Annotated in this window: 43 protein-coding genes and 4 tRNA genes (2 of these 47 cut by a window edge); 22 read left to right on the top strand and 25 right to left on the bottom strand. The window is 49.5% G+C overall.

Annotated features, from left to right (window positions below):
- Both F1593_RS02105 and F1593_RS02100 read right to left on the bottom strand, forming a co-directional pair.
- Nucleotides 1-277: the 5' portion of an FIST signal transduction protein gene (locus F1593_RS02105; protein WP_149399861.1), read on the bottom strand. It extends 914 nt beyond the left edge of the window; the window shows 277 of its 1191 coding nt (coding positions 1-277); its start codon is at nucleotides 275-277; the stop codon falls past the left edge of the window.
- 215 nt (nucleotides 278-492) lie between these two features.
- Entirely contained in the window at nucleotides 493-2301 is a 1809-nt protein-coding gene (locus tag F1593_RS02100; RefSeq protein WP_149399859.1) for a M3 family oligoendopeptidase, read from the bottom strand.
- 614 nt (nucleotides 2302-2915) lie between these two features.
- Between F1593_RS02100 and F1593_RS02095 the strand changes: the two genes are divergently transcribed.
- From F1593_RS02095 to F1593_RS02085, 3 genes are all read left to right on the top strand, one after another.
- Complete coding sequence (locus F1593_RS02095) at nucleotides 2916-3551, top strand: MerR family transcriptional regulator (protein WP_149399856.1); 636 nt, start codon at nucleotides 2916-2918, stop codon at nucleotides 3549-3551.
- Nucleotides 3552-3782: 231 nt separating this feature from the next.
- Nucleotides 3783-6620, top strand: coding sequence for a transglycosylase domain-containing protein (locus F1593_RS02090; RefSeq protein WP_149399854.1), 2838 nt, complete (start codon nucleotides 3783-3785; stop codon nucleotides 6618-6620).
- A 663-nt stretch (nucleotides 6621-7283) separates the two neighbouring features.
- Nucleotides 7284-9578, top strand: a complete 2295-nt coding sequence (locus F1593_RS02085; protein ID WP_149399852.1) for a transglycosylase domain-containing protein — start codon at nucleotides 7284-7286, stop codon at nucleotides 9576-9578.
- Between the two features lie 185 nt (nucleotides 9579-9763).
- Here the strand turns inward: F1593_RS02085 and F1593_RS02080 are convergent, their stop codons facing one another.
- The 4 genes from F1593_RS02080 to F1593_RS02065 all read right to left on the bottom strand — a co-directional run bounded on the left by F1593_RS02080 (nucleotide 9764) and on the right by F1593_RS02065 (nucleotide 14013).
- Nucleotides 9764-10330 carry a GNAT family N-acetyltransferase gene (locus tag F1593_RS02080; protein ID WP_149399850.1) on the bottom strand — a complete coding sequence of 189 codons (567 nt, stop codon included), beginning with the start codon at nucleotides 10328-10330 and terminating at the stop codon, nucleotides 9764-9766.
- A gap of 19 nt (nucleotides 10331-10349) precedes the next feature.
- A complete protein-coding gene (locus tag F1593_RS02075; protein ID WP_149399848.1) occupies nucleotides 10350-10628 on the bottom strand; it encodes an Lrp/AsnC family transcriptional regulator in 279 nt (92 codons plus the stop codon).
- A 145-nt stretch (nucleotides 10629-10773) separates the two neighbouring features.
- Entirely contained in the window at nucleotides 10774-11715 is a 942-nt protein-coding gene (gene miaA / locus F1593_RS02070) for a tRNA (adenosine(37)-N6)-dimethylallyltransferase MiaA (RefSeq protein WP_149399846.1), read from the bottom strand.
- 15 nt (nucleotides 11716-11730) lie between these two features.
- Complete coding sequence (locus tag F1593_RS02065; protein WP_268906999.1) at nucleotides 11731-14013, bottom strand: serine/threonine protein kinase; 2283 nt, start codon at nucleotides 14011-14013, stop codon at nucleotides 11731-11733.
- A 492-nt stretch (nucleotides 14014-14505) separates the two neighbouring features.
- On the opposite strand from F1593_RS02065, the gene F1593_RS02060 reads away from it, so the two are divergent.
- From F1593_RS02060 to F1593_RS02045, 4 genes are all read left to right on the top strand, one after another.
- Entirely contained in the window at nucleotides 14506-15684 is a 1179-nt protein-coding gene (locus F1593_RS02060) for a glucosaminidase domain-containing protein (RefSeq protein WP_172631791.1), read from the top strand.
- A 100-nt stretch (nucleotides 15685-15784) separates the two neighbouring features.
- Nucleotides 15785-15864, top strand: a tRNA-Leu gene (locus F1593_RS02055).
- Nucleotides 15865-15930: 66 nt separating this feature from the next.
- Nucleotides 15931-16004 (top strand) — tRNA-Val (locus tag F1593_RS02050).
- Between the two features lie 554 nt (nucleotides 16005-16558).
- Complete coding sequence (locus tag F1593_RS02045; RefSeq protein WP_172631790.1) at nucleotides 16559-17131, top strand: Uma2 family endonuclease; 573 nt, start codon at nucleotides 16559-16561, stop codon at nucleotides 17129-17131.
- 110 nt (nucleotides 17132-17241) lie between these two features.
- On the opposite strand, the gene F1593_RS02040 is transcribed toward F1593_RS02045, so the two are convergent.
- The 8 genes from F1593_RS02040 to F1593_RS02005 all read right to left on the bottom strand — a co-directional run bounded on the left by F1593_RS02040 (nucleotide 17242) and on the right by F1593_RS02005 (nucleotide 25158).
- Complete coding sequence (locus F1593_RS02040) at nucleotides 17242-17610, bottom strand: hypothetical protein (RefSeq protein ID WP_149399838.1); 369 nt, start codon at nucleotides 17608-17610, stop codon at nucleotides 17242-17244.
- A gap of 479 nt (nucleotides 17611-18089) precedes the next feature.
- Nucleotides 18090-18302 (bottom strand): hypothetical protein, encoded by a 213-nt coding sequence (locus F1593_RS02035; protein WP_149399836.1) that lies wholly within the window; start codon nucleotides 18300-18302, stop codon nucleotides 18090-18092.
- Nucleotides 18303-18525: 223 nt separating this feature from the next.
- Nucleotides 18526-19164, bottom strand: coding sequence for an RNA polymerase sigma factor (locus F1593_RS02030; protein WP_149399834.1), 639 nt, complete (start codon nucleotides 19162-19164; stop codon nucleotides 18526-18528).
- Between the two features lie 385 nt (nucleotides 19165-19549).
- Complete coding sequence (locus F1593_RS02025) at nucleotides 19550-19783, bottom strand: hypothetical protein (protein WP_149399832.1); 234 nt, start codon at nucleotides 19781-19783, stop codon at nucleotides 19550-19552.
- 130 nt (nucleotides 19784-19913) lie between these two features.
- Nucleotides 19914-22547, bottom strand: a complete 2634-nt coding sequence (locus F1593_RS02020; RefSeq protein ID WP_149399830.1) for an FAD-binding oxidoreductase — start codon at nucleotides 22545-22547, stop codon at nucleotides 19914-19916.
- 180 nt (nucleotides 22548-22727) lie between these two features.
- Nucleotides 22728-23924, bottom strand: coding sequence for an ATP-binding protein (locus F1593_RS02015; RefSeq protein WP_149399828.1), 1197 nt, complete (start codon nucleotides 23922-23924; stop codon nucleotides 22728-22730).
- Nucleotides 23925-24186: 262 nt separating this feature from the next.
- Nucleotides 24187-24639 (bottom strand): MaoC/PaaZ C-terminal domain-containing protein, encoded by a 453-nt coding sequence (locus F1593_RS02010; RefSeq protein WP_149399826.1) that lies wholly within the window; start codon nucleotides 24637-24639, stop codon nucleotides 24187-24189.
- An 81-nt stretch (nucleotides 24640-24720) separates the two neighbouring features.
- Nucleotides 24721-25158, bottom strand: coding sequence for an FAS1-like dehydratase domain-containing protein (locus F1593_RS02005; protein ID WP_149399824.1), 438 nt, complete (start codon nucleotides 25156-25158; stop codon nucleotides 24721-24723).
- A gap of 287 nt (nucleotides 25159-25445) precedes the next feature.
- On the opposite strand from F1593_RS02005, the gene accC reads away from it, so the two are divergent.
- The 4 genes from accC (at nucleotide 25446) to ilvA (ending at nucleotide 30270) form a co-directional block, all read left to right on the top strand.
- A complete protein-coding gene (gene accC / locus F1593_RS02000; protein WP_149399822.1) occupies nucleotides 25446-26798 on the top strand; it encodes an acetyl-CoA carboxylase biotin carboxylase subunit in 1353 nt (450 codons plus the stop codon).
- A gap of 101 nt (nucleotides 26799-26899) precedes the next feature.
- The gene (gene fabF / locus F1593_RS01995; protein WP_149399820.1) at nucleotides 26900-28138 is read left to right on the top strand and encodes a beta-ketoacyl-ACP synthase II; all 1239 of its coding nucleotides are present in this window, start codon (nucleotides 26900-26902) and stop codon (nucleotides 28136-28138) included.
- Between the two features lie 6 nt (nucleotides 28139-28144).
- Nucleotides 28145-28612 (top strand): acetyl-CoA carboxylase biotin carboxyl carrier protein, encoded by a 468-nt coding sequence (locus tag F1593_RS01990; protein WP_149399818.1) that lies wholly within the window; start codon nucleotides 28145-28147, stop codon nucleotides 28610-28612.
- Between the two features lie 386 nt (nucleotides 28613-28998).
- Nucleotides 28999-30270: a threonine ammonia-lyase gene (ilvA, locus tag F1593_RS01985; RefSeq protein WP_149399816.1), complete on the top strand. Its 1272-nt coding sequence runs from the start codon at nucleotides 28999-29001 to the stop codon at nucleotides 30268-30270.
- Between the two features lie 145 nt (nucleotides 30271-30415).
- Here ilvA and F1593_RS01980 read toward each other — a convergent pair whose 3' ends face one another.
- The 8 genes from F1593_RS01980 to modA form a co-directional block, all read right to left on the bottom strand.
- Nucleotides 30416-32311 (bottom strand): AAA ATPase domain-containing protein, encoded by a 1896-nt coding sequence (locus F1593_RS01980; RefSeq protein WP_149399814.1) that lies wholly within the window; start codon nucleotides 32309-32311, stop codon nucleotides 30416-30418.
- 10 nt (nucleotides 32312-32321) lie between these two features.
- Nucleotides 32322-33395 (bottom strand): GNAT family protein, encoded by a 1074-nt coding sequence (locus F1593_RS01975; RefSeq protein WP_149399812.1) that lies wholly within the window; start codon nucleotides 33393-33395, stop codon nucleotides 32322-32324.
- A 44-nt stretch (nucleotides 33396-33439) separates the two neighbouring features.
- Nucleotides 33440-34048: a pyridoxal 5'-phosphate synthase glutaminase subunit PdxT gene (gene pdxT / locus F1593_RS01970; protein WP_149399810.1), complete on the bottom strand. Its 609-nt coding sequence runs from the start codon at nucleotides 34046-34048 to the stop codon at nucleotides 33440-33442.
- Between the two features lie 23 nt (nucleotides 34049-34071).
- Nucleotides 34072-34959, bottom strand: a complete 888-nt coding sequence (pdxS, locus tag F1593_RS01965; RefSeq protein ID WP_149399808.1) for a pyridoxal 5'-phosphate synthase lyase subunit PdxS — start codon at nucleotides 34957-34959, stop codon at nucleotides 34072-34074.
- 190 nt (nucleotides 34960-35149) lie between these two features.
- Nucleotides 35150-35569 (bottom strand): type II toxin-antitoxin system PemK/MazF family toxin, encoded by a 420-nt coding sequence (locus F1593_RS01960; RefSeq protein ID WP_149399806.1) that lies wholly within the window; start codon nucleotides 35567-35569, stop codon nucleotides 35150-35152.
- A complete protein-coding gene (locus tag F1593_RS01955) occupies nucleotides 35566-35892 on the bottom strand; it encodes a hypothetical protein (RefSeq protein ID WP_149399804.1) in 327 nt (108 codons plus the stop codon). Before F1593_RS01955 ends, F1593_RS01960 begins: the two co-directional genes overlap by 4 nt.
- Before the next feature lie 183 nt (nucleotides 35893-36075).
- A complete protein-coding gene (locus tag F1593_RS01950; protein ID WP_149399802.1) occupies nucleotides 36076-36912 on the bottom strand; it encodes an ABC transporter permease in 837 nt (278 codons plus the stop codon).
- 533 nt (nucleotides 36913-37445) lie between these two features.
- Nucleotides 37446-38294, bottom strand: a complete 849-nt coding sequence (gene modA, locus F1593_RS01945) for a molybdate ABC transporter substrate-binding protein (protein ID WP_172631789.1) — start codon at nucleotides 38292-38294, stop codon at nucleotides 37446-37448.
- Between the two features lie 548 nt (nucleotides 38295-38842).
- On the opposite strand from modA, the gene F1593_RS01940 reads away from it, so the two are divergent.
- On the top strand, nucleotides 38843-40333 hold the full coding sequence (locus F1593_RS01940) for a catalase (protein ID WP_149399797.1): 1491 nt from the start codon (nucleotides 38843-38845) through the stop codon (nucleotides 40331-40333).
- 151 nt (nucleotides 40334-40484) lie between these two features.
- Here F1593_RS01940 and F1593_RS01935 read toward each other — a convergent pair whose 3' ends face one another.
- Nucleotides 40485-41345, bottom strand: coding sequence for a helix-turn-helix transcriptional regulator (locus F1593_RS01935; protein ID WP_149399795.1), 861 nt, complete (start codon nucleotides 41343-41345; stop codon nucleotides 40485-40487).
- Between the two features lie 170 nt (nucleotides 41346-41515).
- On the opposite strand from F1593_RS01935, the gene F1593_RS01930 reads away from it, so the two are divergent.
- The gene (locus F1593_RS01930) at nucleotides 41516-42427 is read left to right on the top strand and encodes an SDR family oxidoreductase (RefSeq protein WP_149399793.1); all 912 of its coding nucleotides are present in this window, start codon (nucleotides 41516-41518) and stop codon (nucleotides 42425-42427) included.
- A 123-nt stretch (nucleotides 42428-42550) separates the two neighbouring features.
- Here F1593_RS01930 and F1593_RS01925 read toward each other — a convergent pair whose 3' ends face one another.
- On the bottom strand, nucleotides 42551-44305 hold the full coding sequence (locus F1593_RS01925; RefSeq protein ID WP_149399791.1) for a tetratricopeptide repeat protein: 1755 nt from the start codon (nucleotides 44303-44305) through the stop codon (nucleotides 42551-42553).
- A gap of 520 nt (nucleotides 44306-44825) precedes the next feature.
- Here F1593_RS01925 and F1593_RS01920 point away from each other — a divergent pair.
- Complete coding sequence (locus tag F1593_RS01920) at nucleotides 44826-46871, top strand: polysaccharide biosynthesis tyrosine autokinase (RefSeq protein ID WP_149399789.1); 2046 nt, start codon at nucleotides 44826-44828, stop codon at nucleotides 46869-46871.
- A gap of 34 nt (nucleotides 46872-46905) precedes the next feature.
- On the opposite strand, the gene F1593_RS01915 is transcribed toward F1593_RS01920, so the two are convergent.
- Nucleotides 46906-48132 (bottom strand): helix-turn-helix domain-containing protein, encoded by a 1227-nt coding sequence (locus F1593_RS01915; protein ID WP_149399787.1) that lies wholly within the window; start codon nucleotides 48130-48132, stop codon nucleotides 46906-46908.
- Nucleotides 48133-48472: 340 nt separating this feature from the next.
- On the opposite strand from F1593_RS01915, the gene F1593_RS01910 reads away from it, so the two are divergent.
- The 8 genes from F1593_RS01910 to F1593_RS01875 form a co-directional block, all read left to right on the top strand.
- On the top strand, nucleotides 48473-49321 hold the full coding sequence (locus tag F1593_RS01910; RefSeq protein ID WP_172631788.1) for a DUF4397 domain-containing protein: 849 nt from the start codon (nucleotides 48473-48475) through the stop codon (nucleotides 49319-49321).
- Nucleotides 49322-49364: 43 nt separating this feature from the next.
- On the top strand, nucleotides 49365-50969 hold the full coding sequence (locus F1593_RS01905) for a serine/threonine protein kinase (RefSeq protein WP_149399783.1): 1605 nt from the start codon (nucleotides 49365-49367) through the stop codon (nucleotides 50967-50969).
- Nucleotides 50970-51164: 195 nt separating this feature from the next.
- Nucleotides 51165-51247 (top strand) — tRNA-Leu (locus F1593_RS01900).
- 34 nt (nucleotides 51248-51281) lie between these two features.
- A tRNA-Gly gene (locus tag F1593_RS01895) sits at nucleotides 51282-51356 on the top strand.
- 341 nt (nucleotides 51357-51697) lie between these two features.
- Entirely contained in the window at nucleotides 51698-53131 is a 1434-nt protein-coding gene (gene tig / locus F1593_RS01890) for a trigger factor (RefSeq protein ID WP_149399781.1), read from the top strand.
- 49 nt (nucleotides 53132-53180) lie between these two features.
- A complete protein-coding gene (clpX, locus tag F1593_RS01885) occupies nucleotides 53181-54476 on the top strand; it encodes an ATP-dependent Clp protease ATP-binding subunit ClpX (protein ID WP_308482512.1) in 1296 nt (431 codons plus the stop codon).
- A gap of 76 nt (nucleotides 54477-54552) precedes the next feature.
- Nucleotides 54553-57147, top strand: coding sequence for an endopeptidase La (lon, locus tag F1593_RS01880; RefSeq protein WP_149399779.1), 2595 nt, complete (start codon nucleotides 54553-54555; stop codon nucleotides 57145-57147).
- Between the two features lie 348 nt (nucleotides 57148-57495).
- On the top strand, nucleotides 57496-57671 hold the start of the coding sequence (locus F1593_RS01875; protein ID WP_149399777.1) for a DUF4870 domain-containing protein. 460 nt of this gene lie beyond the right edge of the window; 176 of the gene's 636 nt are visible here — the first part of the coding sequence; its start codon is at nucleotides 57496-57498; its stop codon lies off the right edge, out of view.

Genomic DNA, 57671 nt, shown 5'->3' with positions numbered 1-57671 from the left:
ACGAGAGCGCAAGCAACGAAACAGCTGGAAGATCCTCCAGTTCCTGGTCAGAACCCACGATGCCTTGTCCCGAACAACCAATCACAATGGGAGCATGCATCTCATCGCGTACAATATGCAGCATCTCTTCATAATATGGCGCAAACTCGATATTTGCGAATAAGAACACCACATCCGCCTCAATCTCCTTCACCTGAGCAAGCGCCTGCTCCAGGGCCTGTTCCCAATCTTCATCTATGACTAACGCACTCAGTGCGGCTGGTTCACGATCACTCATAGCTACTCCTCTGTCGACCCACACAATAGCTCAAAATAAAGACACAGTAAAAAGGCACCGCTTCGTCAACGGTGCCTCTCCACACTTATCAAGTATCTTCACACGCCGACATATATGCGAGAGAAAGCGTGGCTTGCGCCCGCGTTTCATAAGATTATATCTGGTCACCTGTTAGTATCGCATACCACGCCGCCAGGCTGCAATGAAGGTTGCGCTTAACCTTCTGACTGGATAAGCTCACAAAACGTATCAATCTCCTGCCGGACGATATCCAGACTTGCCGTCCAGAAGCTTTCAGCATGCAGATCGATACCAAAGCGTGCCGCCAGGGTCGCGGCATCCGCCAGACCGGTCGATGACAAGAGATCATCGTAGTTCTGCTTGAAGGTCTCAGGATCTTGCTGATACTGGGCATACAGACCAAGGCCAAACAACAGACCAAACATGTACGGATAGTTGTAATAAGAGAGGCCGGTACTGTAATAATGTTGCTTCACAGCCCACATATAGGGATGCAAGGACTGCTCATCCAATCCATCGCCATAGGTATCGCGCTGCGCCTGGAGCATCAAAGCATTCAGCTCTTCTACGGAAAGCTCACGCTGCTGACGGCTCTCAAAGACCTGCTGCTCAAACAGGAAGCGGCTGGTGATATCGACCACCACCTGACAGGAGCCTTGAATCGAGGACTCCAGAATGGCAATGCGCTCCTGGCGATCAGCCTTTTGGAGCGCGGCATGGTTGATGATCGTCTCACAGAAGATACTGGCGGTCTCCGCCAGCGTCATGGGCAGCGAGCGTTGCAAGGCCGTGCGTCGCGCCAGATTGACATTGTGATAACCATGTCCTAACTCATGTGCCAGGGTGGTCACACCATCAAAATTCGGCTTAAAATTGGCGAACACACGCGACTCATCTCCACGTAGCGGTGTACAATAGGCGCCATCGCGCTTCCCGGGACGAGGCTCAGCATCAATCCAATGCTCATGAAAGGCCCGTGCAGCATACGTCGAGAGACGCTCGGAATAGGTACCAAACTGCTCTACAATAAACTGCTCGGCATCCTTAAAATCCCAACTACGCTTCATGGAACCGAGAGGAGCAAAGATATCATACCAGGCCATACGTGGAATATTGAGCGCCTGAGCCTTGGCATGCATATAGCGACGGAAAGCCGGGAAAGAAGCTTTGGCCGCGCTTAACATCGCCTGCAAGGTTTCACGATCAATGCTATTAGCGAATAAGGACTCATCCAGGGCGGACTCCCAATGGCGATGCGTGGCAAGCGTGTTCACTTCGCCTTTGATGCTATTAAGGGCCGCTGCCAGAGGAACGGTAGCATCTTTCCAGGCAGCCAGTTCAGCCTCGTAGGCCCGCTGACGTAGATCACGATCGGTACTGGATGCCAGACTGCGCACCACACTCATGGGCACCTGCTGCACTTGTCCATCTATCTCTAATGACACGACCAGTTGAGAGGTTATATTGCCATGCAGTTTGGACCAGGCACGCCCACTACTGGAATTCAGTTCCGCCGCCAGACGCTCCTCGGCGGGAGACATCATATGGGCAACCTCTATTTTGGCCTGACGCAGGATATAAGCATGCTCAGCCGCTACAGGCGAAACAGCTATCAAACGCTCGACACCCAATGAACCCAGCCAGGCTGTAAAACGGGTACTCAACAGGCTGAGCTGCACCAGATATTTTTGCAGCTCGCTGGCACGCGCCTGCGCTAACGCATCCCGTGAATTGGTCGTGACAAAGCAATTGATATAGACACTTAGCGTCTGCACATCTTCCAGGACGGAATTATACTGTGCAATCACCGTCTCAAAGGTCTGTTGCAACGCCTCTTCGACATGCTGTGCATCCTGCTTCTCAATATGATGCGTATCGAAGAGTTGCCCCAACATCTGAATTGAGTGCACCACATCCGCGAAGCCCTGATCAAACTCTGGCGAGTCCAGACCAGGATAGATGACACTCATATTCCAACGAGGAAGGGAGGGGGTCGTAGTCACGAGACTTTCTCCTTTTTTCTATCCAAATAGTGGTAATGTCTGCATTGTAGCATGCAAGAAGCCCCGATGAAAAATATTGGCGTTACTCTGCCAATATTTTTCATGAAAAAAAGAATGTACAACGATTTTTCATGTATAAGTAAGAACATCTGGCTATTAGGTGGGAAGTTGTTCTCTTTCAAGCTCTTTAAGCATTGGGAATGCTACATGTTTTTTGTCTATAATTAGCATATTATCAAAAGGCAACGGGGCTCTCTATCCTTCCGGGGGATTGAGAGGAGGAGGAGTTTGCGAGGACACCTCGCGCTCCGTCATGGGCTGCCGCCCCTGTACCCCGCTTTCACCCGCAAGGACGGAGAGCCAAAATACATTTTGATATTGTATTAAACCAACCAATACGCATGTAAGTAGAAATACACCCGTAAAGTCTGCTGATACATTTGGTTTGGGTGTCACGGCCTATCCAATTAGCGAGACAGTTCGATATGGTATGTAGAGGATAGAGAGAATGAAGACTTGACGGAGCAGCGGTAATTCCATACAATCAAGCTACACACGCAGCATTTATTATTGTCTGTTTGGTCTGCACAGGCTTCATTCAGGAGGGATCATCTGTGACATCGCAAATAGGGGAGGAGTGGCTAAGCTTACGCGAGGCCGCTGAGATGCTCGGTATGCATCCAGCGACAGTACGTTTATGGGCCGACCGGAATGAGATACCTTCGCGCCGCACCAGTGGTGGACACCGCCGCTTCCGCCGCACAGATATCGAGGCTCGCCTGCGCCAGGAGGCCGAACCCAAAACTGATCCCGCCTCACTCTTACTCATTCAGAGTGTGCTGGGCCGGATACGTTTTGCCTTTACGGATGGCACACTCGATACATTCCCCTGGTATAAACACTTCGATACCGCCGCACGTGATGCGTACCGCCAATTGGGCCGTCTCTTACTGGATCTGGTGCTCCGCGTCCTCAATGAGGATGCACCCCAGGAAGAGCTAAAGAATGAGGCAATCACGCTGGGACACACTTATGGCTCGGTGACACAATCTTCTCATGTACCGCTGGCAGATGCGGTGCGGGCATTCCTCTATTTTCGCACCTTAATCGACGAAGGCGTCCTGCAATTAGCAGAGATACGTAATGGCCGGGACCATGATAATCTCTGGATCGAAAGCTTCCACCAGATACAAGCTGTGACTAATGAAATTCTCCCGGCGCTGATCGAGGCCGCACAAAATGCTCAGTAAGCGGCATGAGTATGGTTGTGAGACATTTTCCTGTTTGGAACGTCTATTAGGGAGAGAAGCAAAATACGCTGGAATAGCTTGAGCTAAAAGTAGCTCAACTGCAAAGAAATCTTTCGTGCGCGATACTTTTCCCTGTGTATCTCTATGCATTTTTCTAGCGTATAGTTCCAGGTATACAGATATATGTGTCATTTTGCGAGGTATATTTTGGACAGATAAGGGGTATCTCTTATGCCAATGGAATATCAAAAGCCTGAAGACCAACAGACATCCCACGAAGATTACCAGCATGAGCAGTCCTCTACTGCCCGCCGAGCAGCACATTCTGACGATGTGCCCTCGAAGACAAACAGCATACCCACCGATGAACAGCCACATCATGCCGAGCATCCGGAGAATCCCAACACGCCACCTCCATCAACAGCACCATCAGCAGACGCAACGCATCACTGGCAAATCGTCCCATATGCACATAACGACATACAGACCAGGCTGACGCCGACACGCCAGAAGCGCATAGAGCGCGCACGCTATTATCTCGAACAAAAACGCAAACGCAGCGAGCGTCTGGCAGCCGCCTCAACAACATCTCCTTTAATTGACGGTGATACATACCCCTCCAATGTGACAAATGGCACACCCCACAACCAGACCCACCCGCCATCCAGCGCCATGAGAGACCTCAGGTCGGCTCTAGAGCATCCGGTACGTAATAGTACTGCTTATCCATTACCAATGCGCTCAGCACGCTCTAGAGGTACTCGTGAGTTACTAAAGGAGAGAAAAAGGCATAGCATATTCTTACAGCGTTTTACACGCAGACAGCGTCGTAACAAGCGCATACGTTCACAGCATGTCTTCAGACACCTGATGCTCACTGGATTAAGTATTGTGACCGTTCTGGCTCTTCTGGCTCTCTCAATTACGAGCGCAGGCTCCTATGTCACCTATCGTTTCTATCATGACACCACGCTTGAATATCAAAAGCGGCTCACTTCACTCCACGACCTGACTCCACGTGATAATCTCAAAATATACGATAGTAGCGGCACTCTCCTGTCACAAATGACGGATCAAGGATTGCATACCACGGTCCCACTTACACAGATTGCACCAAACCTCATCAATGCCACGGTCACCACTGAAGACAAAAACTTCTGGAAGAACTCGGGAGTGGATATCGTGCGTATTATTGAAGCAGCCATCCAGGATCTTCAACACGGCCGCGTAGTGGCTGGCGGAAGCACGATTACCCAGCAGTTGATCAAAAATCTGGTCGTTGGCAATGAAACTAATATCATGCGTAAATTACAGGAAGTGATGCTGACACCGGAGATTAACGCCCTCTATCAGAAAAAAGAGATCATGGAGATGTATCTGGATACCATTTATTATGGGAAGCAGGCATATGGTATCGATGCCGCAGCCAACATGTATTTTGGACTGGAGGATAAACCCGATAAGCCAGCTTCCTCACAATTAGATCTGGCCCAATCAGCAATGCTGGCGGGTATTCCCAGCTCACCTTCGCTATATGATCCAGACCTGCATCCACAAACGACCTTTAACCGCTTCCTCTCGGTGCTGAATTTGATGCAACGTCAGGGATACATCACCCACGCACAGGCTCAGGAGGCTATCCAGGAGGCCCAAAAACCTAATTTCTTTAAAGGTCCTTCCAACCTGGTCGACCTTGCTCCGCATTTTACACAATATGTGATCAACCAACTGGAGCAGCAATACCATCTGACTCGTCAGCGGTTATCGCGCTCAGGATTGGCGGTGTATACCACCCTCAATATTACCTTGCAGAATAAGATTCAAAAGATTATGCAGGGACATATTGCGGAACTGGCGGGACATAATATCACCAATGCGGCTGAGGTGCTCATGGATGACCATACCGGGGCGATTATCTCGTTATTGGGCAGCCTTGATTATAATAACACGGTGATTGATGGAAAATTTGATGTCGCGACGATGGGTTATCGTCAGCCAGGTTCCTCGTTTAAACCCTATGTCTATGCCACAGCCCTCTCACAGGGCTATTCACCAGCACAGGGCATTGATGATGGCCCACTGACCATTGTATTGCCGCCGGGCTCTAAACCAGCTACCTACGCACCAGAGAACTATGACAAGCACTATCATGGACAACTCACGTTGCGCTGCGCCTTACAGAACTCACTGAACATTCCAGCCGTCAAAACTCTGCAGCATGTGGGTATCAATAATGCGCTTCAGACCGCCAAAGAAATGGGTATTGTGCATACCAAAGGCTATGCGGGCTACTCGATGGTGCTCGGTGGACTGGATGTCAGTCTCCTGGAACATACCACGGCCTTTGGGGCGTTTGGCAATAATGGGAAACGCCTTGAGCCCTATGCAATTACCAGGGTCGTTAACACCTATACCCATAAAACCATGACCCATCAGGATCAGACAGGTCCTCAGACCATTTCCCCACAGGTTGCCTATATGATGACGAATATCCTCAGTGATAATGACTCGCGGCTACCAGAGTTCCTGGACTGTAATCCTCTCCAACTCTATAGCAATTCGGAGAATCAATGCTATGCTGGGAATCGTGGCGAGGTCCGTCCAGCCGCCGCTAAAACAGGTACCACTAACGACTTCCGCGATAACTGGACCATGGGCTATAGTAGTGATTTTGTGATGGGCGTCTGGGCGGGCAATGATAATAATACGCCAATGATTGATGTCACTGGCGTACAGGGGGCCGCACCTATCTGGCACGATTCGATGCTGACCGCCGAAGAGGGACATCCTATCAAAGATTTCGTCAATCCAGGAGGATTAGAACGTAGCGAGATCACAGACCCCAATGGCGTCCGGAGCACCGATTGGTATTTACCAGGACATTATCCTGTCTCTGCTAAAGCAGGCACACCAGTAACGAACAGTACAGCCACAAAAAACACAACCAATCAGCCAAAGACAACCCCGATCACAGGACAGGAATATAATAGCAGTCATCCCTATTGCTCAAACTTTAACTTTGCTTTCTCAGCCCCCCACTTCGACGATTTCAATCGTGGCTGGTGGTAATAGATCTATCCTCAAACGGGCAAGATGAAAGAGAGTCACAGGGCTCCCATGCTGTCCGTTTGAGATAAAATTTACAGCACAACCTCCGGCAGAAGTCGGCAACTTGACATAACTATTTATCGATCTTCTCCTCACATACACTCCTCTCACAGAAGAATCGTTCTTTTATGGACGAGTTACCATCTCTTCGTTTACAGCGTTACTATGTACAGATACCTGCTTATAAGGAAAGCTCATCTAATTAGCAGGGAATGCCATTTAATGTAATATTGAGACATAACATGGTGTTATGCAGGCAGACAGGAGCATGAAGATCACAGCCAGGGCGCATCGAAGCAGAGCATATATAGACCTCAGTAGATTTCATCCTTTCATTTATGGAAATACTCCATCGCTGCATTATTCTATATATGCACAGAAATTCAAGAATCCGATCCGCAAGGTGCCGCTGTGCTTCACTATGGATGTACCTGTGTCCACCACAACCATCAGCGCGGAGTAGAACATAAGATACAGCACGTGCCGCCACTCTTCAGCATCGGCGAAAAAGATCTTCTCGCCAGAGCCAGGATCGTATGGAGAGTATGTTGCGCCACGTTCGAGGTATGCACGACAAGTAGCGTATTCATTACTACACATAGAATGTAGAAAGAGGTTTCGGCCATGCAAACCGAAAAGAATATCGGAGAGCCCTCTTCAAAGTCCGAGGAAGCCTCAGAGATAGTTCTTACCGAGGGAGAGCGGACAACTCAGGGCCGTATTCCCGCGAAAATGCCAACCCATACTCAGGCAGCTGTTGCTCAACGACTCAATGATATTCCTGAGCATGCTGTACCCGGCTATTTCTATGCAGTGCCACACCACCTGGCACAAAAAACAGGATGGCGCACCAGAAGACATATCAAACGCCGCAATCTGCGCCAGACATTCACTGCCATCGCGACAACAGAGCGTATCAGCACACACACCTTGATTCCTCTGGCAGCCAGTGTACTCTCGGTCTTTCTGGCGGGGATGCTGATCTTTGTTACTGTAATAGGTTTTGTGAATGCCACGCAGCAGAAATTTGGTACCAGGATTGTCACGCTGCAAGATATCTTGCCTAAAGATAGCACCAGGATCTACGATGCCAATGGAGATCTCATTTATGAAGCTATCGATGACGGCATGCAGGTCAGCGAACCTCTGGATAAGATTTCACCACAATTGATCCATGCTGAAATCTCCATCGAGGATCAATACTTCTATAAAAATCCTGGTTATGATATCAGCGGAATCGTACGCGCGGCGATTTCTAATCTTAGCAGCAAAAAGGTGGTGGCAGGTGGGAGCACGATTACACAACAACTGATCAAAAACGCTATTGTCGGCAACCACACGACGATGTTGCGTAAGTTACAAGAGATTATTCTGGCACCCGAGATCTCTCGCTACTACACCAAAGATCAGATCCTGGGCATGTATCTGAATACGACCTATTATGGTGAACAGGCTTATGGCGCGGAGGCAGCAGCATTTAAGTACTATGACTTGAAAGATACGCCTACCCAGACAGGCGCGGAACAATTAGATATCGCTCAGGCAGCCATGCTGGCAGGGATACCCAGTTCACCCATTGCACGTGATCCTTTCCTGCATCCCAAAGCGGCCGCGACGCGCATGGAAGAGGTGCTGCAACAGATGTACGCGCAAGGCTATATCACGGCGCAAGAGCGTGCGCACGCCATTGAGGAGGCACAAAATCCAGGCTTCTTCAAACCCGGCATTATTAACAACCGCCTGGCCCCTCATTTCGTCAACTATACGCTACGCGAACTCGCTAACGATCTACATCTCAAGGTAACGGATCTCTCACGCACAGGCACGGTTGTCAGCACAACGCTCGATCTGGCCCTGCAAAATCGCGCTCTGCAGTCCGCGCAGAAACATATTGCCGAGATGTCTAGCTTACACCATATGTCTGATGCAGCCGTTGTAGTACTCAATCAGCATACAGGAGACATTCTTACGCTGGTCGGCAATATCGATCCCAACAATCCACGCTATGGTGACTTTGATGTGGCCTCGCAAGGCTATCGCCAACCGGGATCTTCCTTCAAGCCCTACATCTATGCGACCGCCTTCCAGGATGGCACCAGTCCGGGTGCCACCGTCATGGATGGTCCTTTAACGGTACAGATGTGCTGCGGTCTGCCCTCTTATTCACCTCATAACTATGACCAGATGTATCATGGTTGGGTCACATACCGCTATGCATTGCAGAACTCGTTCAACATTCCAGCGGTGAAACTATTAATGCAGACTGGTGTTGATAAAGCACTCGCGGTAGCACAAAAAATGGGTATTACCCATTATGAGGGTATTCCCAACTATACCATGGTGCTGGGTTCATTGAGCGTGCGCCTGATTGATAACACTGCCGGTTACGCCACCTTCGCCAATGGAGGCATTCATATTCAGCCACATGCCATCAATACCATCAAGGATCAAGATGGCAATATAATTCTGAAAGTCGCACCCAAAGGGGTACGTGTATTGAGTAAAGAAGCAGCCTTCATGATTACCGACGTACTGAGCGACAACGATTCGCGTACCTTCGAATTCGGTAAATGTAGCTCGCTGGTACTCTATACCAACACCATGAACCAATGTTATGCCAGTTATCCAGGCCCTATCCGCGTCTCAGCAGCCAAAACAGGTACCTCCAATGACTTCCGCGATAACTGGACCATGGGCTATACAACCGACTATACCGTTGGTGTCTGGGCAGGCAACAACGACAACTCACCGATGGTCAATGTCACCGGTGTCGATGGCGCTGGTCCTATCTGGCACGACACAATGATGGCGGTAGAGCAAGGGCATCCAATTCGATCCTTCCCTGCTCCACCTCAAGATCTGATCAAGAAAAGCGTCGCCTATCCAGGCAAAACTACCACTGATTGGCACATTAAATAATGTTGTTGCCTGCGGCAGGATGGGAGAAGACCAGGGCACAGCCCTGGAACTCGGGTTAAAGATGCAACCCCTAACAATTCTGCTTTTCAGAACAAGTCTGACAGAGCACCAGCCTGCGACCCTCATTATGAAGATGAGAGTCGCAGGCTGGTGCTGGTGTATATTATTGTGAATGATAGACAGAATTATGAGATTTTTGCTGGCGCTTCTCCACAGAGGGAGAGCCACTCTCGTTCCAGCATGGCATAGAAGAGCGTGTTCCACCAACGTTCCTTCATCCATTCACTCTCAAGTTGCGCGCCTTCGAAGCGCATGCCGATCTTTTCTAGCACATGTGCCGAGGCAACGTTCTCGGAGAGGCAGTAGGCCCAGATGCGATGAAGGTGCAGTTGTTCAAAGCCAAACTGCAAGAGTGCGCGTGAAGCTTCAGTAGCATAACCATGCCCCCAGTAGTGTCGATCCAATTCATAGCCAAGATCGGCAATCCCTTCCTGCGCATAGCTCATACGCAAGCCACAATTCCCAATCAGCCGCCGCTCACTCTTTAAAATGATAGCCAGTTGGAACTTTCTGCGCGGACGTTCTCGACCCCAATTGATGAACATACGCACCAACGAACGCACATCGGCCTCTGTACGATGCGTCCAGGGATTAAAGTGCAAAAAATCGGGATCGGATTGATATTCTAAGGTTGGTTTCCAATCGCGCTCTTCAAAATCTCGAATTTCCAGGCGTTCAGTTGTTAAAATCATACATTTCTGTCAATTCTGTTTATTCAACTCCGAGATCCCAGGCCTGCTGTAAATCAGCACGGGAAAAGCATTTGAAGCCCATCAATGTATGTGTCTGGGTAATTGAGGAGAGCTTGAGCATATGATCTGTCACCACACTGGCAAGATCTTCATAATGCTGGAAGCGCAACATGGCAACCAGATCATACTGACCGGTGACGGAATACACTTCCGAGACACCATCCAATTCAAGCAAACGTTCCGCCGTTTCATTCACGGTTCCACGTTGCACATTGATCAAAACGAGTGCGGTTACCATTGTATTATTCCCTTTCATACAAACTACGTTTTAGAGAGTGACCAGACGATTAATATTATATCGCATATGTTTTACAGGCAAGTGTCAGCTTAAATGGAAGGACCGAGCCCTTTGCCATGCGGTTTGACGAACCTTACGCTGATACTTAAGGATGAGTGGGAGTGGGCTGTAAAAAATTCTGTACGGCTTGCGTGGCATGTGCCACCAGATCCACCTCGCCATCCAACCAGACGATACGCGGCTCGCGCCGGAACCAGCTGAGCTGACGGCGCGTAAAATCATGAGAAGCATACTTCAAGCGTTGCACCATCTCAGCCTCGGAAGGATACTCGCCCCGCAGCCAGCGGCTCACAAAGCGATATTCCAATCCCAACGCGTCCAGGCGCTCATGACTGATACCACGCTCCAGCAGCGTCTGGACTTCCTCAACCAATCCCGCCTGCATCCGTTCATCAATCCGACTATCGATACGTTGATAAAGAAAAGGACGCGGCCATTGAATGCCTAATAACAGGCAACGATAGAGAGGATGGGAGATGCCACGCTGCTGCGAGAAAGGCTGCCCTGTCACCAGGCATACCTCTAATGCCCTGATCACCCGCCGAGGATTTTGCTGATCAATCGTCTTCATACTCTGGGGATCTAATTCCTCCAGTTGCGCCAGCAATTGTGGCAAAGGGAGAGCTTCCAGACGCGCACGCAGTTCAAGTTGAGGCGGAACGGCCGGAATATCGAAATGATTGATGACAGTCTGAATATAGTGGTACGAGCCGCCCACCAGTAGCGGGAGGCGTCCACCTTGAATAATCATATCAATCGCGGCAACCGCATCCTGTTGGAATTGTGCAACGCCATATATCTCCAGTGGTTCCACAATATCCAACAAATGATGTGGTATTAAAGCCTGCTCGACCGGCGTAACCTTGGCCGTCCCAATATCCAATCCTCGATATACCTGACGCGAATCGGCAGAGACGATCTCGCCCGCGAAGCGTTGCGCCAGCGTAATGCCCAATGCACTTTTTCCCGAAGCAGTCGGACCCAGAACGACTATCAAATCCGGCTGTTCACCTGTTTTATTCCCCACTGCAAACCAAACCCTTTACAAACGTCTGTATCTAACCAGATAATCAACGCGCTCCACCAACCCCACCATAATACCTATAGCTAACAGCATACCAGACACTGTAAAGAGATTGAAGGAAAAGCTCAGTGCCAGCAGCCAACCAAAGATGCCACCCAGCAGGACCGCAAAAAAGAGCATCGTCCAGCGCGGCTGATGGGTTCTTCTCTTTATCAGCTTCGTCGTCGTCAACATTTTACGGCTGGGAGTCTGATATACACCCAGCGTAGCACCTGTCGCAGCCGCCACCAGCATTACCATCAACTGAATCCAGCCCAACACTATGTGTGCCGCAGTCAATTTCCAGATCAGTTCCGCCATACTCACAATTACTAACGTACTGACCAGACCGGTAAGCGTACGATTATACGTATCAGAGCTACGCCAACGCTTTTCATGTTGCAGCACCAGGGCACCACCCACCGCCGTAGGAATCATGATAAAGAGGACCCAGAGAAAAGAGGGTGCAGGCGTGAGTGGAACAGGGCGTAAGCCCGTCAACCAGGTATACCCCAGACTGGCGGTCATAAAAGCACTCACCCACGTAAAGGCCAGGCGTTGCCATTTACGCACCGTCCTTCCCAGTGGATTGAGTTGCCAATCATCCATGTAGGGTGTGCCATATTTATCCAGATCCTTACCATGCTTTTGAGTCAGCGAAGGCGGGGTCATGAGCTGTCCCAGCGACGTCGTATTCACGACCGGGATGGCTCCCTCACTATCAAACTCATCATCATCATAGTAATCCAGATCCGCGCCATTGGTACGGCCGGGATGGCGCTTATTGCGCACGACAAAGCCCTGCACCTCAGCCTCCACCGTCACCACGATATCCCCACGCGTATTGCCTTCCAGGCTGATCACGACACTGCCCTTATAGTGGCTGTGACGCGAAAGCCGCAAGCTATTCACGCGCACACTGATCTCGGTTACTGCGGCATCCAACTCCACCTGGCTGAGCTGTATCCAGGGATCGGGCGTATGGACCGTGCCGCGCACAGACAAACCAGATGGGTCTCCAATGGTAATCTTCAATGGTGCTGAGATACCAGGATAGACCGTACCAAAATCGAGCACACGTGGACTGACAGGGACCGGCACATTCCGCTTCGGTGTCAGGCGCAGTCGGTTGGATTGGGTGAGTGGCGGAGGCGTATGATAGCGTGCGGCATTGCGCACCTGTACATTCACTGTGCTGGCACTACTATTTGAATTGAGAGGAGAAGATGCATTGTAGCGTGCATTCCCCGATTTATTGAAGAGCACTGATTCTACAAACTGCTCAATCGCATCCACTGGATCGACTACCGTACGGGCGAGCTGACCGGCCATCTCCGACAACTCATCCTCGCCCAGATCGAGCAGCCAGGATTCGATTTCATTATCTACAAGATACTCGCCCGCCTCTTCTGGATAGCGTGCGCACAGCGTTGCCAGTTCTTCGGGGATTGAAGCTACCTCACCGCTCGCGAAACCAAACGTCCCTACGCCCAGTAACGCATGCCGAAACAGATCCACACTCTCATAGCGTTCGCTTGGCTTGATGCTTGACGCCTTCTCCAGTGCCCGTGCCACCATCGGAGAGATACGTGGATTGATGGCACGTACGTTTTCCAATCCAAAGCCATCATCCGATAGGGTATTGGTCAACAAATGGAAGAGTGTCATTGCCAGGGCATAGATATCGGAGCGCACGTCTGTCTGCGCCTTCCCGTACTGCTCTGGCGGCGCATAGCCTGGCGTGCCCAGAACCTGGGTATCCTGGGCATGTGATGGGCGGAAGAAACGCGCAATACCAAAGTCAATCAACTTAATTTGTCCGTTGCGCGTCAACATAATATTGCCCGGCTTCATATCCCGGAAAATGATGGGAGGACTATGGCTGTGCAGATAGGCCAGCACATCACATAGTTGCCGGGCCCAATCCAGGACACGTCGTTCCGGGAAGGGACCACCATTGCGCTCCAACAACTCTTCGAGTGTCGCGCCATCAACATATTCCATCACCAGGAAATAGCGTTCTCCCTGAGCAAAAACACCGCGTACCGAGGGCAGATTCGGATGATTCAACGACCACAACATTTTCGCCTCAGTCTTGAAGTTTGTGATCGTTTGTTGCTGCTCAGCCGGCGGGATCAGGGACAGGCTCATCTCTTTAACTGCATAGAGTTGGCCCTGTTCCTTAAGATCCTTCGCTAGATATACCGCACCCATGCCACCTTGTCCAATTACCCTCTGGAGCTGGTAGCGTTTATGAAGAATGGTGCCTCGGTCCAGATGACCGGTTGGGTTATTCGTTCGGCCGCTGATTGTGAGCCCCCCATCTTTTCTTAGCTTTTGTTCGGGATACGATATTTGCCCTTCAGTATAACATAACCCTGTCGGGACCTACTACCTATCAGGAAGATGGATTATGCTTCAATGACCTATCACATATTCCATTTTTCAAATCTGACTGACGACTTCCTCGTAGGATCGTACACCTATTTTGACGTATTTTATTGTCCATATGTAAAACGCATGGCTAAGCCAATATGAGTAGTACTACGGGGGTAAAATAGTACAAATGTTATACAAACCAGAATGCATCAGGATTTTTTTCTCTGCAAGTACCAGGAAATACTTTATTTGATATTCATACCATAGAACGTGTTGAAAGGAAGCAATACGAGCTTCTACCGAGAAAATTTCATGCATCTGTTTATACTGTCACTAGCAAACATTAGTACAAGAGACAGGATGGTATTTTTTTGTATGACAAGCCAGATAAAAGTATGCCGTTCGCAGCCAACCCGTCTACTTCTGATGCTCAGCTCCTTGCTCATGATAACGGGAGGCCTGCTAGTCCTGTGCTGGCAGAAGCAAGAAAGCAGTAGAGCAGCGGATATAACCGTAATTGGAACCACCAGCCTATCGGCAACGACGGTAGATCATATTTTCGCCCACGTTGGCAGTCCCATGACAGGCACAGGTAGCATTGTTGAACAGGCATCCCGTGCCACCCATATAGATGATGCTTTTGCCCTCGCCGTCTGGTGGGCCGAAACTAACGATGGTGAGGCCGGCGTCGGACGCACTGATCGCAATCCCGGCAGCGTGCGTGGCAGCACGATTTATCCCGGTGACTATAGCGGCTACACCATCTATCCTTCCTATGCTGTAGCTATCCCTACCTGGTTTCAACTCCTCCAAAACAGCTATATAGGACGAGGAGCGGTCACCGTCTATGGCATCAGCAGTACGTATGTCGGGACATCAGGTGCAGATGACTGGGCCTATAAAGTCTCCAGCCTGATGGCACAATATCGCTATGCAGCCCCGGTAACCGCGCCGGCCAGTACAAATTCCACCATAATACCCAATCCTTCTCCTTCCCCCGCACCCACACCAGATCCAACACCACAGCTACGCAGCTATGTTCCCCTGGGACATGAACAGGGCTGGCATCAAAGCGGGATCGAGGTTCAGACGCATCATCATTCGGGCTGGCTGGCACGAACCGCTCCTGATAGCACAACTCATCAGAGGATCATGACGCTACCTGTCACAGGAATAAAGCTATATGAAAAGGGTGAAAACAAGCGGACAGACATTACTGATCACATGAACATGATCGGTAACATGACGGAAAAGCAATGGCTGGAACGGGGAAGCGCAGGATGCTTTATCCTGGCCGCCGTCATCCTGCTCCTGCTGGGAAGTAAACGCATCCGTCAGCTTATAAAGCAACGCAGCAAGCAAGCACAAACCGATAGCCATAGCGTGAGAAGCATAGCCAGCCTGCCAGAATATCCCGATTACTCCGAATACCACACGATCACCGAAGCACTCGTCGCCGTCCCTCCGACCCCCATACTCGCCCACCTGGGAAACGTTCCTCTAACTCCCTTGCTGCCAATTTTGATCGAGATTGGAGGAAGAGAGCATAGATGAGTTTTAGGAAGATATTGAAATACAGAGAAAAAAAGTCAAAAAACCTGTTGACAAAGTAGCGTCAGCGGTGTATGATAATCCGCGTAGTCCAGAAGGACATGCCCTCGTGGCGGAATGGTATACGCAGCAGCTTGAGGGGCTGTGCCGAGAGGCGTGGTGGTTCGAGTCCACTCGAGGGCATTAAGATGGCATCTGAAAAGAGCAATCAAATCAGATGCCAATTTTTACAAAACAGAGACACAAAGAGGGCGATTAGCTCAGCTGGTTAGAGCGGCTGCTTTACACGCAGTAGGTCTGGGGTTCGAATCCCTAATCGCCCACCTCAAAGCACTTCCGAAGCCCATTCATAGCAAGCAAGCACCAAAGCTATGGATGGGCTTTTTGCTATCCCCGGACCTACTGCGTGTAAAGCAGCCGCGCTCATTGCTTTCTGACTCGCTATTACAATAGCTTGCTCCTATTTTTGATTTCATGTGTTATCCCTACAATATAGTGATCTTCCTCACAGAATTAGTGTTAAATATTTCACATTCTATGTCTTGCTCAAACCTATATTCATCAATTAAAATGTAAAATAGTTGATCTTAATACTTAAGATAGGAAATAGGTAAGACAATATGGAAAAATATAAGCCTCACCACTATATTAAAGCTGTTTTTTTATACATCGCCTTCTGCTTATTGTTAACTGCTTGCGGACAAACTCTTTTGTCAGGCGCGAACTACTACAGTGCAGGTGATCAATAATCCATAGTCCAGCATCACCGGGCTTCTTCATTCAGTTAATGGGTGTTTGCTTGTTGCTTTTCGGGGCAAAGCGGGGTACATTGAATGGGTGAAGTTATGATGTTGGTGGTAGTGAAAGGATGCCAGTTATGTTCGATCCACAGCACTTCTATAGCCTGGATGAGTATTGGCACATTGCAGCAAACTTGCCGGATCAAAAATATGAATATGTGGATGGCGACATTCGTATGATGACCGGGGGTTCTCCTGCCCATGCCCAGATTGCAGCCAGGATTGCTGGTTTGCTTGATCGCGCTTTATATGCAACCAGTTGCAATGTGTATGGCTCCGATGTAGCCGTAGAATTCTCCCAGAAGCGTATTTACTATCCTGATGTCTCTATCTCTTGCGATCTAGAAGATAGGAAGCGCAAAAAGTCGATTGAAGCTCCTGCGGTTATCGTGGAGGTACACTCGCCTTCTACGGAGAAGATCGATCGAGGCGAGAAGCTTTTAGCCTATCAGCAGCATCCTACGGTGCAGGAAATTGTGTTTGTAGATTCGCGTAAGCACTTCGTTGAGCATCATCATCGCTCTGGCATTTCTAAGTGGGAGCACTTTCTTTATGCGGATGAGGATGATGTGGTAGAGCTTACGAGCATAGATACAACGTTATTGGTGCGGGATATTTATCACAAAGTGTATCTGGAATTGGAGGATTGAACACGTTATGAATGCTAGCGCCAGTATAAAATGAAGAGCACCCGGACGACCCCGTTCAGGTACTCACATAGAGCGTTGTTCGGTAAACAGTTGGCACGATCCATCAGATACTACAGCTTTATAGTGTGGATGCGGCGGTTGAGCAGTAACATGCTGGCATAAAATAGGCCGAAGCTGATAATTAAGAAGGTAAACAATAGCGAAAAGATAGCATATTCTTTATACAATTTATTAGTAATTATCAATATGTCAAAGATGTTGGATAGAATTAAGAAGAGCAGGCCGGGGAGATACCAGTAGAGAGGTTGCTGATACCAGTGTCGGGGTCTGCGCTGTAGCTTGTTTAAGAAGGCCAGTTTGGGTACAAAGTAGATGCAACAACCTTCACAGATGATGCTTATGATCACAAAAACGATGACCATGGTCAGGCGCACCTGGGCAATCTGGGCCGCAGACATATTTACAGCCAATGAGTACATTGTTTATTCCCCTTCTCGTTGATGCTGGCATAACTGTCCATTCAGTATGGCATCCGGGTTTCAACCGCTACGATGATCTTCGTCGATACATGTTGTATTATAGTACATCATATGTAAATAATCCAATCAATAACCCCTCGTTCCAAGATCTTCCAGTTCTCACACGTGGAGACGAGGCTACAAATCAATGAAACAGGCGTTGGATTTGGCATCCTGCTCATTGGAAAACCCTGTTCCTCATTCCCTCCCGTTACCGCCTTCAGCGGCAATCCGAGCGCATCTATGTTAAGAAGGTACGGCGTCCCATAGATGAATGAAACTGAGAGAAAGAATGAAGTTATCAACATGCTATCCAATTGTATTGGTATTCTTACTACAGACAAAGAAAAGGCAAGGTCACATTGCCTTGCCTAAAGAGTTCGTGTTTAATCTGGTGTGGTTGTTTTTATTATGTAGTTCTTTGTTATCCTGGTATATGCCTATTCCGCTAGCGCAACAACCTCAAGCTCGTGCCAGGACGGCACAAGCGCGACGGGCGCGCCATAGGTCAAAGGAAGTTGTGAGACCGCATTCAACACGCGGCTAACCATATCTACTGGCGGCTCCATTTGCTCTAATTTTTCTAGCATTGCATCAAGAGCAGCATCATCGGTTACATCAACAGCCAACAGGTCCAGCGATATGTTCTTCATAAGAACTCCCTTAAAGTTATTCATATTCGTTATCTGTCTTTAACACGAATAACCTTAGAAAGAAGTTTCAGTTTTCCAAGTTTTCTCAGGAAAGAGGCCGCTAATTCTAAACTTCTACAGAACCATCTCAAGCTACCTGTTAAGCTGGTATGCTGTTTCTCTTCATTTGCATGCCACCTGCGGACAATCCAATCCCGCTTCACAAAGCCAATCTAACAGAATACTAAGAAGCCGCCTCATTCAATTCGGGTTTCCAATGGCTGGCCATCGCTGTACGCAGCAGTGGACGTGCGCGCTGGAAATAGGTCTTGGCGGTCGCCTCAGGCATGTTTAAAGCTTTCCCAATTTCAGAGAAGCTCAATTGACTGGAATAGCGCAACAATACCACCGAACGGAATTTCGGGGGTAAGGCATCGATAGCCTCGCGTAATGCCTGCTGAAGATCACTGCGCTCCGCCATCTCATCTGGCAGTGGCTGTGCATCCGGCATAATATCTAGAGGAGACAGATCGTCATCATCCCGACTGGCCTCCAACTCAGAGAAGTGAATGGAACGTTTGCGACGCAACTCATCCAAACAACGGTTACGAGCGACCTGGAACAGCCAGGCTTTCAATGGCTCACCGGTACGTAAAGTTGGCATCGAAATATATAATTGCAAGAACACCTGCTGCGATACATCACAGGCCAGATCATAATCACCCAACAAATGACAGATAAAATTGAAGAGGGGTGTATTGTAACGGTTCACTAATAGTTCAAATGAACCCTGATCACCTGCGAGTGTACGTGTAACCAACATTCCATCAGTAATCTCATGTGTCTGTGTTTTCTGGACTCGTGTACGTTCTTTAACTTGCATAATTAACAACCTCACTTTCTTTTGACTCCTATAGCATAGGGATATTTGAGGGAAATTGCAAGCGTTTTTTGAGCTTAAAAGCTCTACCATAAGGCTCTCTAAGCGTAAATTTAAGTGCTTAGCACAAGCTTAGGATTAGATTAAAAATCTCTAATATTCTATTTTTAATCTAATCCTAAGCTACACTTATCTTATTCTAAGGTTGGAGGCTATCTGAGGAGGTTTACTGAGAGGAATAGGGATCTTTCTTAGAATACGAAACAGAGACCGCTTAGTGATACAACCAGATCAGCCATAGTTATCCACATAAAAAGCCAATTGTGGATAACTATGTGGACAAATGTTCAAGAGTGTGGATAACTTGCAAGCAACCATAAAAGAATTGCTAATCCTGGGGAACTTCGGATTGTCGGGCTGTCTGTTTGGCTGATGATGCTTTTTTAGGATTTTGTGCTGGCTCATCTGCAGCTAATTGTTTGGCTTGCGGACCATGAGGATCGGGATTGCCCTCGCTATCATACTGTCCTTGTCCATATTGCCCTGTGTTCCCCTGAGCACCGGTCAGGGTTGCCTCATCTGACTTCAGAGGCTTCTCTGGTTGTTTTTTATCCTCTGGCATAGCAGATTCTCCTTCATTTTACGTTGTATGTCCTGGCAGGATTATAAGGGAGAAGCAAAAATTCCTTCTTATGATAGGGCACGCAAGAGATTGGAAAAAGGATACTGAACAACAGCCATTGAGGTAGCCCTTAGCGTCTGGTGAGGATGAACGCCTCTGAATTGAGTATGCCAGCCGGGTCCCATTGAGCTTTCAAACGTTGCATCACTGCCTGGCTACCTGGCTGATAGCCCCGGCAGTCGATCTGTCCGCGCATTGCCGCTGGTTGTGCCATCACCAATACATATCCACCCAGAGCGAGGGCTGGTTGACGCAAGGCATCCAACCAGTTTTGCAGCTCGGCAAGGGTTGTGTACTGACGCACCACGTAGATAAAACCATTGGCGATATCCACGATATATGTTCCCTCTTGCAGGAGCGCGGCTTGCTGCTCACTGTACAGTACCAGATCTCTAGCAGGAATTCCAATGCGTACGACACATGTAGCAGCCGCATGCGGTGCACCGATCAGTTGCGACCAGAGATCACTACCCGTCAGCGTCTCCGTAAGAACAGGCTGCGGTGCCCCCAGATGCAATAAGGATGTCTGCACCTGTGCCAGTTCGGCCTCTACATCCTCCAGCACACCCTCGGCGGTATAGGCCAGTGTGTAAGGAGTATGCGTTAGCTCATAGGTTGTGACGTCACTGATCAATACCACAGCGGATGCCGTTAAGGCCAGATGGAGCATCTCCTGTCCCCAGCGCAGTCCACTGCTGAGATCCTCGACAGGAAAGAGCAAGGTGCGTTTGCAGCGCGGTAAGGATAATACTTTAAGGGAGATATCGGTCAAGAGGCCCAGCGTCCCATACGATCCCACAAACACCTTGGTCAGATCAAAGCCTGCCACATTTTTGACAATCGGGCGGCCAGTCCGAATGACGCGTCCATCTGCCAGGGCGACGGTGGCACAGAGCACAATATCCCGTACCGCACCATAGCGCATACGCAAAGGAGCGTTTACATTGGACGCCACCAGATCTCCAATCGTCATATCCGGCCATGGCGCGACCAGCGGTACATGCTTGCCATGTGCACGCAGAAATGTATGTATCTCTGTAAGCGGTGTGCCCGCGCCGACGGTCATAGAGAGATCCTCGGGAGCATAGGTAGAGATGCCCTGGAGTGCCGAGGTACTGAGATAGCGCCTGGGGCCGATCTGTTCAGCAGCTAATGGAGCACTGGTGATTGTAACTGGTTGACGCGCCCTGGTCAGTGCCTGTAATTGTCGCGCCGCCTCTTCAGCGGTAGCCGGGGTATAGCCTTGATTCGTTATCTCAGCCACAGCGGGCACTTGCTGTTCCAAAGGAATATAACCGGCATAAGGACCAGGCTCATCTGGCGCGGGCAGGGGAAAAATCTTGCCAGGATTCAAGAGGCAGCGAGGATCAAAGACCTGCTTGATATCCCACATAGCCAGCATCTCGGCAGCGTTATGCATCAAGGGCATAAAGTCGCGTTTCTCAATCCCCACACCATGCTCTCCTGTGATACTCCCACCCATCGCCACGCAGCAGCGTGCCATCTCGCGGCCGCCCGCATGGATACGCGCCATCAAAACAGGATCACCCGGTTCGGGAACCAGGAGCATAGGATGCAAATTGCCATCCCCGGCGTGGAAAACATGGCCCATACGTAGCTGTAACTCCTCCCCTACACGATTAGCCTCCATCAGCATCTCAGCCAGTCGGCTCCGAGGAACCGTGATATCAACCGTATATTGAGCCGGAACCTCACGGGCAATCGCGCCCGCTGCGCTTTTACGGGCCAGCCAGATCTTTGCCCGCTCTTCTTCAGTTCGGGCCACACGCATATCTTTCCCGCCATGGGATTCCAGAATATCCAATACTTCGCGCAACTGTCCATCCAGGCTCTCTGGATAGCCATCAAACTCGATAATCAGTACCGCGCCAGCATCCAGCGGCAGGTTAGCATGTGCGAACGGCTCAATAATGCGCACAATCTGCTGATCCATCATCTCCATGGTGGCTGGCATAAGTCCGGCGGCAATCACAGCCGAAACAGCTACCCCGGCCTGTTCCACTGAATCAAAGATCGCCAGCAAGGTCTTTACGGCAGGTGGACGACGCAGCAAGCGCAGCGAAATCGACGTCAACAAGGCCAGCATACCCTCGCTACCAGTAATCAATCCACAAAAATCATACTCGGGATAATCAAACGCGCGTCCACCAACCTGAATGCACTCCCCATCCGACAATACCACCTGCATGCCTATGACATAATTCGTCGTCACTCCATATTTAAAGCAATGGGGACCACCCGAATTCTCTGCCACATTCCCACCCATCGTCGAGGCCCGCTGACTTGAAGGATCGGGCGGAAAGTAGAGATCCAATGTCTGTGCCCGTTCGTCCAGACGTAGATTAATCAACGCTGGCTCAACCACCGCGCTCCGCCCAACGGCATCGATCTCCTGGAGACGATTCATATGCACAAACTCAACAATCATGCCGCCCTGTTCCGCGACCGCGCCACCTGACAGACCGGTACCAGCACCTCGCGCAATCAAAGGCACGCCATAGACCGCAGCCCAACGCATCACCGCAATAACCTCTTCCCTGGAACGAGGAAAGACCACAGCTTCAGGCAGCCCCTTATCCAGGCCACCATCAGCCTCATAAGAGATCAGCGTCGCCCTATCTGTCAACACGCGTCCAGGCGGCAGAAATCTTTTCAAGATATGCAGAGTGCTTTCTTTTAACATCACGCCAACCTTTCCGTTTTTGAGCATCATCGGTGCAAAAAATCGTTCATGAAGAACACATGAGTTTTCACACCTGCGTCTGCCTACAGGCGAGCACCAGGGCCTCAATGGGACTGGAAATTTGATATCCTCTTAGAGAGTTGCTATAAAAGTATAGCATGGAGGGTATAAGGAAACCAGCTACGATGGCAGTGATACGGATGAGTTAAACTGGGTAAAATCATCGGGAGAGGTTTTGGCCTGGACTTTCGGCCGTATCACACACGGCAATGTGAACGAGAAACAACTTCCCTGACCTTCAATTCCCGCGCTCTCAACCCAGATATGACCACCCATTGCCTCGACAAATTGCTTGCTCAAAAAAAGTCCCAGACCCGAACCGCCTACGCGCCCACTGGTCTCGCGCCGTAAACGCACAAACTGTTTAAACAGCAAAGGCATTTCATCCTCGGGTATACCAGGGCCCACATCCCGCACACTGATACAGATTTCAGGAGCTGCATGGAGAGGATGAACCACCATGCCATTCAAAGCCGCACTGACTGTGATCGGCGTATGTGCAGGGGCATACTTGAAGGCATTTGCCAGCAGGTTCCGTAAAATCTGGCGGAGATACTGAGCATTTCCCTGCACCACAATATAATCAGGAACATCCACATAAATGGAATGCTCCTGCACGCTCTTGGGATCAAAGCGCTCCAATACCTCAAAGAGGATATCTCGGACGGGCAGTTGTTCTGTATAGGGCGAAGGGCGATCTTTTTCGTTGCTCATTGTGTCCAGGACGTTATTGACCAGTAACTGCAACTCATCACAACCCTGCATGGCATGCTGTAAGAAGGTTGTACGAATCTCCGTATCTAACTGCTCACCGTGTTCTAGCAACAACTCAAGATATCCATACAGCGCCGTCAAGGGTGTGCGCAACTCATGGTTGACTTTCTGGAGAAACTCATCTTTCACCTCAGCCACGCGGCACTGTTCCTCGTACTTGCTTTCCGCAATTTCTTTTGCCTGTAAAGTGACCAGTAATATAGCGCGCAGCGCATTCACAATTAATCCAATGAGTATGCATATGAATGTATCGATACTCCACACCAGAAGATGAGAAGCTGGGGGCCAGACAAAGCCCATCTGCATAATATAATTCAGACCGGACAGGCACAACAATACAAACAGACAGATAAACAAGCCAGTGCCTTCAAAGATCCAGGTTGCCAGGATAGCCGGTATCACAAAGATGATAGGATTATGTCCGAGCCAGGGAGTGTACACGACGAGGACGAGCGAAATGAGTGCTGCGACCACTGTCCAGCACAATTGCGCCAGGAAAGATATATTTAAAGTGTAATAAAATATAGCATTTGGATAGCGCACGCTCTCCTCCACTTCGTTGCGGTAGAGCCAACCAAAAGCCTCTCATATTGAAAGATATCTATGATATCTATGAAAGTACTGTCACTTACAAAGATAAGTATTCACTTTATTATTTTACCATAAGGAAGATAAAATGAACATAAATCAATCTTTTTAGGCTAGAGGGAAGTTAGAAAGAGAAGAGGCTCGCGTGTTGAGCCTCTGGAATAATGTATGATGGTACATGGTGAGTTGATAATAGACAGGGAATCTGAATACAGGCTCAAGCGTTTCGATAAGGCAGGGCAGCAACAAAAGTACCAGCAACTTTTACATCGCCAGTTTGATCTTTCGCCTGTACCTTACCTTTAATATAGCCTTTTCCATCAGCTTCATATTTATCGGTGATTGTACCTGTGCATGTGATGACATCCTCAAGATGGGTCATACCTTTGAAGCGCACCCCAAATTTCTGTAATGGCAATGGGCCAGTATAATCGCTCAGCATCTGGCCGACGAAACCCATAATCAGCATTCCATGGGCGATGATACCACCCGTCCCAACGGCCTCACCGACCCTGGGGTCAGTATGCAAGGGATTAAAATCGCCTGAGGCTCCCGAATAGCGCACCAATTGTTGATGCGTGATTGGCGATTTCACTAACTGTGGAATCACATCTCCAACCTGCACATCCTCGAAATAGCGGCTGGTTGGAATATTGGCATGCGTTGTCATGTTTTTCTCCTTCAATTGAAGTCAATAGATCAGACCAGAGATGCGCACATCTTGATCTTCTAGAGATACAACCAGTCGCAGCTATTCCCGCACGATAAACATCGTTTTCACGTTCAAGACAGATTCGTTGCGTTGATTGGTATAACGAGTTTCGACGGTCACGATATCCATAGAGGGACGACTCTTCCCATCCACAATCGACATCACACCCGTCAACACATCATTAGCGACAATGGGCGCGAGATACTCATACGCCTCTTCCCCATGCAGCACCTGAGCAATCTGAATGCCAGTTTCAGCCAATTGTTGCCACATCAGGGTATTACCCCAAAAATTGAGCACGGTCGGAAAAGTGGGAGGCAAGGGCACATCCGCATAGCCAGCGGCCTGCGCGGCTGCCAGATCATGATAAATAGGATTTGTATCCCCGATTGCCAGGGCTAATTCGTAGACCTTACAACGCTCCACCCTCACAGTAAAGGGCGGGAAACTTTGTCCAATCTTACTTTTATCAAACATAGCCAGAACTCCTTTGTACATCACATGCGCTACCATAGAGGCAACTCGCGCACTCAGTATTAACCGTTCAATGCCGGTTGTCAAGTAAAAAAAACACTATCCAGAGGAAATCAGAAAAGCGTAATCGGAAAGATGCTTCTTTTCTCAAGATAGCGATATTTACCCTCACTCTAGCCTCAAGCGGACGGGCATGATATAATTTGCTTTACAAACACCCCCTCACGAGGGCTTATAGTGAGAGGAGCAAGCTAAAGCATCCTTAGTCGGTTGCTTTGCCAATATGTATTATGTTTCGTAAGATTTTAATTGCAAATCGTGGTGAAATTGCCTTACGCGTCATTCGCGCTTGTCGCGAAATGGGAATACGTAGTGTTATTGCCCACTCCGAAGCTGATCGTGATTCACTCCCTGTACAAATGGCAGATGAGCGGATTTGTATCGGCCCAGGAGCCAGTGGAAAAAGCTATTTAAATATCCCTAATATCATTAGCGCAGCTATTATTTCAAATGCTGAAGCAATTCATCCAGGCTATGGTTTCCTATCAGAGAATACGAGCTTTGCTCAAATCTGTCAGGATGTAAACATTACTTTTATCGGCCCTTCAGCCGAGGTAATGTCAGTTATGGGCGATAAAGTTTCCGCTCGCCAGGCTATGATCGAAGCAGGGTTGCCTACTCTTCCAGGCACCCCCGTTTTGCGTACCTTAGAAGAGGCTAAAGCAGCAGCAGCAGAGATCGGCTTTCCCCTGATGCTTAAAGCTGTTGCTGGCGGCGGCGGACGCGGTATTCGCTTGATTAATGCACCCGAAGAATTCGAACGGACATTTACTGTTGCTCAGAATGAGGTCCGTGAAGCCTTTAACGATGATGGCATCTACCTGGAACGCTATGTCGCAAAGGCCCGTCACGTCGAGATTCAGGTGCTCGTAGATAATTACGGTCATGGTGTCCATTTAGGTGAACGCAACTGCTCTTGTCAACGCCGTAACCAGAAGGTGCTCGAGGAGTCTCCTACCCCTATCTTGCCACGCGAGTTGTGCAATGAGATGGGTGAACGAGCAGTTCGGGCAGTGCAAAAGGTCGGCTATCGCAATGCCGGCACACTTGAGTTTCTGGTCGATGAAAAAAATCGCTACTATTTCATGGAAATGAATACACGCTTACAGGTCGAGCATCCCGTTACGGAGTTGGTCACAAGCCTGGATCTCGTGAAGGAACAATTGCGAATCGCTTATGGCGAACATTTGCAGTTGCGTCAAGAAGATATCAAATTGCGTGGTCATGCGATTGAGTGCCGCATCACGGCGGAAGATGCCGATAAAGACTTCCGACCACAAACCGGCGTTATCGAGAAGTATTTGCCACCAGGTGGACCAGGTGTACGCGTTGATAGCCATCTCTACGCTGGCTATGAGATCCCTCCACATTACGACTCGTTGCTCGCAAAACTGGTCGTCTGGGCTGAAACCCGGGATGAGGCTATCGCTCGCATGCAACGCGCTCTAGAAGAATATGTTATTGAGGGCATCACAACAACGATACCGTTCCACCAACGACTGCTGAAACACGAAGGGTTTATCAGCGGCGATACCTATACACGCTTCATTCAAGAAGAATCGGCAGCCTTAGGTATTAAGTAAGTGCAGATGCGTGCGTGCCAAGCTCAAATGCACTATGCTATGGAACGTTCTTAACTGGCATCCTGTGACGATGCCTTTCTAGACAAATGGGAGGTGACTTTATGTCTCGCGTAGTTGTAACCGGATTGGGACTGGTTACCTCGTTGGGCAACGATCTGGCCTCTACCTGGGATGCTTTAATCCAGGGAAAATCGGGCATTGGTGAGATTACTGCGTATGATACCAGTAAACACCGCGTCCATTTTGGCGGACAGGTTAAAGATTTCGATCCTACCCTGTATATGGATCGAAAAGAAATTCGGCGCAACGATGCCTATGAACAATTAGCGATCGCAACCACGAAACAGGCACTCGCTCAGTCGCAATTACAGATTACTGCTGAGAATGCGGATGAGATTGGTGTCTATATCGGTAGCGGTATCGGCGGCCTGGAGACTTTACACGATCAGTTTAAAGTACTCCATGAAAAGGGACCAGATCGCATCAGCCCTTTCTTCATTAATATGATGATTATTGATGGTGCCCCCGGCATTGTCTCCATTTTGACGGGAGCCAAGGGGCCGAACTGGGCCGCTGTTTCTGCTTGTGCAACGAGTGGCAACACGCTTGGTGAAGCCTGGGAGACCATTCGTCGCGGCGATGCTCAGGCCATGATTGCCGGTGGTGCCGAGAAAGCAATCACTCCGATTGCGATGGCTGCCTTCGACAATATGCATGCCCTATCCCGCCACAATGAGAATTATCAGGAGGCCAGTCGCCCCTTTGATGCCTTACGCGATGGCTTCGTGATGGGCGAAGGTGCAGCCATGCTGATCCTGGAGGATCTCGATTTCGCGAAGGCTCGTGGCGCGCACATTCTCGCCGAGATTGTTGGCTATGCCAGCACTGGAGATGCCAATCATGTGACAGCACCCGCCCCCGGCGGTGAGGGACTTGTCCGTGCGATGCGTCGCGCACTCAAGAAAGCAGGCTTGCGCCCTGAGGATGTTGATTATATCAACGCTCACGGCACCAGCACACCATTCAACGATAGCAATGAGACCCAGGCCATCAAAACAGTGTTTGGCGAACATGCGTATCGTATTGCCGTCAGTTCCACCAAATCAATGACAGGCCATACATTGGGTGCGGCAGGCGCAGTCGAAGCAGTGATCTCCATTCAGACAATTCTGAATGGCATCATTCCTCCTACCATCAATCTGCATCATCCCGATCCTGAATGCGATCTCGATTATGTACCCCATGAAGCGCGCCATGCCACCGTCAACGTGGTTATGTCAAACTCCATGGGCTTTGGTGGTCATAACACTAGCCTGATCTTCAAACGATACGAAGAGTAAGAGGACATGGATACAGAAAAACAATCATCGTGGTTGGAGCGCGTTGAAGCACTAGCAGCGGCGCTCGAGGGAAGCAGTGTAGGCGAACTGGCTCTAATAGAAGGTACGACCGAAATCACCATTCGCCGCAATCCGGAAATGGTGTTGACCAGCGTTCCTACTCCGGTTATGCTGGCTGGACAGCCCGCTCCGGCACCAGGAGCAGGACCGGGACGTACCCCTAAAGTGGATACATCGATACCTGTTATCGCACCGTTAACAGGCGTCTATTATTCTTCCCCGTCGCCCACCACACCATCCTTCGTCAATATTGGTGACGTCATCCATGTAGGACAGGTTGTGGCGTTGCTCGAAGCCATGAAGGTCTTTAATGAGATCGATTCAGAGGTTTCAGGACGTGTTGTCGCAATTGTTCCTACCAATGGAAATGTGGTCCAAAAAGGGGATGTGCTGTTGCGCGTGGAGCCTGTCTAGTCTCATGCACCAGAGCAAAACTCAAGAGAGGATCTCTCAATCTCAAAGGTTGGGGGTCCTCTTTTATTGCCGCCTTCGGCAGCAGGGAGAGAAGAGAGAGGTGGGGAACACCCCACACCCCAGCAGGGGGACGGCAGTCCCCTGCACCCCTTGCTTCCTTGAGCGTTGAGGGTGGGAAATGGGAAACGGGGAAACACCCCGGCTGGTGGGCTGCCTTCCCCTGCACCCCTTGCTTCCTCTGAAGCTCTTGTAGTCTTTCGGGAGATGGTTGTCAGGGGGGTTGCACATGCGCTATAATCCATTCCATATCATTGAGGCAGTGCGGCCTGCAAATATAGCCATGAGGGCCCGGGCGTCCCAGGTAGGACGGGAAGGAATCGTACACTATGCGTCTTGTAGAGAATGATGTAACTGTCGACACTACCCCTGAGGGGGAAAATCCTGTCACAATCGCCGATATCTGGCACGCCTATAAATACCTCAAACCGATTATTCACCATACCCCGTTGTCCCATTCTCGGACAATGAGTGAGATGACAGGCGCGGATGTCTATTTAAAATGTGAACATATGCAGCGCTCGGGTGCATTCAAAATACGAGGCGCAAGCTATAAACTTTCGACGCTGACCCCGGAACAACACAGGGCAGGAGTGGTCGCCGCATCGGCAGGCAACCATGCGCAAGGCGTGGCAATTGCAGCGGCCCAATACCATACTCCCTGCACGATTGTGATGCCAGAAAGCGCTCCACTGGCTAAAACGACCGCTACCGCAGGCTATGGCGCGAATGTCGTTCTTCACGGTGCGACCTATGACGATGCCTATCAACACTGCCTGGAATTGCAACAAAAGACAGGCGCGACCTTTATCCATGCCTTCAATGATCCAAAAGTTATCGCCGGTCAGGGCACGCTGGGACTGGAGATGCTCAATGATTTGCCCGATGCGGATGCGCTTATTGTGCCCATCGGCGGCGGCGGCCTGATGTCCGGTATCGCGATTGCTGCCCGTGCCCTGAAGCCGGATATCATTATTATCGGTGTGCAGGCTTCGGGTTCCGGCAGTTGTCTTGCCTCCCTGGAAGCTGGTTCACCCATCTCCTTGCCAGCTATCACCACAATTGCCGATGGCATCGCGGTAAAACGTCCAGGCGATTTAACCTTCTCAATTATCCAAAAACTGGTTGATGAGGTCGTGCTAGTGGATGATGAAGCAACAATAAACGCGGTCCTCCTATTGATGGAACGCTGCAAAATGATGGTTGAAGGAGCGGGCGCGATTGGCCTGGCATCGCTATTGAGCGGCAAAGTCAACCTCAAAGGCAAGAAGGTATTGGTCCCTCTGACCGGCGGAAATATCGATATTAATCTGGTCGGACGCTTTATCGAGCATGGACTGGCTTCCGCTGGCCGTTACTTTGTCATTCACACACGCCTGACGGATCGTCCCGGCGAACTTATGCGCATACTTGAGATTATCACCGAGATGAGGATCAATGTGATTGATGTACGCCATCAGCGTATCTCAAATCGGCTCCCAATCATGCAACGTGAAGAGACAATCACGCTCGAAACCAGCGACCGCACTCAGTGTCAACAACTTCTGCAACGTCTGCGCTCCGAAGGCTATATGGTTGAAGAAGCACAGACCTTCGACTAAGTGTTGGCCTGCGCTTTTTTGACCACAAACAAGCAGACACCTTGAGCTCAAAATTTCATGTATGAAGATCATAGAAGAGATTAAAAAAGGGGATGCATCGAAGTGATGCATCCCCTGGTTATATTTTGTAGACGTATGTGGACAATTAATCGCGGGCGCGGAAGATTTTGACGCGGCGATAAGGCTCTTTACCACGACTACGCGAAATGAGATTATAACGCGTAGCCATCTGGTGCTGCAAACGTCGGATGTAAGCATTGGCAGGCGCTAATTCGGCTGTGGTCAAACCTTTATTGAGCACCTGATGAATAGCATCTTCCGTCTCAAGCATGGCTTGCTTGCCTGGATCATCAAATTCAGTCTCACTATCGCCAGTGACCCGATCCGAAATGGCACTGGCTTCATCAATGGCATTTTCAGGAATGTCAAAGATGCGCGCGAAGGCATGTTGCATCTGCGCGATAGTGTTGTTCTTCAGAATAATAATCAACTTGCGCTCTTGCTCAGCTTGCTGCAAGCGCTCAGGCTGACGACGATAGTAATTCTTCAGCGTGATAACAGCATCGGCCTCACGTTCGTTGTTAGTAATCAGAACGGGCACCCCTAGTTGACGTGCGGACTCTGAGAGGCGATCGCGATTGACACCAAACGGATACACCTTCAGCGTCTTCGGCGGGCTAAAATCGCTGGCTGGCTCATTGGCCTGGAAGATGCCCTCAGTGATATCAGTCACCGGTCGGGACTGCGTCAATACAGCAGCACGCGCCTCGCCATCCCGTGGAGAGGTTCCAGTTGGAGCCAGGGCCTGCACCTGCGGAGCGATATGTGCGGTTGTCTGATTGCGATTGCGAACGCGCTCACCGCCACCACGTGGATCAACCGTGGGCACTCCTGGAAGACCATTGCTACGCAGTGAGCTAAGATGCGTGTGATTACGATCCGAGCGCTCAAACATACTGGTAGTGAAACCCTGTGTCTGCTGGCGAGCGGGTCCCCCCAGACCACTGCCCCAACCGGGTACATCCATACCACCCGTCGTGATACGGCGGACAGTCACTTCGCCGGTCTCTTCATCGCGTGTACGCTCTTCTGCAATGATCGCCTGACCCCGCAGCATATTATCGACCGTATCAGCGACATCACGATGGACGACCGCTTCATCCCAACTCTGCTGTTCCACCACCACGGCAAAAGTTGGAAGAGATTTACGCTCCTGAATACTTTTCTGTGTATGACGACGGCGCGCCTCTTCATCACCCAGGGTAACGGTTTGGATACCTCCTACCAGATCTGAAAGAGTCGGGTTCACCAGCAAGTTTCCCAGCGAATTACCATGAGCCGTTGCGACTAATTGGACACCACGCTCAGCAATTGTACGTGCCGCAGCCGCTTCCAACTCGGTACCAATCTCGTCAATGACGATAATCTGTGGCATATGATTTTCCACAGCCTCAATCATCACAGCGTGTTGCTCAGCCGTACGTGCTACTTGCATACGGCGGGCGCGACCAATGCCGGGGTGAGGAATATCCCCATCGCCAGCAATTTCGTTGGATGTATCGACTACGACCACACGCTTATTCGCCTCGTCGGCAAGCACACGGGCGATTTCACGCAGCAGGGTAGTCTTACCCACACCTGGACGACCAAGAATCAAAATGGATTGGCCCTGTTCGACTATATCACGGATCAGGGCAATACTGCCAAGCACCGCTCGACCGATACGGCAGGTTAAGCCGACAACTCGTCCTTTACGATTACGCATCGCGCTAATACGATGGAGTGTCCGCTCAATACCAGCCCGGTTATCGTCGCCGAATTCCCCGATACGTTCAACTACATACTCCAGATCGGCATAGGTCACCGGTGTTGTACTAAGGATCACTTCCCCTTCTGGGAAACGGCCCTCGGCAAGACGCCCAAGGTCCAGTACGATCTCCAGCAGTTCGCTTCGGTTTTCGAGACGATTGACCGCGTCGTGGATGTCTGGCGGTAATGTAGCCAGCAGAGCCTCCAGATCGTCAGTGATCACATGTTGCATAGGCAGTTTGTCACCTCATAGTTTTTTGGCGTGAATTGACCGTCCCCAGACCCTTCAAGCCATAGACCGCTCGTTGTTCCAGCAGGGGGACTGTGCTCTGCCTCGTGGCGAGTAACGCCACGTGTCGCACTAGCAGAACCTTTGTCAGGACCTGCTCAAATCCACTATTACAAAGAGCGGTGTTAACAAAAGAGTCGTACTCTCGCACCAGGCAATAAATGCGACGTACGTCGACTTCCAGAAGACGTCGGATGCCGAATTGAATCAGCGGTTCGGCAAGGTCACTATGTTCTGGATGCACAAACAATGAAATGCGGTGCGGCGTCGAGCCGTGACCTCGATAAAGCCGCATCCAGGCACCAATACGCACACCGACATCACATACATAATTCTCGTTGCCCCGGGTAAAAGGGGAAACAACAGGCTGTAGTGAGCCAGCATGGAGTCTGGCAAATTCTTCACTGTTCTCATAGAGTTCAGCCGTCAACACACGTTGAGGTGTGGTTGCACGGTAGAGCTGGTATAATCCCCATGCGTGATGGCGATGCCAGCGACGAAGCGAAGGCAAGTCAGGCTCGGCTGATTCATATGTTGACCTGGATGTCTGGCTTTGGGGGTCATAGACATATGTCAGCTCACGCGCATAGCGCTGAAAACCTGAACGTTGGAATAATTCCATTTCTGGCGCGTCATCTTCAATTTTCGCGAATATACGCAGAATGCCATGAGTTGAGGCCATTTCTAACGCGTATTCCAGGAGGGCGGTGATAATATCGTCACCCGCCAGATTAGTACCCTCACGGTTCCCCATCGCGGCCAGGAATGAAAGATCCCAGGCGACATGGGAGGGGCGTTCGCGTACCTGGGCAAAACCTAGTAAGCGCCAGTGGTCCTCGCAGATCCAGGTGCGGATCGTGGGAGGAATAGGTAGGAGATGCCTCAAGAATGAAGGCGCAGGTTGCGCACTCTCCACCGTCTCGAGCCAACACACAAAATGTGCGAGATCGTGCTGATTGCCTCGAGCACGGTGGTCAATGGCGTAGATGATTCCCGGTAAATCTACATATAACACCGGTCTTATCATCCACAACTCCCGCATTGGATAGAAGGCGTAATTTTAGACCGCTTCTACCGCTGCATGCTCTGTACTATGCGGAGAAAGTATTGGTGAAAACGTGTGTCTCCTGAGACTTCAGGATGAAATGCAGTACCAAGTAAGCTTCCTTCACGGACAGCAACGATGGTTCCATCGTCGAGCGTTGCCAGCACCTCTACCTCTGGACCCACGCTTTCAACCTGCGGTCCACGAATGAAAAAGGTGTGGAATGGCGCTTCGCCTAATACGGGCACTGACAGATCAGTTTCAAAACTTTCTCGCTGACTACCAAACGCATTACGGCGGACGCGAATATCCATGCTTGCCAGCAAGGGCTGGCCGGCCATGGAATTGTCCGTCTCCCTGGCCAGTAAGATCAGACCTGCGCATGTCCCCCAGGTGGGGAGGCCGGCGCGAATCTTTCTTTGCAATACCTCATGGAGTTCGTAGACAACCATTAGCTTTCCAATCGTTGTACTCTCTCCACCCGGTATTATTATACCATCTATTTCTTCAAGATGTCGGGGAAGGCGGATAGCTACGGCCTCCGCGCCAAGCTCTCGCAACATCTTGATATGAGCATCAAAATCGCCCTGTAATGCTAATACGCCGATACGCGGTGTTGGGTTGTATTTTTCCATGTGTCTCTTTTTACCACCAGACCCTACCAGCCACGACGGGCCATTAACTCTTGCTCAGGCAGGGTGTCCAGATTGATACCAACCATTGGCTCACCGAGATTGCGCGAGACTTCAGCCAGAATCTCGGGGTCCTGATAATGGGTGGTCGCTTTGACAATTGCTTTGGCACGCGCCAGAGGATCACCAGATTTGAAAATGCCGGAGCCCACGAAGATACCTTCCGCGCCTAAACGCATCATCAAAGCAGCATCAGCAGGGGTTGCAACACCACCAGCAGAGAAATTGACGACAGGCAGCTTCCCGGTACGTGCAATCTGCAATACCAGATCATAAGGAGCACCAAGCTCTTTGGCCTCGGACATCAACTCTTCTTCCGGCAGGCTTTGCAGGCGACGGATACCATCCATGACGGTGCGCATATGGCGGACGGCCTCGATGATGTTACCAGTACCGGCCTCACCTTTGGTACGCAACATGGCGGCACCTTCACCGATACGGCGTAATGCCTCGCCCAGATCACGTGCACCACAGACAAAGGGGATTGAAAATTGGCGCTTGTTGACGTGGAAGCGCTCGTCGGCTGGCGTCAGCACCTCTGACTCATCGATACAATCGACGCCAATGGCTTGCAAGATTTCGGCTTCAACAAAGTGACCAATGCGGCACTTCGCCATCACAGGAATGGTCACCGCCTGCTTGATTTGGATGATCAATTCAGGATCGCTCATGCGAGAGACGCCACCCTGGGCACGAATGTCTGCTGGCACGCGCTCGAGTGCCATGACGGCAGAGGCACCGGCCTCTTCTGCGATTCTTGCCTGCTCGGCATTGATGACATCACAGATGACACCGCCCTTTAACATTTCTGGAAAACTACGTTTAACCTGGTCTGTTCCTATCTGCTTTTCCATGTGTATATCACTCCTGGCGTGCTTATATGCTGTATTGTATAAAAATAGAAGTAGTCTATCCTGCCCAAATTCTAGCACAGGTCATCGGCTAACTGCTACAGCCAATGACTTAAAAGGAGACCAGCCATCTCAATTGGCTGCTTTTTGTGATGCTTGAAAGGAAGGGAAGGGACAAAAAGAAAACTCTGTCTTAATCTCGCAAGAGTTGGAGACTTAAGCGCAGAGCTTGATCGACACGAGCCAGATCTTCTTCGGTGATGGAACCGCGCCGCCGCAGTAAACGCGACTTCTCAACGGTCATAATCTGCTCGCACTTCACATCAGTGAAATCAGTTAACCCATTCTGGGGACTGGGTGTAATGCGCACATGCAGCGCGATTTCGCGCTCGGTACGGCTCATAGAGGCAACAATAGTCAAAGGATATGATCCCGAAGCGTTCCCTCGATCATTCTGTATCACTAACGCCGGTCGAGTACCCTGTTGTTCAGCGCCCCGGCCAGGTGACCAATTGACATCCCAAATTTCGCCACGGAGTGGAGCTGGCACACTGCCATTCGCATCCTGCTGCTGTTTCAGGCTGGGCAACGATTGCCTCGCCTCATTACTCATGCATACATACCTTCACGACCAGCACAAAAACAAAATTGAGCTTCTTCAAGAGTTTCGGGGATTGTTCCTAGATATGCGTAAGCCTCGTCGAGGGAGTGGTTGAGAGAGAAAATTTCACGTTCGCGCTTTTCAATAATTACCGATTTGACCTGCTGGTAATCATCTTGTCGCATCAAATCCACAATCGCTTCCAGTACGTCTCCTAAAGAGGAGTCGAGTTCTGCAGCCAGTGCATTGAGCTCGCTGTGCTGAGTAGAAGGGATCTGAATCGATTTTCGAACGAGGTGCTCATGACGATAAAGGTCTGTATGTACAACAGCCATGAAGGTGCCTCCTGGTGATAAACACGACGCCATCTCTTCTTATTGTACTGGGGTGCTTGGTAATTGTCAATCAATTTATCCCCAGATTCTTAGAAAGCTGAGAAAAAATACTAGGCGAAACGCCTATGTATTTTCCCAAATTAAGCATATAAAGCACCAAAATCAAGCTGAATCCAGGACATACTACCTATTGAGATAATAGCGCTGGCTTAAACGCAGGGTAAGCAATAGACCGAAGGAAACAGCCAGCAAGACGACTGCCAGCGCGATTGATTTATCCAGATCCGATTCGGAGGCAATATAGACGGCAATGGGCATCGTCTGAGTGGTACCGGGAAAATTGCCTGCAAAAGTAATCGTGGCACCAAATTCGCCCAATGCACGGGCCCAGCTCAAACCGATACCCGAAAGCAAAGCTGGCCGGATCAATGGCAGAACGACATGCCAGAAAGTATAGAACGGCGAGGCCCGCAAGGTATAAGCCGCCAGTTCATAGCGCCGATCCAACTGCTCAAGTCCGGCTTTGGTACTATTGATAAAAAACGGAGCTGCGATAAAAATCTGCGCCATCACCACAGCCACAGTCGTAAAAGGAATGGTAATCCCCACCAGATCCAGATAGTGACCTATCAACCCCATCCGTCCAAAGCTCAACAGCAATGCCACCCCCGCAACCACTGGCGGCAGAACCGTGGGCAGCGTGACCAGCGTTTCCAATACAGCTTGACCCCGAAAGCGGGTGCGTACCAGCAGATACGCCACGGGTAAACCAAAAAGGATCGTCAGGAGCGTGCTGATGGTTGTTGTGACCACGCTTAACTGCAAGGACTGAAAGATATCTGGCTGCAATAACTCATTCCAGATCACGGAGGGCTGTTCGCGAAAAAATAAAGAGACGAGAGGGATACCCAGGAAGAGGAAAAAAAAGCTGGCGAGCAATGCTACTCCCAGCCAGATGATTTTTTCTGTGAGCAGCATACCTGGCATGCCGCTCTTCTGTATTTGTTGTGTATTCTGCATACATTCCACTCACAAAGTGTTTGATTCCCATCACCATCGGGATACCTGCTGGCAGGCGCATGCGCGCCTGCGCCCTTTTTAGTATGTGATGTAGAAAAGGTTCTTCGAACCTTTTCTACATCACATACTAAAAATCTGTTTGAGCACCATTGGTGCGAAAACTCATGCGCCAGGATGGCGAAGACCATGGGAATCAAACACTTTGTGACAAAGTGTTTGATTCCCATGCACTCCTGCGCCCTTTTTAGTGGTGTGATGTAGAAAAGGTTCTTCGAACCTTTTCTACATCACACCACTAAAAATCTGTTTGAGCACCGCAGGTGCGAAAACTCATGCACAGAGATCGTGGAGAGCACGGGATCTTACTGCTCACCTGCTGGCAGGCGCTTGCGCGCCTGCGCCCTTTTTAGTATGTATTGTAGAAAAAGTTCGTAGAACTTTTTCTACAATACATACTAAAAATATGTTTGAGCACCATTGGTGCGAAAATTCATGCGCGAAGATCATGGAAACGATGGGATTTTGGCACGCTCTCAAATGCTATTTATAGCAATAAAATGATATTTGGTCAGGATCGCCTGCCCATCCGCCGAGAGGAGATAAGTAATGAATGCATGAGCAGTCTGCGCATGGGCACTGTTCTTCGTCACAGCGACAGGATACTGGGCAATGACATTATCCTGATCGGGAATCGTCAATGTTTCAACCTTTGTGGATGCTGCACTCGTCACATCAGTAAGATAGACAATGCCTGCATCGGCCTCTCCTAATTGTACCTTCTGAACGACTGCTTTGACATTTTCCTCTTGTGAGACGATATTTGCCCTGACACTCTTCTCATACGCCACTCCATAGGCAGAAGATTTACCCAGCTTATCCAGTACCTGCAAGCTATATTTGCCCACTGGAACCGCAGGAGCACCCAGGACGATTTTCGTTCCAGCTTTCGCCAGATCCTTTAAAGAAGTGATATGACCGGGATTACTATTGGGAATGATAACAACCAGCTTGTTGCGCGCAAAATTTTGACTCTGCGTGACCACGCCAGCATCAATCGCTTTTTGCATGTTTATCTGGTCGGCAGATGCAAATACATCGGCCTCAGCACCATTAGCAATTTGCTGCTCCAAAGCCTGCGAACCATTAAAATTATACGTTATCGATACATCAGGATGGGAAGTATGATAGGCGGTTTTAATGGCATTAAATGACTCGGTTAACGAGGACGCCGCAAACACGTTCAGAGATACGGCTGAAGAAGATGATGTTGATGGCGTTGTCGTAGTTGATGATGTGGCGGTGGGACTACTTTCACCGCAAGCTGCCAGTAACAGTAATAAGATGATCAGCACGAGTGGAAACAGGCGACCGGCAAACTTCACGCAGAACCTCCTCAAGACAAACTCTATCTCAACATATAAGTACTCACTCGTTGAGTATAACATACCTTTCTTGAGAAAGTGAATACCTCCATACGCCAAAGTATATTTAGAGTTGGAAGAGCCATTTTAGTTTATGTCGTACGGCTACTATAGCATTTTCATTACCAATACATCTTTGCTCTTCTATAATGAAGAGAATAGCTTTGTTTGCTATGCGGTATTCCTGTTCATTGTCCCCAGGAATATATTCTTGCATCCCAACTAAACTATCTGATAGAATGGAACAGGGTGAACCAAAACAAATCAGCACAGAGTAGCTATCCCAAACTTTACATGATCCAAAGCCCTGGAAAACTTTGTGTCAGCGCCTCACTCAGCGAATGGCAGGTGATCAATATTTACCTGCCATCTTGTCTGATGGGGAACTGCTCCAGGCAACCCGAGACAATTTTCATACAGATCTGAGATATGTTGTAGCAAACAATGGCTTCCAATGTATGGCTGCAAGGCCAATCTGCTGAAGCCACTGTAGCAGGATTGGAGATTTTATGAGCGACCAATTCGAAAAAAAACCACCAGTAACAACGACAGATGCGGGCATTCCAGCCACCAGTGATGAGCATTCACTCTCGGTTGGCCCCAACGGCCCTTTGTTACTGCAAGATCATTATGTGATTCAAAAGATGGCGCAGTTTAACCGCGAGCGTGTGCCTGAGCGAGTGGTACATGCCAAGGGTAGTGGCGCTTTCGGCTATTTTGAAGTTACCGCCGATGTAACCAAATATACCAGCGCTGCCTTTCTTAATACTGTTGGCAAGCGTACGCCGGTTCTCTTGCGCTTCTCAACAGTAGCTGGTGAGCAGGGTTCTGCGGATACCGTCCGTGATCCACGCGGCTTTGCCATCAAATTTTATACCGAAGAAGGCAACTACGATCTGGTTGGTAATAACACCCCTATTTTCTTCGTACGAGATCCATCGAAATTCTCGGACTTCATCCATTCGCAGAAGCGCATGCCTGGAGACGATATGCGCAGCAGCAATGCGCAATGGGATTTCTGGTCTTTGTCCCCGGAGACGATCCATCAGGTGACATTCTTGATGACTGATCGTGGCACCCCACGTACCTATCGCCATATGGACGGCTTTGGAAGCCATACCTTTATGTGGATCAATGCGCAGAGCGAGAAATTCTGGGTCAAGTATCACTTTAAGACCGAGCAGGGTATCGAGAACTTTACGGATGCCGAGGCCAAAGCCATGACGGCTGAAGATCCCGATTTCCATCGCCGCGATCTTCGTGAGGCCATTGACAAAGGAGACTTCCCGGCCTGGCGTCTGGACATGCAGATCATGCCCTTCGCCGATGCCGCCAACTATCGCTTTAATCCATTTGATCTGACCAAAGTCTGGCCGCATAGCGATTATCCAGCCATCACGGTCGGTCGTCTGGTACTGGATCGCAATCCAGAGAACTTCTTTGCCGAGATTGAACAGGCTTCGTTCGAGCCATCCAACATGGTTCCCGGCATCGGTCCCAGTCCTGATAAGATGCTGCTCGGGCGCCTGTTCAGCTATCCAGATGCGCATCGCTATCGCATTGGCACCAACTATCTGCAGGTCCCGGTCAACCAGCCGAAGAGTGAAGTGCATAGCTATAACAAAGATGGTTCCATGCGCTATCGCCATAACGGCAACCAGCCAGTGTATGCGCCCAATAGCTATAGCGGACCACAGGCCAATCCCAACATTATCGAGCCCGGTTGGGAAACTGACGGCGCGTTAGTACGCAGCGCCTATACCTTGCACGCTGAGGATGATGATTTTGGGCAGGCTGGCACGCTATACCGCCACGTTCTCTCGCCGGAAGACCGTGATCATCTGGTAAACAACATCGTGAACCATATGAGTCAGGGCGTTGAGAAATTCATTCAAGAACGTGCCATCAAATTGTGGTATCAGGTCGATCCCGATCTGGGTACCCGCATCGCCCAGGGCCTTGGCTTAGCCATCTCTCTACAGGTTGAAGAAGTCAAATAGTTTTTATATGATGCATAGTATGCTTGAAAAGCATACTATGCATCATATAAAATTTAGACTACTCTATTTCCAAGAACTTTACCGGACATAATCCTCAATTTACCTACTTGAGGTGTTTTACAGGTTCTCCAAAAATCTGGAATGGCTCATATTACACGGCTTTAAGAGATTGAAGTCTTGAGCCAGATTCTGAAAGAGCGGTCAATTTAGCTATGGTATCTGTTCCGGAAACAGGAGTGTACACCATCATGCGTAAACCGGGATGATCTGCAAGCTGGAAGGTCGTTGCCTGCATGCGTAACAATCCAACGAGAGGATGATCGAGATGTTGCTGTCCCGTATGCACCCCTTGCACATCATAACGCGGCCACCACTCGCGAAACTCTGGACTCACCTGTTCGAGATCCGTGATTATTTTTGTCAACCATGCTTCTCCAATATAGCGCTGGGTGCTGGCACGAAAGAGGGCCAGTGCGTGTTGCGCTTCTCCCTCCCAATTGACGAGCCGTGTACGTAACCGTTGATCTGTAAAGAGGAACCAGAGGAAATTGCGTTCTCGGGGAGACATCGTGCTGAAATCAGCATACACCTGACAGGCCGCCTGATTCCAGGCGATGATATGCCAACTAGGACAGACAACATAGGCAGGATAGACTCCCATCGTCTCAAGAATGAGTTGGAGAGCAGGATCAACCATATCCTCCGCGGGAAATGGGGTGGCAGGAAGTTGCTCTCGCGCCAGAACGAAGAGATGTGCTCGCTCATCTGCATCTAACTGTAAGGCGCGAGCCAGGCTTTCCACTATTGGAGTCGAGACAATAATATCTCGTCCTTGTTCTAGCCAGGTATACCACGTCGTCCCCACTCCCGCAACCAGCGCCAGTTCTTCTCGGCGCAGTCCTGGTGTTCTGCGGCGCGTTCCCATGGGCAATCCAACTTGACTGGGGGAAATGCGCTCACGGCGGGTCCGCAAAAACTGGGCTAATTCTGATCGTCGCTCTTGCTCTTTCATCGTCTACTTCCTTATCCTGTTAGTTTTTATACCAGAATAATTTGGCTCCTGGTTCTAACATCACTCACATTGCATAATTCTAGCACACATGATAAATGTGCCTTTGCGCTTACACGCAAAGCGTTGATGTGACGATAGATCTTTCTATTCAAACAAAAGGAGTCTACAGCATGAGTTCTCAGCAGGTCATCCTTGTAACAGGAAGCAGTAGTGGGTTTGGTCGCAGAATTGTTGAAACACTGGCACGGCAAGATCATATAGTATTTGCTTCTATGCGTGATGTCAATGGACGCAACGCCTCGCATGCAAATGCATTACGCGACTTCGCGCAACGCGAACATCTCGCTCTTTCCGTTCTCGATCTTGACGTGACCGACGAAACCTCAGTCAACCAGGCAGTTCAGACAGTGATTGATCAAGCGGGGCGCATTGATGTAGTCGTGAACAATGCAGGAGTCGCCTATTCTGGAATCACCGAGGGATATACGCTCGATCAGGTTCGAACGCACATGGAGATCAATTTCTTCGGACCCGTTCACCTGGATCGCGAGGTCCTTCCATACATGCGCCGCCAGCGCAATGGCTTACTGATCCATATGAGTTCCATACTCGGTGGCTTAGTTTTTCCCTTCTCAACACTGTACGCTGCCAGCAAAATGGCTCTTGAAGCACTGGCTGAAGGCTATCATTATGAACTTGCCCCTTTTGGAATTGAATCAGTCATCGTAGAGCCTGCACTATTTGCGACAGAGATACTGACAAGTCAGCAAGCTCCTCGCGATCAGGAGCGATTGATCGAGTATGGAGCCCTCAACGACATTGTTGCTCAGGTATTGCATGCCAACGAAGCAGCGAACAATAGTCCAGATGCACAAAATCCACAGATCGTTGCCGATGTGGTTGCCGATCTCATTGCACAACCACAAGGGACACGTCCCCTCCGAACGATCCCCGGCATCGACCTGGGATTAGCACCCGTGAATGCCGTAAAAGCACAGGTTCAACAGGCACTACTCGATGCATGGGGGTTGACTGAACCTCTCGCTTTCAAGATACCCAACGAAGACACAACAGAGAGGTAATATAGTCATCCCGGATTTTTGGGGAACATTTCTAGCACCTGGATGACTCATAAAAAGGGTACAGGTGAGCAGCAAGGTCCCGAGAGGAGCGGAAGTCTGATGCACTTCTCGGGATCATGAGGTTTACATATATCGGGTGGTGAGAAGTTTACGGGCAGTTGCGATATCCCGCTGAATGGTAAGCATCTGCATCTCCATATGGAGACGTCGATAGACAGATAGCGCCAGTTCATAACAGGAGAGCGCGTGGCGTATGTTCTGCTCACGCTCACCACGCGTTAAATGGGCGTAGGCTTGACCAAGATAATGTTGGTTAAAGGCCCATTCGTGCGGTGTCAAATCTGGTGTTTGGATCTGGAGTGCCTCTTCAAAACAGGCAATCGCGCTTTCAAGATCCTCTTGCCGTTCTCCATTCGAAATACTCCAATAGGCATGCCCAAGGTTTCCCTGTGTCGCGCCCCATTCATCCTGCATGTTCTCACGCGCATAGACAAGAAGCGCGGCACGATAACAAGAGATAGCCTGCTGCAAATGAGCAAAGCGTTCGCCAGACCACAATTCTTTATAGGCATTGCCCAGATCGCTCTGGGTTTTCGCCCATTCATAAGGCGTATCTTTACGATTATAGACCTGGAGTGCCGATTCAAAGGATGCAATGGCTTTCTGCACATTCATCTGATGGGCGTCTTCGTCCGGCTCTTGTATTAATATATAGACATGCCCAAGGTTATAGTGGACGCTGGCCCAGGCTAGCGGATGTTGCGCAAAGGTATAGATGTGTAATACTGCTTCAAAACAGCTAATAGCCTGTCTTAGCTGTTCTTGCTCATTTCCTTCCGGCATATCGAGATAAGTCAGACCCAACATATTATTAGTTTTAGCCCACTCGGTGGGATACGCGTTCTGAGTGTAGACCTGAAGCGCGGCACGGAAGCAAGCAACCGCCTGTTCCAAACGGGATTGCTCGTCATTACTCGACATCAAGTTATAGGTAATACCTAGATTGGTATAGATGGCGGCCCAATCCAACGGTGTGTGTTCACGTGAATAGATGGTCAGAGCATCCTCATAACAATCCACGGCATAGTGCAGGCTTTCTTCACTCTCATCACCGGGCATATTGCGATAGGCATTGCCCATACTCTGCATGATATTGGCCCAGAGATCGGGATATTGCTCGCGTGTGTTGACCTGCAAGGCCGCCTGGTAATGGGTAATCGCCCGTTCAAGATTGGTCTGCCGCTCACCTCCAGGCAGGAAGGCATGCACATTGGCAAGGTTGTATTGCGCCGATGCCCATTCCTGCGGAGTGCCCTCACTGGTATATACACGCAGGGCAGCTTCATAGGCGGTGATAGCTTTACGCAAGGTCGCATAGCGATCATCAGTTGGCAATAAACAATAGAGATTGGCCAGGTTATACTGTACCGCAGCCCACTGCATAGGAAAAGTTTCGTAGCCGTACACATCCAGACATGCCTGTAAACACGACAATGCCTTGAAGAGCGATACGCGACGGCTACTTCCCAGCACGTGGAAGTAGGTTAGTGCCAACTCATATTGTGTCAAAGCCCAATCTAGTGGCGTTTCCTCGCGTGTGAACACCTCTAATGAAGCCTGCAAAGCCGCAAAAACTTTATTCAGGTTCTGCTGCTCACCCCTCAAGGCCAGATCACGGTAAGCAATACCTAGTTGTTGTTGCGTTTTTGCCCATTCAACAGGCGAAGTATCCAGGGAATATAAATCTAAAGCTGACTGAAAACAAGTGATGGCCTGTACCAGTTGAGCTTGTGAATCATCATTGTTAGAGTTACGGTAGGTCATACCCAACGCAAATTGAGAATCAGCGGTCGCACGCCGCTCATTAGCATCTTTCATTCGGAAATAACATCCTACAAGTAGCGAAAAGGGAGGGATCACTCCCGGCTGCGCATTCTATGCATAAAAACTAGAATCTTCTCATATGGATTGTATGTTGTGCCTTGCTGCTTGTCAATCATACCAATCAAATATTTCGAGCTCTCTTCAGGTTACCACAAAAAGCCAGTTACGCGCTATCCTCTCTTAAGTTATCCTGAAAGATGACAAAAACATGAATATTGCTTCTCAATAATGAATAAATATACATATAAAAACTAAAAGTACTTATTATTATCTTTCAATGCAAAGCATGTTTTATGATATAGAGAGAAATAGATTTAATGCTAAGCTTACTATTCTATCGAATGATGCACGTTAGCATTCGATAGAAAATAAAGCGCAAGCCATTATGTTGCGAGGGAGGAGGAATAGATCAATGCTTGGGCAACCACTATCGATCAGCACCTACCACATCCACCAGACCTATCCACCAGCCTCAACCAGTCAGCTTTTTAGTCAGGAAGGATAGATAAATTCTATGTCTCTACATGCAACCTTACGACATTACGCCTGGGTGATACGACACCATAGCATACAGATACTATCGTGTATCACTCTCTGTACCAGCCTTACGTACGTCGTCAGTGTGTATCTTCCTCCCACCTATCAAGCAAGCATACTGGTAAAAGTCACGCCATTGAGCACCAATACTGGCGATAGCAGTACCAACGTACAGATACAGACGGCTGATTATGCCCAATTAGTTACCAGTCCAGATGTGCTCCAGGCGGCAACAAAAACAGTGTCCCGAACCTCTGTGGATCAGTTGAACGGAGCCATCAGCAGCTCGCCAATCGATCAAACACAGTTCCTAATGATTTATGCCCGGGGCAACTCTATCCATCAGGCATTAGAGCGTGTCAATGCAGTCGCCAACAGTTTTATACATATCCAGATCACAAAAGAGGGCACACAATTACAGGTCACACTGGCCCATATTTCGCAAGAGATAACCAATACACGTCAACAGCTGGCTATCCACTCCAAACAAACAGCGACCACACAGCAGAAAAGCTCATTGGACAGTGAGCAAAGCCATTATAGCCAGTTACAGCTTGAGTATAACCAGCTACAGTTTGAGAACCTCCATGTGCCAGAACTATTGAGTTTACCGCGGGCAGCCAGCGCTACACAGCAACCCATCGCACCTGATATCCAACACAACACGCTCCTGGCAGCAGCCATCAGTTTAGCGCTGACGCTGCTTCTGACCTTGCTATGGGATTGGTTACATACAGCTATTCAAACTGCAGAGGATATCTATCAACAAGTTGATTTAGCATCTCTGGGACAAATTCCCTATCGACGCTCGCTGACGCAAGGCGCGCAACTGTTGGATTTCTCGCTGGAGAAGCTAGAAGACATTCGTACTGCCTATACAGTAATGGGTATCCGCTTCCAGGTACTCCATAAAGGCCAATCAGCCCTGCTTTGTACCAGTCTGCAACGTAAAAGCGGTACAACAACGACCGCTTCACAACTGGCCGTTCATCTGACCCAGACAGGTATGCGCGTCTTATTGGTTGATATGCATATCCAACAGCCAGCCTTGCATACTATCTTCAACCTGCCAGACACCTATGGACTGACGACCAGCCTGAGTGATGTACGCCATTTTGATAAGCAACCTGCACTCTATCCAGCAGCCTGGCTGGCACAATGGAAAACCTATCTACCCAATCTCTGGTTGCTCCCCTGCGGTCCAACCTGTGTAGAGCCAGACCTGCCAGCATCAAACCTCATATCAGATCTGGTTCAGCTTAAAGAATGGCTTCTCGGACAACACAACAGTGATTCTTATAGCTCATTACCTCAACTGATTGATCTGATCATCTTTGATGCCGGGCCACTTGATACAGGAAGTATGACCCATATGCTGACCACCGTAGCCGACGCCAGCCTTCTGACAATTGCAGCCAACACTACACAACCCGAGGAACTGCAACATGCCAGCCAGACACTACAACAGCTCGAGACACCTGTAATAGGTACCGTCCTGACCAAACACAAATCGCGCCATCGCAGCTACTTTTACGTCAAAAAACAGCAGCGACAGCAAACAGAAATCCAGGGGACCCTGCCAGAAACATCCCAAATGTTAGCAGATCATATCAGCTTACCGCCAATGGAATTGCCAGAAACGCCTCCACCCTGGCACAATAGTAGCTTATCCATAACTTCCGTGCAGACCAGATTAACCTTACCAACGGCTCAAAACACTACGGCGCACCAGTTTCAATCCCTGATGTCACGAGAAGTACCAGAGCCCGAAGAGCCAACAACCGGAGAATATATCCACACAGAGAGAGCAGAGCACGCGACACTCCGTATTCCATCCATGCAATTGGAAGAGGAAACCCTGGAGGATGATGAGACCGTGCGGAATTTCCAGACCTCGTTGGAATTGCCGATCATGAAGAAATTGCCAACGCATACCAGCCATACCGCACGTACCCGGGGCAGTAGTTTGCAACAATTCAAACAAACCTATACAGGCGAACACAGCCGTGAGCAGCTTACCTGAGACAACTGACATATCCGGACCAGCAGATGCCGCGTCAACGCTGAAAGAGTAATGCCAATGCCTTAACACGCGGCTCCTGGCCCCAGATCGCAAGCATATCTTCATACAGTGTATAAATTTCACTCAAGACAAGGTCACTATTAATCGTTTGAGCTACTTTAGCAGCCGCTTCCAGATAGATGCAACATTGAATCATATTGCCGAGAATAAGGGAGGTATAGGCACGATATTTTAAAAATTCAGCCCGCATACGTTCCGGGGGTGCAGGCTTCATATCATCCACCTGTGAGAAGGCTTCCCAGGCCAGGCGAGGCTGCCCCAGGCGCAAAAAAACTAATCCCTGATAGAGATAGAGTAGCGAGCGATCACAGGATGCATAAGCAATACATGCATCTTCCTCGGGTCGGTCTGGGAAAACCGCCACGGCAAGCTTTAATAGCTGGAGCGATTCGGCATCACGCCCCATAGCCGCCTGAATCTCGGCCAGTCCGGCAAATATCCAGCTATGCAGAATAGGAGAAATCTGGTCGTTGTTCGTGTTTACACAACGCAATGCATCATTATAGGCACTTAAAGCAGCCCCGACACGTTTACGCGCGGCAACAATCGTCGCCATACGGATCTGGGCAGCGACATACACATTCCAATCTTTAGAGAGCTGGCTATATACCAGGGCTTGCGTGCCATTGGTTTGCGCCGCTGAAAAATCTCCACGCTGTAAGTCTAATAGCGCCGCCAGTTGATAGGCCTGGGACATCAAACTGGCGGCCATCTTCTGGTCAGGACCAGGAATGAGCGTCGGCTTGATCAGGCGTGTAATATAGGTAGGAAGCAGACTCTCAAGCTCGCGTTGTTCGCCTGCCATATAGCTGTGCCAGCACGAGGCAAGTCCCAGGGCCCGGCTTGCTAGCAGCATGGAAAGGTCTTGCTCGTTATCCTCCTCTGCATCCCCACCATCTTCAGCATCCCCCACACCATTACCTGGTGTTTCAAAAGCATCTGTAGAGGAATTCTCAAGCAACACAGAGTGGTGTCTTTGCCAGTTCCGTGTTGAAACGACAGGTCGAGCAAAGCCCAACTCCTCAGGAGGTAAGGCAAAAACAGTGCAGAGAGCCTCCAGAGACGCCGGACGTGGCATCTGGACACCGGCTTCCCAACGATTATAGGTATGGCAACTTACCCCTACCTGCTCGCTTACAAACTGAGACGTCCAATGCTTTTCCATTCGAGCAGCTCGCAACATTTCATTCGGTTTTCCCATATTCTCCTCGCCCAGCACGTAATATCTGCCGTTGTTATAATCCCATTTGTGAAGTACGTCAAGTAGCAAGATAGTCAACCATATCCTGTCCTTACTACAGGATTCAGGTTTTATGGTACAAAGCCTCTATGTATGTGACTCCATAAATAGCATAGTACAAAAAATCGGTTAAAATTTGGTTTTTTTAATATACAAACGTCGCTCCTTCTTAACCACTTCATCACCGGAAAGCCCTTTCATAATCATGAATTTTATTGCATACTATGGTTATATATTTCATTTCAGTTATTTATTTTTGTTTATATATATTATTCACTACACAAGTAGAGAAGGTAGCACGATGGATAGACCTCATCATTTTAATAAGTATGTGTATCGCTATGGTCTCATGGTAGTCATTGCTAGTCTGGTTAGCCTGTATAGCTTCTGCGCGCTTTCATCTCCTAAGGCATCGGCAGATGAGAGTACGTCATATGTACGAGTGATTCATGCCTCACCTTTTGTGGGAACAGCGGATGTGTTCGTCGATGGTAAGCCTTTCTTGAATGGTTTTCGTTTTGCCTCGGTCACAGATTATGCGGCGTTACCCGCCGGTAACCACAAAGTCCAGATTGCCCTGGTTGGCAAAGGCATTGGAGCTGCAGCCCTGACAAAAACATTACCGGTTCAGGCTGGCGAGGCATACACAATTGCCGCCGTTGGTGCGAGCCCACAAACCCTTAATCTCCAGGTCTTTGTCGATGACAACAGAGTCGTTGCCAATTATTCAAAGGTGCGCATCTATCATCTAATTCCTGATGCAGGCACCATTACGGTCTCAATTGGAGAAGACACAACCATCAAAGATATGGCGTATCAGGATAACAGTGATTATGTAACTGTCGATAGTGGTCCCTGTACATTTGCGTTTACGATGCCATCTTCAAATGAGAAGATGACCCTGCCCCGGACCCTGGCTGCCAATACAGTCACCAGCGTATTTGCGGTTGGTATGCTCCATGGGAATCCCAAAGCCCAGTTAGTGGCAGCTACCACACAGGGCATACCGGGCCTGCCACAGACGGGGAGTGATCCAAATGCCATGCCTGCTCCCACATCCATCCCTGCATCGCCTATCTGGTTGTTGGCAATGGCCTTACTTGGACTGCTTGGACTGGGAATAACACGCCACTTCAGACGAAGCGCATAAATAAACTCATTTCCTTTATCTGTCCACACATGTGAGGTGTTGTGTGCTACAAGAACAAATGTCGCTCCCGCCAGGAACTGTCATACAGGGTCTGACAGGTGAGCGATATGTTGTCGAAGCGTTGCTCGGCCAGGGTGGCTTCAGTGCCGTCTATTGCGCCCGTGAACGTCATGGCAAGCAGACACGCTATGCCCTCAAAGAACTTATTAATCCCAGTTCTCAGGAACGTGGCCAACTCACCTATGAGGCCAGATTAATGCGCCGTCTCTCCCATCCCTCACTTCCACAGGTGTATCAGGTCTTCGAAGATACCAGAAATAACCGCATCTATATGCTTATGGATTATATTGAGGGCAAAAATCTTGAAGTGTTACGCCGCGAGCAGCCTGAAAAGCGCTTCTCGCTGGCCCTGACACTAACGCTCCTGACGCCTATCGTCGATGCCCTGGTCTATCTTCATAATCAGAAAGCGCCTGTTATTCACCGCGATATCAAGCCATCAAATATTATTATTCCCATCGGCACCGGGGATGCCATGCTTGTCGATTTTGGTCTGGCAAAAGAATATGTCGAAGGCAATACAACAAGCGTCTTCCGCTTTGGGACAGCGGGCTATGCCTCTCCAGAACAATATGGTCAGGGCACGAATACACGCACAGATATTTATGCCCTGGGCGCAACGCTCTATACTCTCTTAACTGGCCGCGTGCCCGTAGACGCTATGACGCGTATGATGAAGCGGCAACCAGGCAACTCATTAATAGCGGCCCATAACATCTGCCCGAGCATCCCCTCCAGGGTCTCGCGCGTCATTGACAGAGCGATGAGCCTCGCGATTGAAGAGCGTTACGCCACCGTTGAAGAATTCTGGCAGGAACTAACAATCGCAGCCGTCCAGCCCGCCACTCAACAGATTAGTCAGGCTCTGACCGCCAATCAGCCCGCGTTATCCCAGGAAGATATTGCAATCCTTACGACCTCACATTACGCTATCGAACCACAACAAGCGGCAGGCAATAAAAAAAAAGCAGCATCCAGGCCACAACGGCTGCACTATGGCTATCATCCTCCCAAAAAACGCCTGGAACGGCGCACAATAATGATACGGTCCTTATTGATCCTGCTTCTGCTTGGTGGAATCATGGATCTCTTACTGATGAACATCGGTCAGCACCATACATCCTCTCCGCTAGTTCAAACCAATCATGGTAGCCGCGCGACGCCTAAAATACCGGCCACGGCCATCCCTGATAACACCCTTTGTAGCACAGACTATGCGGCATCGAATAGTACAGATAGCTATTCCATTTTGCTGGCCTCTTGCTATAGAGGAACCATGGAACATGCGGGCCTCTCGTTAGGGAAAAGCTCCTTTCAGCTCCTCAATATACAGCAACATCAGAATACATTCACCGGACAATTTCAGGCGCAGGGCCAACAAGGTCACTTCAGAGGCAGCATCAATAAGCAAGGGGCAATGCAGTTTACAGTCCTCTTAACGACGGGAGAGAGTATCAAGTTTGCTGGCACCTGTACCCTGGGAGGAGTAATCGCCGGGCAGGGTTTTCAAATCTACGAACAAGCCCAACAGACAGAAGAAGATTATGGCTCCTGGACCGCTGTTGCCTATCTTAATGTTAAACACTAGCTAAACTGAAGCATAATAAAAGAAAGATGGCCCAAAAGGACCGTCAAATATATCCCATATCGGCAGGACACAACTGTATGGATAAGAATAAACGGTGACTTTAGAGGAAAAGAGACCAATTTATCTTGACATCCGGTGAGCTACTGATGTATTATCCACACGTGGGGACCAGTGTCTCCTATTTGTAAGGATTAAGGGCGGTTGCTGAAATTGGTAGACAGGGCAGACTTAGGATCTGTTGGTGATGAACCGTAAGAGTTCGAGTCTCTTACCGCCCACTTATAAAATGTATTATAATAGTGACGCAGTTAAGCGGGAGTGGCTCAGTGGTAGAGCACTTCCTTGCCAAGGAAGATGTCGCGGGTTCGAATCCCGTCTCCCGCTCCAACTTATCTAGACAGAGGGCATCCGAGAGGCTGCCCTCTATGGTAAGCGCATATAGCAAACTGCATCAGACGTAGCTCACAACGCGTTTGTAAAGTATACAGATATGTTGGTTATGCGGTACATGCAAACTTCTGCTGTGGGGTGGTCTATGGATAGTGATTGCCTCTCTGCGCTTCCCGCGGTCTTATTCTCAAATAGCGCAATTCCATTGTTCAGATAAGTGCAGTGTACCTGCTCGGCAGGCCACATCTCTGGATTAAAGTGAAGTGCAGCTTCGCAAAAAGTTTTAACACTGTCAAGTGACATAAAAATACAACAAAGAACAATCTGTTGGAGGAAATGTGAAGGTCTCTGTAGAAAAATTGCCAAATAGCGAGGCCGTCCTGAATGTAGATTTGACATGGGACGAAGTGCAAAAGGCATCAGACAAGGCATATAAAAAGTTAGTCAAAACAGTTGATATCCAGGGCTTCCGCCGTGGGAAAGCTCCACGTGCCATTCTGGAACGCCGCGTAGGGAAAGAGTACATTTATCAAGAGGGCCTTGATGAACTGATCTCAGAGGCTTATAAAAACGCTTTATCCGAAAATGACCTCACGCCAATTTCACAACCTACCCTGGATGCTCCTGCCTTCGAGATGGAGAAGGATTACCATTTCAGCCTGGTCGTGCCCATTGTGACTCCGGTCAAATTAGCTGACTATAAGTCGATGCATTTTGAGCGTGAAGAGGTAACTGTCTCGTCAGAAGAGGTTGAGAAAGAATTAGAGTCCTTCCAGAACCGCTCGGTCGAGTGGAAGAGCATTGAACGCCCTGTTGAGTATGGAGATCGCATTAAAGCTGATCTGAAATTGACCTCAGGTGAGCAACAGATTTCCGATCTGAAAGACAATGCGTTTGAGATCGCAAATGACCGCAAGGGCTTGTTCACAGGTATGGATGAGCATATCCTCGGTATGAAGGTCGGTGAGAGCAAATCATTCACCACCACCATCCCAGAAGATTACAGCAATACCAAGCTGGCGGGTAAAGAAGCGAATTATGATGTCACACTACACCTGGTAGAAACCAAAGAACTTCCTGCTCTGGATGATGAATTCGCGAAAAAAGTAAGCGATGATCAGTTCGACACCCTGGAAGACGTACGTAAAGCCCTTGGCGACAACATCCTGGAGCAGAAAAAACGGACCAACACTGAAGAATTACGCAATAAGATCCTCAAAGAGCTTATCGAGAAATCAGAGTTCGTAATTCACCCGACTCTGATTGAGGAAGAAGTCCATGAGATGGAGCATCAGTTCGGGCATATGCTTGAGCAACAGCACCTCAATATGGACCAGTATCTGAAAATGGTCAACAAGACGCACGAGGAGTATCATCAGGAACTTCATCCTGAGGCCAAGGAGCGCGTCAAACAACAACTCGTCCTGGAACAGCTGGCACGCGAAGAAAACATCACGGTTGATGCAAATGAGATCGAGGCTTTATTTAATGCCTACGAACAGATCGGACAAAACCTTCCTCGTACGGAAGAACAGATCCGCGCACTCATGATTAGCTTCCGCCGCGAAAAAACCTTGTCGCGCTTGCTCGAATTAACAACTGATCCTGATCCCGATGAAGAAAGCGAAGAGGTTGCAGAGGAAGACGCTGCGGTAGTTAACGCTGAAGCAGCGGCCATTGCTGGAGAGACCGAGGCGACCGAAAATGAAGCCGAGGAATCTGAGGCAGCAACATCTCTACCAGGCAACGAAACAACGGAGACAGTAGAGTAGAAGTGCAACCATCTGGTGCTGTGTTGTACATGCAGGAAAGGTGACAGAAGTGGCAAACTCAAAGAATATGCGTACGACATACCGTTGCTCTTTTTGTGGCAAAAGCCAGGATCAGGTCCAGCGATTAATCGCTGGCCCTGGCGGTGTCTACATCTGCGATGAATGTATCGATCTGTGTCGAGAAATCATCGAAGAAGAGCAAGCCACCGTTGCCAAGCCGCGCCTTCAGACAGGCAAGCTACCAACCCCAAAAAAGATCTACGAACAACTCAGCCAGTATGTGATCGGGCAGGAACGTGCTAAGAAATCGTTGGCAGTGGCGGTATACAACCACTACAAACGCATTGGCGTGGGAATGCAGGTCGATGACGTGGAACTGGGCAAGAGTAATATCTTGATGATTGGCCCTACCGGTAGCGGTAAGACCCTTCTGGCTCAGACCCTCGCCAAAGTTCTGGATGTTCCCTTCTGTATCGCTGACGCAACTGCCCTGACAGAGGCTGGCTATGTCGGTGAAGATGTCGAGAATATCCTGTTGCGCCTGATCCAGATGGCTGATTTCGATGTAGCTCGAGCGGAGCGTGGTATTGTCTACATCGACGAAATCGACAAGATTGCTCGCAAGTCGGACAATCCTTCGATTACCCGTGATGTGTCGGGCGAGGGCGTTCAGCAGGCATTGCTGAAGATCATTGAGGGCACGGTAGCAAATGTACCACCACAGGGTGGTCGCAAACATCCACACCAAGATTTTATTCAGATCAACACAGCGAACATTCTGTTTATCTGCGGTGGTGCCTTTGAAGGTCTGGAAAAGATTGTGGAGCAACGCCTCGGCAGTAACAAGTCCATGGGCTTCCGCAATTCTGGGAAGGAAGAGCAAGATAAGGCTGCGACAAAAGAGAAGAAAGAGACCGTTTTGACCCAGCTTATCCCTGATGATCTGCTCAAATACGGCTTGATCCCTGAGTTTGTCGGTCGCCTCCCCGTCGAGGTCGCTCTGGATACGCTGGATAAAGAAGCGCTCATCCGTATTTTGACTGAACCGAAAAACGCTATCGTCAAGCAGTACCAGAAAATCTTGCAGCTTGATCGCGTTGAACTGGTTTTCAATAACGATGCACTGGAAGCGACCGCTGAATGTGCGTTGCGACAACGCACTGGCGCTCGTGGCTTGCGCACGATTATTGAAGATGTTCTGTTAGATATTATGTATGAGATACCTTCTCGTGCTGATGTCAAAAAAGTCGTAATTAATGGGGATGTAATCAACTCTCATAATAAGCCACTTCTGGTAACACGTGGCGAGCGTAGCACAACCTATTCTGAAGATGAGTCTGCTTAATGCAGGCTCATCTGTTTTTTTCGTAGAGCTTATGTAATCTCTGTGGTTTGAACAGTTAGAAGATAGGTGGAAACCAATGAGTGAGCAAGAACGCCAGGATGTAGTCCAAAAGTTAAATGATGGGTATCCGTTAATGGCGTTGAAAAGCATCGTTGCGTTTCCCCATAATCGTCAGGCGCTTCCAATAGCTCGCGAGAAGACTATTCGTGCGATTGAAGAAGCAATGATGCAGCCCGAGCACATCCTGGTTGCCGCAACACAGCGTAGCATCGAAATTGATGACCCACAACCCAAAGATATCTATGGGACAGGGACGCTGATTGAGGTCGTGACCATGCACCGTCAACAGGATGGCACCCTCCAGGTGTTAATCCGGGGTATTAATCGCGTTACAATTGATGAGTATGTGGATCACGAACCGTTTATACGTGCACACGTCTCTGATTTGGCTGAGCCTCAGACAACGGGTGCTCAGGCCGATGCGCTGGTACGCCATACCACCAGCCTCTTTGAGCGTTATGCACAGCTCAATCGCCGCTTCTCGGTTGAAGATATCAATTCCATTGTCGCCCTCAAAACACCTCCGCTTCTGTCCGATACGTTAGCTGCCCATGTCGTCACTGATATGGCCCAGCAACAAGATCTGTTGGAAACACTTGATCCTATGGACAGATTGGAAAAGATCTGTGTGATCATGGGCAATGAAATTGAGATTCTAGAGCTAGAAACGACGATTCGGAGCCGGGTGCGTTCGCAGGTTGATCGTTCACAGAAAGAATTTTATCTGCGTGAACAATTGCGTGCGATTCAGGAAGAATTGGGCATGGAGACCTCATCCGAATCAGATGAACTGCGTGCCAAGCTCAACCAAAAACATCTCCCAACCGAAGCCGAGCTCAAGGTTCGCAAAGAGATTGACCGTCTGGAACGCACGCCATCTCAATCTGCCGAATTGTCGGTGATGCGCTCGTATATCGATTGGGTATTAGCTCTGCCCTGGAATGAACGCAACGAAGAAACCTTTAATATTGAGAGTGCACGCCACATCCTGGATCAGGATCACTATGGTCTGGAAGGCATCAAAGAACGTATTCTTGAATTTCTGGCCGTACGTGAGCTCCGCATTCAGGTCGCCCAGCGCAATGGAAATACGAAACAGATCAGCCAGGGACAGATACTCTGCTTGATTGGACCTCCGGGCGTCGGTAAAACCTCCCTGGGACAATCTATTGCGAAAGCGTTAAACCGTAAGTTTGCTCGCATCTCCCTGGGAGGCGTACATGATGAGGCTGAAATACGCGGTCACCGCCGCACTTACGTTGGAGCGCTCCCTGGACGTATCATCCAGAGTATGAAGACCGTCGGAGTACGCAATCCAGTCTTCCTGCTCGATGAAATCGATAAGCTCTCCTCGGAATATCGAGGTGATCCTGCGGCTGCGCTACTCGAAGTGCTCGATCCTCAGCAGAACAGTAACTTTACCGACCACTATCTCGAGCTGCCCTTCGATTTGTCTGAAGTATTCTTCATCTGTACCGGCAATATCAAATACCAGATTCCACGACCGCTGGCCGACCGCATGGATATTGTGGATCTGCCGGGCTATATGCTGGAAGAAAAAGTCAATATCGGCACGAAACATCTCATACCGAAGGTCTTACAAGAACATGGGCTGACATCTGAACAATTGCGTATTCCCCAGACAGTCGTGCAACGGGTAGTGATTGAATATACCCGTGAAGCGGGGGTGCGTAACCTGGAACGGCAGTTAGCCAGCATCTGTCGCAAGGCGGCACGACGTGTGCTCGAGAAGCCCAATACGCATATCCGTCTGACTACCCATAACCTGGAACAATATCTGGGTGCTCCGCGCTATACCAATGCGCCGCCGCTGATGCGTACCCAGATCGGAGCTGCCATTGGACTGGCCTGGACCGAGATGGGCGGGATACTCTTGCCGGTTGAAGTCGTCACCATGTCAGGCAAAGGTGAACTGCTCCTTACCGGACAACTGGGCGATGTGATGCGCGAGTCGGTGATCGCCGCCCTCTCCTACATTCGCACACGCACAGATGAATTGGATATTGATCCTGGCTTCCAGGATAACTATGATCTGCACATTCACCTGCCCGAAGGTGGTATCCCCAAGGATGGCCCTTCGGCAGGCATTACAATCGCAACCGCTCTTGTCTCGGCACTGACACGCCGACCCGTCCGCACAGATATGGCTATGACCGGTGAGGTAACCCTGCTGGGTAGCGTATTAGCGATTGGTGGACTCAAAGAAAAGGTCCTGGCCGCGCAACAGGCCAATATTCATACCCTGATTATTCCAACCGCCAACCAGAAAGATCTTCAGGACATCCCGGCTAAAATTCGCCAGCAAATCCACTTTACCCTCGTCGATAACCTGGATCAAGTGATTGAGGCCGCATTGTTGCCAGCGCCAGTCGAAGCAAGCAGTGAAAATAATAACACCCATATCAGCGCGCCCGAGCAATCTGCTGCCGCGCAAGAGCAGGGACGGCACATCCATCCACCCACCTCTCAGCAAACAGAGATGGAACACGAGTCGGACCCACAGAAATTCTTCATTCCACCTCCCGATCCAACCACAAATAAATTTTTCCCTTCCGCACATACAAAAGAAGATGACCACGATATCGGATAAATGGTCATCTGATATTGGATAAATGGCCATCTCGTGCGTTATATAAGTAGTACAATTAATATTGGAGAGACTGAACAGTAAACGGTCTCTCCACTCGCGAACATTAAAGCAGGAAAACACGCAATCATAGCCATAGCTTTATTTTTATAGCTGTTCTTATTATCTGTGATGGCTTACACATCGATAAATGCAAATTAATAGTTGTGAAATACCGCGTTTGTTCGAATGAGAAAGCCAGGCACTAAAGATGCAATATACCTGCGTTTAATGTGCAAAAGAACGGACTCTTACCATCCGTCAGCGAGGATTACTACGCTATAGAGCAAGGATAAAGAGAGGATTGTTATCATGAGTTATCAAGATCCAAATCAACCAGGACAATACGGCGGCTACAATCCAACCCCCCCGCCCACAGATCCCTATAGTGGTCAGCAAGGAGAGCCCCAGAGTAATCCCGCTGGCGGTTACCAACAACCAGGATATGGTCAGCAGGGCTATCAACCACCTGCAGGTGGCTACCAGCA

It is taken from the genome of Dictyobacter arantiisoli, from assembly GCF_008326305.1.
Classification (GTDB): domain Bacteria; phylum Chloroflexota; class Ktedonobacteria; order Ktedonobacterales; family Ktedonobacteraceae; genus Dictyobacter; species Dictyobacter arantiisoli.
The sequence above is the reverse complement of the archived record's forward strand: the minus strand, read 5'-3'. Positions and strand labels throughout refer to the sequence as shown.

What these genes read in the sequence shown, in the direction of transcription:
- F1593_RS01930 (WP_149399793.1), top strand. Translation starts at nt 41,516, where the DNA reads ATGAGTTCTCAGCAGGTCATCCTTGTAACAGGAAGCAGTAGTGGGTTT.
- pdxT (WP_149399810.1), bottom strand. Translation starts at nt 34,048, where the DNA reads ATGGAAAAATACAACCCAACACCGCGTATCGGCGTATTAGCATTACAG.
- F1593_RS02030 (WP_149399834.1), bottom strand. Translation starts at nt 19,164, where the DNA reads ATGCAAGTTAAAGAACGTACACGAGTCCAGAAAACACAGACACATGAG.
- F1593_RS02035 (WP_149399836.1), bottom strand. Translation starts at nt 18,302, where the DNA reads ATGAAGAACATATCGCTGGACCTGTTGGCTGTTGATGTAACCGATGAT.
- accC (WP_149399822.1), top strand. Translation starts at nt 25,446, where the DNA reads ATGTTTCGTAAGATTTTAATTGCAAATCGTGGTGAAATTGCCTTACGC.
- F1593_RS01940 (WP_149399797.1), top strand. Translation starts at nt 38,843, where the DNA reads ATGAGCGACCAATTCGAAAAAAAACCACCAGTAACAACGACAGATGCG.
- F1593_RS01990 (WP_149399818.1), top strand. Translation starts at nt 28,145, where the DNA reads ATGGATACAGAAAAACAATCATCGTGGTTGGAGCGCGTTGAAGCACTA.
- F1593_RS02090 (WP_149399854.1), top strand. Translation starts at nt 3,783, where the DNA reads ATGCCAATGGAATATCAAAAGCCTGAAGACCAACAGACATCCCACGAA.
- pdxS (WP_149399808.1), bottom strand. Translation starts at nt 34,959, where the DNA reads ATGGAAAAGCAGATAGGAACAGACCAGGTTAAACGTAGTTTTCCAGAA.
- F1593_RS02040 (WP_149399838.1), bottom strand. Translation starts at nt 17,610, where the DNA reads ATGTACTCATTGGCTGTAAATATGTCTGCGGCCCAGATTGCCCAGGTG.
- F1593_RS02045 (WP_172631790.1), top strand. Translation starts at nt 16,559, where the DNA reads ATGTTCGATCCACAGCACTTCTATAGCCTGGATGAGTATTGGCACATT.
- F1593_RS02020 (WP_149399830.1), bottom strand. Translation starts at nt 22,547, where the DNA reads ATGTTAAAAGAAAGCACTCTGCATATCTTGAAAAGATTTCTGCCGCCT.
- F1593_RS01950 (WP_149399802.1), bottom strand. Translation starts at nt 36,912, where the DNA reads ATGCAGAATACACAACAAATACAGAAGAGCGGCATGCCAGGTATGCTG.
- F1593_RS01920 (WP_149399789.1), top strand. Translation starts at nt 44,826, where the DNA reads ATGTCTCTACATGCAACCTTACGACATTACGCCTGGGTGATACGACAC.
- F1593_RS01935 (WP_149399795.1), bottom strand. Translation starts at nt 41,345, where the DNA reads ATGAAAGAGCAAGAGCGACGATCAGAATTAGCCCAGTTTTTGCGGACC.
- F1593_RS01910 (WP_172631788.1), top strand. Translation starts at nt 48,473, where the DNA reads ATGGATAGACCTCATCATTTTAATAAGTATGTGTATCGCTATGGTCTC.
- F1593_RS02005 (WP_149399824.1), bottom strand. Translation starts at nt 25,158, where the DNA reads ATGTTTGATAAAAGTAAGATTGGACAAAGTTTCCCGCCCTTTACTGTG.
- F1593_RS02085 (WP_149399852.1), top strand. Translation starts at nt 7,284, where the DNA reads ATGCAAACCGAAAAGAATATCGGAGAGCCCTCTTCAAAGTCCGAGGAA.
- F1593_RS02075 (WP_149399848.1), bottom strand. Translation starts at nt 10,628, where the DNA reads ATGGTAACCGCACTCGTTTTGATCAATGTGCAACGTGGAACCGTGAAT.
- F1593_RS01915 (WP_149399787.1), bottom strand. Translation starts at nt 48,132, where the DNA reads ATGGGAAAACCGAATGAAATGTTGCGAGCTGCTCGAATGGAAAAGCAT.
- F1593_RS01955 (WP_149399804.1), bottom strand. Translation starts at nt 35,892, where the DNA reads ATGGCTGTTGTACATACAGACCTTTATCGTCATGAGCACCTCGTTCGA.
- lon (WP_149399779.1), top strand. Translation starts at nt 54,553, where the DNA reads ATGAGTGAGCAAGAACGCCAGGATGTAGTCCAAAAGTTAAATGATGGG.
- F1593_RS01925 (WP_149399791.1), bottom strand. Translation starts at nt 44,305, where the DNA reads ATGAAAGATGCTAATGAGCGGCGTGCGACCGCTGATTCTCAATTTGCG.
- F1593_RS02025 (WP_149399832.1), bottom strand. Translation starts at nt 19,783, where the DNA reads ATGCCAGAGGATAAAAAACAACCAGAGAAGCCTCTGAAGTCAGATGAG.
- F1593_RS01975 (WP_149399812.1), bottom strand. Translation starts at nt 33,395, where the DNA reads ATGATAAGACCGGTGTTATATGTAGATTTACCGGGAATCATCTACGCC.
- F1593_RS02060 (WP_172631791.1), top strand. Translation starts at nt 14,506, where the DNA reads ATGACAAGCCAGATAAAAGTATGCCGTTCGCAGCCAACCCGTCTACTT.
- fabF (WP_149399820.1), top strand. Translation starts at nt 26,900, where the DNA reads ATGTCTCGCGTAGTTGTAACCGGATTGGGACTGGTTACCTCGTTGGGC.
- F1593_RS02080 (WP_149399850.1), bottom strand. Translation starts at nt 10,330, where the DNA reads ATGATTTTAACAACTGAACGCCTGGAAATTCGAGATTTTGAAGAGCGC.
- F1593_RS02010 (WP_149399826.1), bottom strand. Translation starts at nt 24,639, where the DNA reads ATGACAACGCATGCCAATATTCCAACCAGCCGCTATTTCGAGGATGTG.
- F1593_RS01960 (WP_149399806.1), bottom strand. Translation starts at nt 35,569, where the DNA reads ATGAGTAATGAGGCGAGGCAATCGTTGCCCAGCCTGAAACAGCAGCAG.
- ilvA (WP_149399816.1), top strand. Translation starts at nt 28,999, where the DNA reads ATGCGTCTTGTAGAGAATGATGTAACTGTCGACACTACCCCTGAGGGG.
- F1593_RS01980 (WP_149399814.1), bottom strand. Translation starts at nt 32,311, where the DNA reads ATGCAACATGTGATCACTGACGATCTGGAGGCTCTGCTGGCTACATTA.